This is a genomic window from Brevibacterium yomogidense, from assembly GCF_016107685.1.
Taxonomy (GTDB): Bacteria; Actinomycetota; Actinomycetes; order Actinomycetales; family Brevibacteriaceae; genus Brevibacterium; species Brevibacterium yomogidense.
Window position 1 is genome coordinate 173015 of sequence record NZ_JABASY010000006.1, and the last position, 54458, is coordinate 227472.

Below are 54458 nucleotides of genomic sequence, written 5' to 3' on the forward strand. Positions count from 1 at the left end.
TCGTAGCTCACCGTCGCCGTGCCGTCCGGGGTGGGGTTGGGGGCGAGCCCGTACCAGGCGGCCACGCCTACTGCGGCTGCCAGCGCGACGACGGTGCCGAGGAGCGCCGGGCGCGACATCCGACGGCGTTCCGGGCGGTCCGGGCGCTCACGGGGAGTGCGTCCCCCGTAGCGGGAGCTGAGATCGGATGCGACAGTCACATCACACATTGTTCCAGACCCTCCTGGGTGTTCGAGCCGGGGGTCGGCGACGCTGCGCGTGGACGTGGGCGGTGTCGGGCGGGGGAGGAGGTGGGCGGGTGCAGGGGCGCGTGGGCGGTGTCGTGCGGAGCCTTCCGTGGTGTGTGCGGACGAACACGTGAGGATTGGGTGGGTGGGGAACGGGCGACTACCCTAGAGGGGTCTGCGCGCGCGTGTTCACACGTGCGCAATGCCGCACCAATCGGAGGTCTGTCGTCCATGCGGGATCGTTCCCACACACCATTGCCCTATGAGGGGCTCAGGCTCTTGGCGATCCACGCGCACCCGGACGACGAGGCATCGAAGGGTGCGGCCACGTCCGCGAAGTACGCCGCACTGGGTGCACGGGTGATGGTCATCACGATGACCGGCGGAGAGGCCGGCGACATCCTCAACCCTGCGCTGGAAGGATCCCCTGCCGCGGTCCGCGACATCGCAGGCCTCCGCCGGGACGAGATGGCCACGGCCGCCCGGACACTGGGGGTCGAGCACGTGTGGGCCGGCTACGTCGACTCCGGGCTGCCGGACGGCGACCCGGACGAACTCACGCCGCGCGGCAGCTTCTACCGCGTGCCGATCGAGGTGTCCGCCCGCACGCTCGTGTCCGCGATCCGTCGCTTCCGCCCCCATGTCGCCACGACGTACGACGAGCTGGGCGGCTACCCTCACCCGGACCACATCCGCACGCACGACGTGTCGATGGTGGCTCTCGAGCAGGCGGCCCAGGCCGGGACGAACCCGGAACTGGGAGCGCCGTGGCGGGTGCAGAAGGTGTACTACAACCAGGACCTCTCCGCCCGGAAGTTCCTCGCGATCCACCACCTCATCGAGGAGGAAGGCGGAGAATCGCCGTTCGAGGAGCAGCTCGAGTGGTTCTCCAAGCGCGAGGCGGAGCGCCACACGTGGCTCACGGCGCGGGTGCCCAGCGGAGAGTTCTTCCCTGTGCGCGACCGGGCCCTCATCGCCCACGCGACACAGATCGACCCCAACGGCGGATTCTTCGTCGGAAGCCGCGCCGCTGCCCGCAGGCACTGGCTCACGGAGGAGTTCGAACTGGCCTCCGACCACACGGGCCGGCCGGAACTCGACCGGTCCCAGGACTTCCACGAGACCGACCTCTTCGCCGGGGTGACGGACGATGACGGCGATGTCGTTCCCGACGACCTCATGCCGACGAACCTCGAGGAGGACCGATGATCGACCTCATCGTCGCCGCGGCGACGAACGAACCCGCACCGAGCGACTATCCGGACCCGGACCTGGTGACACCGGGGACGATCGGCTTCCTCGCGACGTTCTTCCTGGCGACGGCCGTGGTCCTCCTGGCGCGCAACCTCCTCAAGCGACAGCGTCGGATGCGCGCACGCGCCGGTGTGGTCCGCCATCACCCGATCCCCGTCGAGCGGACTCCGCGCACAGGGCCGCAGAACGTGGGCATGTCGACTGGAGTGGACATGGAATCGTCCGATGTCGAGGCGAGCCCGGAGGCGTCGGACCCAGGATCGGACGAGCCGAGGTCCTGGTAAGGCACAGCCTTGCAGCAGGTGGTGACCACGGCCTCGGCGACGGAGGCCTGCAGCGACCTCAGTAGAAGTGGGCCGCCGCGACGAGCAGTGCCGCCAGGTGGCAGCTGTACCCCAGCACCGTGAAGGTGTGGAAGATCTCGTGGAAGCCGAACACGGTGGGGGCGGGATTCGGTCTCTTGATGCCGTAGACGACCGCCCCGATGATGTAGAGCGCACCGCCGACGACGACGAGGATCCCCACGGACAGGCTCTCCATCCAGATGCCCGGCACATAGCCCACACCGGCCAGGCCGATCCCCACGTAGACGGGGACGAACAGCCAGCGGGGCGCAGTCGTCCACAGGATGCGGAAGACGACCCCCAGCGCGGCCGCGGTCCACATGACGATCAGCAGGATCGTCTGCGGACGCCCGTCCAGGCACAGCACCGCAAGAGGCGTGTAGGTGCCCGCGATGATGAGGAAGATGTTCGCGTGGTCGATGCGGCGCAGCAGCAGGCGGATCCGCATCCGCCAGCGGCCCGTGTGATAGACCGCCGAGGTGCCGAACAGCAGCATGCCGGTGACTGTGAAGAGCGCCGCTGCGATCCGTGAGGCGACCGTCGGGGAGACGATCACGAGCGCCAGTCCGCCGATGATGCTCAGCGGAAACGCGCCCGCATGGATCCAGCCCCGCCAGCTGGGGCGGATCTGACCCGCGAGCTTCGTGAGTTCGTGACGCAGCGCCGTCCGGCGCCGATCCCCGCGGACCGGCTGGGCGGCCGGATTGTCCGCAGGCGCAGCACCGTCAGCAACGAGTCCCGAGGTGTTGTCAGGCTGCTCCAGAAGATCCATACACCGATAGTAGAGTGATCGCCTGGGAAGCCGCTCACCTGAGGAGAACCGCCTATGCCGACATCGCCGCGCTCGTGGCTGTACCGGCTCTACAACCGGCGCATCGCCGCAGGACTGGAGCCGTCCGGGCGCCTGCCCCGCCACGTGGGGGTCATCACCGACGGCAACAGGCGGTGGGCGAAGGAGTTCGGGACGACCACGGAGGACGGCCACCGGGCAGGCGCCAAACGGATCGTCGAATTCATCGGCTGGTGCGACGAACTGGGTATCGAGGTCGTCACCCTGTACGTCCTGTCGAAGGAGAACCTCCAACGCTCCGCGGAAGAAGTGGAAGCGCTCGGCACGATCATCGGGGACATGGTCGACGACATCGCGCAGCGCGACGGGATCGAAGTGCGGCTGGTCGGTGACCTCGCACTGCTCCCGCACGACCTGCGCGACCGGCTCGCCCGGGCGGCTGCCGCGTCCACCGCGCACGCCCACGCACGGATCCGGGTGAACATCGCGGCCGGCTACGGAGGACGCCAGGAGATCGTGACCGCGGTCCGCGAACTCCTGCGGGAAAGCCTGGACGACGGCCGTTCCCTGGCGCACGCGATCGAATCCGTCACCGAGGACGGGATCTCAGAACACCTCTACACGAAGGGGCAGCCGGACCCGGACCTCATCATCCGGTCCTCCGGGGAGCAGCGCCTGTCCGGCTTCCTCATCTGGCAGTCCGCCTACACCGAGTTCTACTTCTGCGAAGCCCACTGGCCCGCCTTCCGTCGCACTGACTTCCTCCGCGCGCTGCGCGCCTACGCGGAGCGCAACCGGCGGTTCGGCAAGTAGACCGACGGGGCAGGGACAGGGGCAGCGGCGAGGTGTGCAGGCTGTGCGGTTCAGTCCTCGTTCACCGGACCGTCACACGACCCGCCGCCCGCATCTGACGCCAGCCGCTCCGCACGGGTTAGCGTGAGGGTGTCGGCAGGAAGCCGAATCCGGGGGCGGGGCCCCGTCGGGGAAGGACAGGGCGCACGGCCTCGGACAGACGATGCTTGAAGGGGAGCTCAGCCGTGAGCGCAACCATCACCTACGTCCTCGACACCTCCGTCCTCCTGTCCGACCCGCGGGCCATGCTGCGGTTCGCCGAACACGAGGTCGTCATCCCCCTCGTGGTCGTGTCGGAACTCGAGGGCAAGAGGCACCATTCCGAACTCGGCTACACCGCCCGTCGTGCGCTCGCGCACCTCGACGAGATGAGGGACGCGCACGGCCGTCTCGACCGCCCGTTCCCCGTGGGCACGGACGGTGGCACCCTGCGAGTCGAGATCAACCACGTCGACACGACGCACCTGCCGCGCACCTTCGACCGGTCGGAGAACGACACGCGGATCCTCGCCGTCGCCCGCAACCTCCAGGCCGAAGGGGCCACGGTGGTCGTCGTCACGAAGGACGTCCCGATGCGTGTGAAGGCCGCTGCGCTGGGCCTGCAGGCGCAGGAGTATCTCAACGAGCAGTCCGGCGATGCCAGCTTCACGGGTATGTCCTCCCTTGAGCTAGACGAGGAGCAGATGTCGAGCCTGTTCGACACGGGATGGCTGGACACGGACGCGGTCGCGGAGGAGGCCGCCAACACCGGGCTGGTCCTGTCGAGTCCGCGCGGCTCCGGGCTGGCACGGGTCGTGGGGGACGGCCGCATCCGCCTGGTGCGCGGAGACCAGCAGGTGTTCGGCGTCCACGGCCGGTCCGCGGAGCAGCGCATCGCGATCGACGCGCTCACCGACGAATCCGTGGGCATCGTGAGCCTGGGCGGCCGTGCCGGGACCGGCAAGTCCGCGCTCGCGCTCATGGCGGGGCTGCAGGCTGTGCTCGAGGACCGCAGTCACCGGTCGATCAAGGTGTTCCGACCCCTGTACGCGGTGGGTGGCCAGAACCTGGGCTATCTGCCCGGGTCGGAGGGCGACAAGATGAACCCGTGGGCAGAAGCCGTGTTCGACACGCTGGGTGCACTGGTGAGCCAGAACGTCATCGACGAGGTGCTGCACCGCGGGGTCCTCGAGGTCCTGCCGCTCACCCACATCCGCGGACGCTCCCTCCATGATTCGTTCGTCATCGTCGACGAAGCGCAGTCGCTCGAGCGGACCGTGCTGCTGACAGTGCTGTCGCGGCTGGGGGAGAACTCCCGGGTGATCCTCACCCACGATGTCGCGCAGAGGGACAACCTGCGGGTGGGGCGGCACGACGGCATCACCGCCGTCATCGACCGGCTCGCCGGCCATCCGCTGTTCGCCCACTACACGCTCGTGCGATCCGAACGGTCCGCGATCGCGGCACTGGTCACCGACGTGCTGGAAGAGGCCGAGCTGGTGTGAGGGTCGGGGCCGAGGACGGGAACGGCGGCCCCGGGAAGGATCCCGGGGCCGCCGCCTGCCGTGCTGTAGACCCCCAGCGTCACTGTGTCAGCCGGGAGTGCTCAGACTGTCAGCGGTAGTCGCCGATCATCGTGGTGACATCGAGAGCCTTGTCGAGCTCTTCCTCCGTGAGTGACCCGTCTTCGATGAAGCCCAGAGCGATCGTCGCCTCCTTGACGGTGACCTTCTCCGCCACAGCGTGCTTCGCGATCTTCGCTGCGGCCTCGTAGCCGATCACCTTGTTGAGCGGGGTGACGATGGACGGAGACGCCTCCGCGAGGAACCGTGCACGCTCCGTGTTGGCGGTGAGCCCGTCGATCATCTTCTCCGCCATGACACGCGACGTGTTCGCGAGCAGGCGGACTGACTCCAGGAGGTTCGCGGCCATGACCGGGATGCCCACGTTGAGCTCGAAAGCACCGTTCGTCGACGACAGCGACACAGTGGTGTCGTTGCCGACGACCTGTGCTGCGGCCATGATCGCCGCTTCGCAGATGACGGGGTTGACCTTGCCCGGCATGATCGACGAACCGGGCTGCAGGTCGGGGATGTGGAGCTCACCCAGGCCTGTGTTCGGTCCCGAGCCCATCCAGCGCAGATCGTTGTTGATCTTCATGAAGCTGTACGCGATGGTGCGCAGCTGTCCGGACACCTCCACGAGGCCGTCGCGGTTCGCCTGCGCCTCGAAGTGGTTGCGCGCCTCCGTGATGGGCAGGCCGGTCTGCTCGGCGAGCAGCTCGACGACACGGGCGGAGAAGCCGGCCGGCGTGTTGATGCCGGTGCCGACCGCAGTGCCGCCCTGCGGCACCTCGGTGACGCGGGGAAGCGACGCGTCGATGCGCTCGATGCCGTACCGGACCTGTGCGGCGTACCCGCCGAACTCCTGACCGAGCGTCACCGGAGTGGCGTCCATGAGGTGGGTGCGCCCAGCCTTCACCGCGTCGCGGAACTCCTCTGCCTTGTTCTCCAGGGACGTCGCGAGGACGTCCAGAGCGGGCTTGAGGTCGGTGACGAGTGCGTTCGCGACAGCGACGTGGACGGCCGTGGGGAACACGTCGTTCGACGACTGTGACGCGTTCACGTGGTCGTTCGGGTGGACTGTGGGGTCAGCGTCGCCCAGACCCTGGTTCGCGAGGGTGGAGAGCACCTCGTTCGTGTTCATGTTCGAGGAGGTGCCGGACCCGGTCTGGAACACGTCGATCGGGAACTGATCATCGTAATCGCCGGTGATGACCTTGTCTGCGGCACCGCGGATCGCGGCGGCCCGCTGGGCGTCGAGGACGCCCAGTTCTTCGTTCGCCGTGGCGGCGGCCTTCTTCACCTGTGCCAGGGCGGCGATGTGCTCACGCTCGAGAGTCTTGCCGGAGATGGGGAAGTTCTCCACGGCACGCTGCGTCTGCGCGCTGTACAGGGCGTCTGCGGGCACCTTCACTTCGCCCATGGTGTCGTGCTCGATGCGGTATTCCTGCGTCATGTTTTCCTTCGCTCCTCGGGTAGGGGTGCGGTGTGTGGTGTGAGTCCTGCGGTGTGCAGAGTCTGGGGAGTGGGAGCGTTTCCGCTTCCCTGAGACGGTCAGCTCCGGGTGAGGAGATCGAGAGGGTTGCCGTCGGGGTCGACGATGGGGCCCAGATGGGCAGCCATGTTCACGCGTCCGTCCGCCAGCCGGTAGGTCAATCCGACGATCTCCAGCCTGCCTTCACGCAGCGCACGCTTGATGAGGGGCGAACGCTGCGGGATGCGGTTCACGGTGTCGATGGTGTTCTGGGTGACAGCACCGGGAATCCCCTCACGGCCCTGCGCCCGCGCGTGTGCGATGGACGGCATGATGCGCGCGACGAGGTCATCGATGTATCCACCGGGGGTGTCGCCCGATTCGAACGATTCGTGTGCCGCGGTCACTGCCCCGCAGCTGTCATGACCGAGCACGATCAGCAGCGGGGTGTTGAGCAGGTCCACCGCGTACTCGAGCGTTCCCAGCACCACACCGTCGGTCACCTGACCGGCGGTGCGGATGACGAACATCTCTCCCAGCCCCACGTCGAAGATCATCTCCGCGGCGACGCGGGAGTCGGAGCAGCCGAAGAGCGACACGAACGGCTCCTGCGTGTTGGCCAGGGCGTTGCGGCGACCGACCCCCTGATTGGGATGCATCGGTGTGCCGTTCACGAAGCGCTCATTGCCCTCGAAGACGGCGTTGAGAGCTTCTTCGGGGGTGATGAAGCGCCGCTCAGGGCTTTCGCGCTCGATGCGACGGTTCGACGAGTCGTCCGATGCAGACGGAGCCGTGTCGTCCGAGGTGTCCTGCGCGTCCTGTCCTGTCGTGGCAGCCGCGTCCGCCATCAGACGAGTCCCCGACGGGCAGCTTCGCGTGCAGCTTCTTCGTAGGAATGTGTCTTGTCCGGGCGGTGCTCTGCGTACACGTTGCGCACTGTGCCGGACGTCGACCGCATGACGAGGGAATGCGTGTGGACGCGGTCGCCTTCGTACCGGACGCCGTCCAGCAGGTCGCCGTGGCTGATGCCCGTCGCGACGAAGTAGGTGTTGTCGCCGCGCACCAGGTCGTCGGTCGTGAGGACGCCCTCGAGGTCGAGGCCCTGAGCGATCGCGGCTTCCCGCTCCTCATCGGACTGCGGCCACAGCCGACCCTGGATGACACCGCCCAGTGCCTTGATCGCGCACGCCGTGATGATGCCCTCCGGAGTGCCGCCGATCCCCAGCAGCATGTCGATGCCCGTCCCGGGGCGCACGGCCGCCATCGCGCCGGCGACGTCGCCATCCGTGATGAGCCGGATGCGGGCGCCGGCCGCACGGACCTCGTCGATCATCTTCTCGTGGCGTGGACGGTCGAGGATCGTCACGGTGACGTTCGAGGTGTCCGTCCCCTTAGCCTTCGCCGCGCGGCGGATGTTCTCTCCCACCGGCAGGCGCAGGTCGACGACATCTGCGATCTCTGCTCCGGCTGCGAGCTTCTCCATGTAGAAGACCGCCGACGGATCGAGCATCGCCCCGGCCTCTGCCACCGCCATGACGGAGATCGCCCCCGGCATGCCACGCGCCGTGAGCGTCGTCCCTTCGACGGGGTCGACAGCGACATCGACACGCGGCCCGGTGCCGTCGCCCACGCGCTCGCCGTTGAACAGCATCGGAGCTTCGTCCTTCTCGCCCTCGCCGATGACGACGGTGCCGTCCATGCTCACGCTGGAGAGGACGTTGCGCATGGCAGCGACGGCCGCGCCGTCAGCTGCGAGCTTGTCGCCACGACCCACCCACGGACCGGCTGCGATGGCAGCCGCTTCCGTCACGCGCACGAGTTCGAGGGCGAGGTTGCGGTCCGGCGCGCCCTCCTGGATGCGGAGGCTCTCCGACCACGAATCCGTCACCGCAACGGGCGGTGCGTCCGGATCGACCCGCCCTCCGGTGGATCGGAGCTGCGAAGAGCCGTCTTCGGCTGTGGGCGTCGGGGCGGTGTTGTCTGCCATGTCACTCATTGTGCCACTTGGGTATGAGGAGGCTGATCGTGGATCGGTCGGAAAGGAGGGAGGATTGGTCCCGACCCGTCCGGACAGGGGACAATACGGGTGTGAACGACCAGCCGCATGCCCCTCAACCGCCCCTGCCTTCGTCGACCGCGCGCTACGGCGGGCTCGAAGGTCCCGAAGAGACGGACACTCCGGAACTGTTCCCGGGCGAGAAGGCGCTGTCGCGCACCAGGGCCGGTTCTCGGGAGGAGATGCGTATCCTGAGGCGCCACTACAACTGGGTGAACATGGTCATCGCCCTGGTGGCGTGCCTGGTGCTGGTGCTGGCGGCGCTCGCACTCGCGCCGCGTCCCAGTGGGGACATCACCCGTGAGGTCGAATACTGGACGGTGGCGGAGAACGCGCAGCCGGCCGCGGATTTCGATCTGGCAGTCCCGGACATGCCGGAGGGATGGCACTCGAATGCCGCGTCGTTCGATCACGAGGGCACCCCGGCGGTTGAGACGTGGTACGTGTCGCTGGTGGCGGACGATGACGAGGGATGGATGTCGCTGCGTCAGACAGACGCGGAGGAGACCCCGGACGCGTGGGCGGAATCGTACCTCGAGGACTTCGCGGAGACGGGGGAGTCCGACCTGGGAGGGACATCCTTCACACGGTTCGAAGGAGTGGGCTCGTCCGACAGAGCGCTGCTGGGGCAGGCCGACGGCACCGTGCTGCTGTTCATCGGCTCGGGTGAGTGGGCGCAGCTGGAGGCGTGGGCAGAGGACGCGACGCAGTCGGTCGGGGCAGTCGCGGATTGATGCGCCGGCGACCGGTGGTCGAAGCGTGACGTGCGATTGGCCCGTGGCGAGGCGTCGTTCAGTCCTCTGACTGCTCTTCGCGGGCAGCACGGGCCTTCTCCAAACGGTCCTTCGCACCGTCCAACCACGCCTGGCAACGGTCGGCGAGAGCTTCGCCGCGCTCCCAGAGCCTCAGTGAATCCTCGAGGGTGAGGTTGCCCGCTTCGAGTGTGCGGACTGTCGTGACGAGTTCCTCACGCGCCTCTTCATAGCTGAGGCCGTCGATTCCACTCGTGGCCGATCCGTTCTGCGCGGCGCTCGTGGCGTTGTCCGTCATGTGTCGCTCCTTCGAGGTGTGTCAGTGACTTCAGCGGTGTCGTGGTTGTCAGAGTGTGCTGTCGCCCGCGGGTCGGGAAGAGATTCCTCGACCTGTGCAGTGAGCCGACCGGACGCCAGCTTGATCGATACACGGTCACCCGGGAATGCCTGGTCGTGGCTGCGGACGGCGGACCCGTCCTCCGTCTGCACGACGGCGTAGCCGCGCGCCAGGGTGTTGAGCGGCGAGAGGCTGCGCACCTGCGTCCGCAGATGCTCCACCTCCGCACCGGCCCGGACCACCAGGCCGGACTGCGCCTGCCACGCCCGCGCCCTCAGCGAGGACACGTCCTGCACCCGTCCTGTGAGCATCGATTCCGGCTGTGCGAGGACAGGACGCTCCCGCACATCGGCCAGGGCACGGCCCTCCGAGGCGAGTAATCGGTCGAGTGCCCCATTCAGAGACGCGCGCGCCTGGAGGATGCCCATCTGCTCCTCAGCCACATCCGGGACGATGCGCTTCGCAGCATCCGTCGGAGTCGAGGCACGCAGGTCGGCGACTTCGTCGAGCAGAGGGCGATCCGCTTCGTGGCCGATCGCAGACACGATCGGTGTGCTCGCTGCGTGGACGGCACGCACCAGCGCTTCGTTGGAGAACGGCAACAGGTCTTCGAGGCTCCCGCCGCCACGCGCGATGACGATGACGTCGACGTCCGGATGCGCATCGAGTTCGGTGAGGGCGGCCATCACCTGCGGCACCGCGTTCGTCCCCTGCGTCGCAGCGTTGCGCACCTCGAATTCGACGGCGGGCCAGCGCAGGGTGGCATTGCGGATGACATCCTTCATCGCATCTGAATCATGCCCCGTGATGAGGCCGATGCGGGAGGGGAGGAAAGGCAGCCGCTTCTTGTGCGCCGGGTCGAACAGCCCCTCCGCACCGAGCATCTGCTTGAGCTGCTCCAGTCGTGCCAGCAGTTCGCCCAGGCCCACAGCGCGGACATCGTAGGCCTGCATCGTGAGGCGGCCCTTCGCGAGCCAGTAGTTGGCCTTCGCCTGGACGACCACGCGAGCGCCCTCCGTCAGCGGGGCGTCGAGCCGATCGCGGACATTGCGCCAGATCTGGACGGGGAGGGAGATGTCCTCCGTCGTGTCGTGGAGGGTCAGGTAGCTGGCGCCGGCGCGGTTCGACACTTCGATGATCTGACCTTCGATCCACACCGTCGACATGCGGTCGATGTAGTCCTTCATCTTGCGTGCGAGCAGACTGACCGGCCAGGGGTTGTCTGCCGTCGTGTCTGCCGCAGTCGTCGCCACGAGGGGGCGTTCCGGCTGGTCACCCAGGGTTCCGGGAGTGCCGGAGATGCGCTGTGCCACCGTCCCCTCCTCTCATCGTCGGTCATCGTGGACGGGTGCCCCGATCCTAGACGAGGCCACGGACGCGGCGAGGGTGACGGGTGCCTCGGCTCCGCCCAGTCCCTTCTGATCCGGTGCACGTAGAATCAGGGCCATGACTGCGACTGTGACTGTGCCCGTTCCGGCGATGCCGCGCCGCCGCAAGGACCCTTCGGAGATCCGTCAGCCGGAGAGCGGTGAGAAGAAGGTGCTCCTCGCCGCACCGCGCGGATACTGTGCCGGAGTGGACCGGGCGGTCATCGCCGTGGAGCGTGCGCTCGAACACTATGGCGCGCCGATCTACGTGCGCAAGGAGATCGTCCACAACCGCCACGTCGTCGACACGCTGTCGGAGCGCGGGGCGATCTTCGTCGACGAGACGGACGAGGTGCCTGAAGGCGCTCGTGTCGTCTTCTCCGCCCACGGTGTGTCTCCCGCAGTGCATGAGGAGGCCGCTGCACGCAGTCTCTCCACGATCGACGCGACGTGCCCGCTCGTGACGAAGGTGCACCGTGAAGCGGTGCGGTTCGCGAAGCAGGGCTACTCCATCGTGCTCGTGGGCCACGACGGGCACGAAGAGGTGGAAGGGACGATGGGGGAGGCCCCGGAGGCCATCACCCTCGTCCAGAACCCCGCGGAAGCGCGGACCGTCGAACTTCCGGCCAACGACAAGCTCGTGTGGATCTCGCAGACCACACTGAGCGTCGATGAGACGATGCAGACGGTGGACATCCTCAAGGAGCGCTACCCGCATCTGGAGAATCCTCCCAGCGACGACATCTGCTACGCGACGCAGAACCGCCAGGTGGCGGTGAAGAAGATCGCGCCGGACGCGGATCTGGTGCTGGTCGTGGGCTCTGCGAACTCGTCGAACTCCGTCCGCCTGGTCGAGGTGGCGCTGGAACACGGGGCCCGGGCGTCCCACCGGATCGACTTCGCACGTGAGGTCGACGAGGAATGGTTCCACGGCGTGTCCACGATCGGTGTGACGAGCGGTGCGAGCGTGCCGGACCTCCTGGTCCAGGATCTGCTCCGCCTGCTCGCCGACTACGGCTACGGCGAGGTCGAGGAAGTGCGCACGGCGGAGGAGGACCTCATGTTCTCGCTGCCGAGCGAACTGCGGAAGGACCTCAAGGCCGCAGGGCTGGAGACGTCGAACAAGAAGAACGGCGCAGACCGCGACCATGAACTGCGCTGATCAGACCTGCGCTGAGCAGGGCGGCCGATGTCGCCCGGCTGCAGATCAGGCGCAGGCGCCCGGCGACGAGATGATGTAGCCGCCGCCGTAGAAGTCCCCGGCACCTGTGCGGTGGTATCCCCAGACCTCGAGGTCGGATGCAGGCTGTCCTGGGTTCTTCAGTTGCGGCGCCATATCGCCGGCGAACACGTTTCCTGCCCACGCGTAGACATCCCCGTTCGTCGCGAGCGACAGGTACATCCCATCGGAGCCGAACACCTTCGACGTGGAGACATCTGCGGGGAACGTCTTCTCCGTCGTCGTCCAGGCGCGCGAGGCATTGCTGATCGCGCCGAAGGCGACAACCACACCGTCGACGCTCACGAATGCTCCGCCGGTGTAGTGAGTACCACCGCCGGCCGTCTGGTAGACACCCCAGGCGGAGAAGGACGACACGCCGCTCTCGCGTTCCGTCCACCCGCTGCCACCCGGTGACGTGCTGAACGCGGAGCCTTCGGAGTAGAGCACGCCGCCCGCGGTGAGCGCGTAGCTCGCGGTCTGTGTGACGATGAGGGACTGGACGCTCTGAGGCGCAGACGCCGATTTCTTGAGGCCATGATTGTCCCGCCAGGTCCCGATCGTCCCGTCGGGCATGACGAGGCCGCCTCCGTGCGTGAATTGGTTCTCCCGTGTGCTCCAGGTGCTGAGCTGCATGGCTCCGGCTGTGCCGGACATGAGCGTCGCGGAGACGGAGTCTCCCGTCGTCGCGTTCTGCCAGTAGTGCAGACCGCTCGTCGTGAGGACATAGCTGAACCCGTCGTTGGATTCGGCCGCCAGCACGGTGCCGCTGATGCCGTTCACCTTCACCACGGTTTGAGTACCGGCTCCCGTTCCGCTCCGGTACCACTGGTAGACGGAGCCACCAGAGCTGCCCGCGACGACACCTCCGGTCGAGTCGTTGGAGGATGCGACGCTCGTCCACGTGTCGACATGCTGCATGCCGGTGACGTTCGAACCGCCGTACTGCAATGTGCCGGGGCTTCCCGCGGCGGCGCCGACGTTGCGGCCCCAGTAGCGGACCGTTCCGTCCGCTGTGATGACGGCGGCGTTGAATCCGCTGCTGGCTGACGAGTCGTCACCGGATATCGAGCCTTTGACCCCGTTGGTGATCGAGACGCTGCTCGTCGTGATGGTGGGCGTCGAGGCGTTATTGCTCGGAGTGCGGGTGAGCTGGATGATCGCGCCCGGTTGTGGCGTGATGGTGCCGATGCTGTAGGCGGTGACACCTTCGAACGTCGCGGCGATCGCGTAGTCGCCGGCAGTGCCGAGTGCGCGGAAGGACGGGACACTCACGAGCCCGTTCTCGCCGATCTCCACCGTCGCCTCCTGCGACCCGTCGGCAAAGGCGAGGCCGTCAGGAAGGGTCACGACGAGGTGTGTGCCCACCTCTGGATACCCATCTCCGACACGCGCGATGAAGGTCACCGTTCCGGCGGTGACGCTCGCGCAGCGTAGTGCGGCGAATGGTGGTTCGACACCTTCGATCGTCGGTTCGCCAGATGGTGGTGATGCCGCGAGCGCAGGTGCGGCGGCCGCTACTGTGAGAGTCGGCGTCGCCCACGCGATGCCTCTGACGACGGTGCGGCGCGTGGGCGTCCGACGTCCGCCGGACACGGGTGTTCCATGGGTCATGCTGAGGTCCCTCTGCGTTGTGCAGCGTCGTCGGTGCGGGGAGTCCGCGAGACGCCCTTGTCATTGATTGCGAAACACTTGCAGTTAATCACACGGCGTGATGTCCCGCCGCTGCAGAGCTCGACCCGTGCAGTCCGACGACCGGGCGCAGATTCCTTTCAGTTGCCGACTACCCTGTGGTCAGACAAGACGACAGGGTGTTCCACTGCGACGCTCCTGCTGACGATCACGAACGTAAGGATGATGCGATGTCTGCCGCTTCGGGATGGACAAGAGCGGCGGCTCTGCTGCCCATAGCCGCTTTCGCGGGGGTCGCGGGTTGTGCGGGGGAGGGCGAAGAAGTCGAACTCACCGAATACGAGAGCACCGACCTCACTGCGCCCACGATCGATCTCAGCACGACGTCCGAAGACCGATCGGACGAGTACTTCTTCCTGGGGCCGAAGTCGCGGGAGACGGGCACCTGGTCCGGCAAGCTCATCGTCGATGAAGAAGGCGAGCCGGTCTGGATCCAGGAGGACGACAATGCCGTCGATGTCGATGAACCCACCTCCGGCTGGGACCTTCGCGTGCAGGAATATGAAGGCGATCCGGTGCTCACGTGGTGGGAGGGCAGAGTCGACACCCCATTGGCGGAGGGCGAAGTCGTCATCGTCGACGAGACGTACGAGGAGATCGCCCGTGTGGGCACGGGCGGCGATCTCCCGCACCGTATGGTCGACCTCCACGAGACGACGATCACCGACGAGGGCACGATGCTGCTCCTCGCCTATGTACCGGCGCAGGCGGACCTGAGCGACGTGGGCGGTGACGCCGACGGCTGGGTATGGGACGGCGTGGTGCAGGAGATCGACATCGAGACGGGCGACGTGCTGCTCGACTGGAGTGCGCTCGACCACATCCCTGTCACGGAGTCCGAACGGGCCTTCGACGACGGTGCAGGCACTGAGGATGAGCCGTACGACTACTTCCACGGCAACTCGGTGACTGTCGACGACGATGGGTCCCTGCTCGTCTCCGCACGGAACACGCACGCGATCTACAACCTCGACCGCACCGCCGGTGCCGTGAACTGGACGCTGGGCGGACCCGGATCGGATTTCGACATGCCGGAGGATGCGTACTTCGCATGGCAGCACGATGCGGAACGCAGTACCGACGGTGCCCTCACCCTTTTCGACAACCAGTCATCGCCGACGCTCGGTGACTCCTCCCGCGGTCTGCGTCTGGACGTCGACACGGACGAGATGACAGTCGAGGTCCTCGACGAGTTCCTGCCGCCGGTCCCGCGGATCGCGGTGAACCAGGGCAGCTACCAGGAATTGGAGAACGGGAACGTCGTGCTGGGGTGGGGCGCGCTGCCGTCCTTCACGGAGTACACAGAGGACGGGGAGGTCGTACGTGACGGGACCGCTGGCGCCGACTCGAACTATCGCGCCTACCTCTCCGCGTGGGAGGGTGCGCCCGCTGAGCCGCCGGCCGCTGCGCTGAAGACCGAGGACGACGAGACGACGGTGTACGCCTCGTGGAACGGTGCCACGGGGGTCGCAACGTGGCGGGTGCTCGGAGGTCCGGATGCAGGTGCGCGTGCAGAGCTCGCGGTGGCGCCGCGGGACGGGTTCGAAACGGCGATCACCGTCCCGGACGATGCGGACAATGTCGTGGTGCAGGCACTCGACGAAGACGGCGAGGTGCTCGGCAGTACGACTGCGGAGTGACCGCACCGGGCTGACCACGACCCGTGGGTCCGTGGGCGCCGGTAGGTCGGTCCCGATGGTGCTTCGGCGGAGACGGAAGCGGCCCGCACGCTCGTGTTGACGAGTGTGCGGGCCGCTTCCGGTCCGACTGCGGACCATGGGGTGTTCGCGAGCAGGCGCGGATCAGTGCCGGGCGGACCTGCGGGAACCCGCGGGAGGGGTGTCGCCGTCCGTGGTGCGGAGGAACCAGTCGTTGGCCTTCGGCAACCAGAAGAACAGGATCAGGAGGAGCGACACGATGTTCACGGTGACGGTTCCGGCGCCTCCTGACTCCAGTCCCGCGGCCGTGAGGATGATCGAGTAGACGATGCTCACAAGTGTGAGGGCAGTGAGGCCGAGTCGTGCCCATTCCGCGCCTTCACGGATCTTGAGCGTGAGGAAGAGCTGGACGACCATCATGGCGAGGGCGAAGATCATCGTTGCCGCGAAGAGCAGGATCACGCCCCAGCGGATACCGCCGAAGATGCCGACCATCCCCGTCGCGACCAGGATGAACGGGTTGAAGAGGATGCCGAACACGATGACACCCATCGAGAAGAACCACCCGATGATCGACAGGACGCATCCGACGAGCCAGACCCAGTACCCGATGCGAGCGTCCATGGGCATGTGGGCGGTCTGGAAGATGCTGCCGATGCCCCCGCGGAACGACGGTGTCGCGGAGCCGATGGACTTCGGCCAGGCCGTGGGCATCCGGAAGCGGTAGTCCGTGAAGTCGAAGTACTCGCTCTTCGTCGTGGAGGCGGCGTCTGCCTGTGCGCCCGGAGTGTGGCCGAACCCGCCCTGAGGCTGGCTGTGCGCCGGCTGCTGTCCCTGATGGAACTGACCGTGAGGAGCCTGAGCCTGCGGGTGTCCGTGTGGAGCCTGTGGGTGTCCAGCCGGGGTGTTCATCTGACCGGGCTGAGCGTATGAGTGGCCGGGGTGTGGCTGTCCCGGCGCGTACCCCGGCTGTGGTTGCGGATGACTGGGGTGGGCGTGGCCATACTGCGGCGCCTGGGGCGCCTGCGTCGACGGGGGTGTCGGAGCGTCGGCGCGTGGAGTGTCGCCGCCGCGGATCGGGTCGGTGGTCACGTTCGATTGCCTTCTGAGTTCGGAAGTATGGACAGCGGAAACGGGCCCGTCCGAGAGGAAAGGCCCTTTTTCGCCACCCAGGACGCTATCAGCGAACGCGAGGCGTTTTCACAAGTGGTGGCGGGTGTCGGGTTTGCCGTCGGGGCTGAACTCCCGCGCGGTGAGACCGCGAGTGCGGCCGGACACCTCTTGCGGGTCGGTCAGTGGGGTGTCGGAGACCCCCGTGGCGGCCAGCTTGCGTGCCGTCGGCAGGAACCGCGATTCGAAGGAGCCGACGAGCCGGTTGTAGTCTTCGACGCTCCGGTCGAGGCTCGAGCCCATCCGGGTGAGGTGTTCTGTGAGTGTGACGACTCGGTTGTGCAGGTCCCGGCCCAGGTCGAGGATCTGGTGGGCGCTGTTGCTGAGTTCCGCCTGCTGCCAGTTGAGCGCGACGGTCTTGAGCAGCCCCAGCAGGGTGGAGGGCGACGCGAGGACCACTCCGGCGGACAGGGCGTCGTCGATGAGGGACGGGTCCTCCTGGCCTGCCGATGCGAGGAGACCGTCGGAGGGCAGGAAGCACACGACGAAGCGGGGAGCGGGCGTGAACGCCTGCCAGTAGGACTTCTTCGACAGCGCGGATACGTGACGTCGCACAGCGCGTGCTTGAACGTCCGCTTGTGGTCGACCGCCGTTGTTCACCGCCGAGGATGCGTCCTGAGGTCGTGAACCTTCTCCCGCTTCGGCGTTGAGGCCGCTGAGCGGCGCCTTCGCGTCGATGACGATGTGTGCGTCACCGGGGAGGTGCACGACCATGTCGGGTCGGATCCGTCCGGCATCCGTGGAGGCGGTGACTTCGACGTCGAAGTCGATGTGCTCCGTCATTCCCGCGAGTTCCACGATGCGGCGCAGCTGGACCTCGCCCCAGTCACCCCGGCCGCTGCCGGCGGACAGCGCTGTGAGCAGGCCGTGCGTGGAGGACTGGAGGCGCTGGTTCTGCTGGGCGAGCTGACGCAGCTGCTCATCGAGCCCCGCCAGTCGCGCTGCCTGCTGGCGGTCCTGTCCCGTCACCTGTTGGGCGAGTGTGCGCACATCGGAGGTGAGCGGCCCGACGGCGGCCGTGAGCTCACCGGCGACCTGGGCATCGGCTTCGAGCGCCTCCGTGCGCTGCGACAGGATCTGCGCGGTCGTCTCTGCGCGGACCAGCCGATCCTGCGACTGCGCGCGTGCACGGATGGTGCCCAGCCACCATCCGATCGCGATGCCGGCGGCGAGGACGAGCACGAGGGCGACGGCGAGGGTGAGCGCTTCCATGGTGACCATGCAAGCACGCGCCACGGACACGGCGTCGAAGGCGGTGCAAGGACCGACTAGACTCCACTCCTGTGGCTCTTACTATCGGAATCGTCGGACTGCCCAACGTCGGCAAGTCGACCATGTTCAATGCGCTGACCAAGAATCAGGTGCTCGCCGCGAACTACCCCTTCGCGACCATCGAGCCGAATGTGGGCGTCGTCCCGCTGCCTGACCCCCGACTGAACCGGTTGGCGGAGGTGTTCGGTTCGGAGAAGATCCTCCCGGCGACCGTCAGCTTCGTCGACATCGCGGGGATCGTCCGCGGCGCTTCGGAAGGGGAGGGGCTCGGCAACCAGTTCCTCGCGAACATCCGCGAGGCGGATGCGATCTGCCAGGTGATCCGCGCGTTCTCCGATGAGGACGTCGTGCACGTCGACGGCAAGGTGTCGCCGTCGGACGACATCGACACGATCAACACGGAGCTGATCCTCGCGGATCTCCAGACGATCGAGAAGGCTCAGCCGCGGATCGAGAAGGAGGTCAAGCAGAAGAAGACCGATGCTGCTGTCCTCGACGCGATGACCAAGGCGCAGACGATCCTCGAAGAGGGCCGGACGCTCTTCCAGGCGATGGGCGACGGGTTCGACGCCGAACCGCTGGAGGACCTCCAGCTCATGACGACGAAGCCGTTCCTCTACGTCTTCAACGTCGACGACGACATCCTGGAGGACGAGGCGAAGAAGGACGAACTGCGGTCTCTCGTCGCCCCGATCGAGGCGATCTTCCTCGACGCGAAGTTCGAGTCCGAACTCGCGGAGCTTGACGAGGCCGAGGCCGCAGAGATGCTCGAGATGAGCGGCCAGGACGAGGCCGGGCTGGACCAGCTGGCTCGCGTGGGCTTCGACACCCTGGGACTGCAGACGTACCTCACTGCGGGACCGAAGGAATCGCGGGCGTGGACGGTCCCGAAGGGTGCGACCGCTCCCGAGGCCGCGGGCGTCATCCACACCGACTTCCAGAAGGGCTTCATCAAGGCCGAGGTCGTGTCCTTCGCGGATCTGGACGAGCTGGGTTCCATGGCTGCGGCCAAGGCTGCCGGCAAGGTGCGGATGGAGGGCAAGGACTACATCATGGTCGATGGCGACGTGGTCGAATTCAGGTTCAATGTCTAAATAGCCGCTTTGACCAGGGATTTTATCTTCTCGGTCTTCGGTTGGGGCTGATAGGCGAGTTCCGATCGACTAACAGTTGCTAAGCGTTTATCCTGCTGACCTGGGATTTTGATCGTCCCCTGCGGAGCTCCCGCCAGGGCCGATTCTCTTTTGTGCGGTGCGGTTGCGTCTCTGGCAAGCCGCCTCGGCTGGCCCATTCTGGGGCGGGTGCGAGTCGTTCGACGTGCGATGTCTCGGCAGGCCCGCTGACTCAAAAATCAGTCTGACTCAATAATCGGAACTCGACGGGGATCGATCGTTGCAGGTGCTCGCGTCACCGGTTGCCTAGTTACCGGCATCTCGCCGCTCGAACACGATCAATGCGCTCACCGATGCAACCACTCACCACGTTGCCATCGCTATGCCTACCGGTGCCAGGTCGAGGAGACCTATGGTCCGATAGTCATCGAGGAGCTGGATGCCGGCCGATCGAGAAAGCGCTGCGGAAAGAGGAAGAGCGCCAGTCTAGAGATGGCGAGTCTGAGTACGAGCGGCACCACTATCACGGCAGTCACGGTGAAGCTGCTGGCCAAGACGGTGGCTGAGGCCCGCTCGACCAGCGCGTGCGCATCCCTCTCGAAGCCAATGACTGTCCAATGTCGGGACCTTGTGAGATGGTTCCCCAGTGAGTATCGACCACGACGTCAAGAACTGGCCAATGCGGCTTGGCGAGACTTATTGCTCCGGATTAGTTGCCCAGGCGTGGCCACCAATATTGTCCGCGGATGCGGGACGCGGTTCGGGGCTAGCCGTCGAGGCGACTCTGTAGTGCTTCTATGTCGCCCTCCGGCACGGAGTCTGGTTGGGACGGTGCGGACCGCACTTATGCTCGATACGACAATCAATGCAACGGAGAGTCATGGTTACTGAAGAGAAATTGGCTGGGTGGACAGGTCCCTCGAGTCCGACCGAGAAAGACAAACAGGAGCGCACCGAGCGAATGATTCGAGAGGCGATCGACGCTCATGAGGGATTCGATGGCTACCGAAGCGACTTCGCCATATACGCGAAAGGCTCCTACGCCAACAACACGAACGTAAAGTCAGACAGCGACGTCGACATCGTCATCGAGTGCACAGATGTTTGCTACTGGCAGGAGCACGATCCTGCCAAGGGTGGACACCCTGCAGGGAGTCCTTACACGGGTCCATGGACCCCGGAGAAGCTTAGGGCGGAGATCGCCGCAGCGCTTGAGAAGAAGTTCCCCGGGGCTGTCACCGCGGGGTCGACGGCGTTCGAGGTTGATGCCAGTTCGGCACGCGTCAACGCCGACGTGGTGCCCTCTTTCACGTACAAGCTCTACTTCTCAGATGGCAGCTATCGCCAGGGTACGAAGGTCTTCAAAAAAGACGGCACGGCCATCGTCAACTATCCGAAGCTCCAGCTTGAGCGCGGCAAGGAAAAGAACGTGCGTACAAATGGTCTCTACAAGAAAACTGTGCGCATCTTCAAGCGACTGGAGAACGAGCTCGTCGCGAAGGGCCTGACCGAGGAAGTTCCGTCCTACCTTCTCGAGTGCCTTATATACAACTGCCCCGAAGAGAACTTCTCGCGAGACACGTGGCGTGGGACGATGCGCGGATGCCTGGCAAAGATCTTCAACTCCACCATGGGACCTGAGCCTGACGAGGATCGCTGGATGGAAGCGAATGGTTCGAAGTTCTTGTTTCACCCTGCTCAGAAGTGGACGAGAGCGCAGGTTCATAAGTTCGCGAGCGACGCCTGGGATTACATGGAGTTCGAATGATTAGCGGGATCCTTATTCGAGTGCTCGTGGTAATCGTCTCCGTGGTTTTTGTCGTCGGATCGTGGATTACCACTGGTGCGCCTAACCTGAGCCTGTTCAGCTTCTTCTCGATCGCTGTTCTCGTGTGCACGATCTTGTTCATCCTGTGGGACCAATGGCTCTGGAAGTCGAAGCTCACCCAAATGATCCCGGGAGTGAGTCGCAACTTGAGTGGCACCTGGGAAGCCACCCTCGAGTCGTTGTGGATCAATCCCGCGACGAGTTCGTCGCCGCCCGCGAAGACCGTCTACATGGTTATTCGGCAGACAAGCTCCACCGCGTCTGTCACGCTCATCTCGGATGAATCCAAGTCGAAGTCGTCGCTTGCGCGCGTGGTCAAGGAGGACGGGTCTTGGCTGCTTCACTACGTCTATACAAATGAGCCTCGTCTCGAGAGCCGAGGGCGAAGCCCAATCCACCACGGGTCAGCGGTGCTTGCTGTGACCGGCTCGCCGGCGAAGCGCCTAGAGGGTCGTTACTGGACAGACCGTGATTCGAAGGGGCAGCTCAAGCTGATGAAGCGATCGAAGACGCTCGCTGAGGACTTCGAGGAAGCTCGTGAAGCATTGAAGGATAAGGACTAGCCATGCGCTCGACGTCGTTGTCCGGATCTCTTTCGTGGTGGTCCCGGTGCGCCATCCGTGCGAGTTCGAAGCGATTCTGCATGAGCGTAGCTGGCAAGCCGCCTCGGCTGGTCAGCTCCGGGGCGGGTTCGAGTCGTTCGGCGCGCGATCTCTCGGCAGGTGCGCTGACTCAAAAATCAGTCTGACTCAAAAGTCGGTTGCCTCAACAACGCGGGGTTCACTCTGGCAGGTCTCGTTCTGCCAGAGTGCGAGTGATCTCGTCCCACTGGGAGCTCGCGATCAGTTGGCGGTGCCGGTGCATGGCGGTCTGCCATGCCCCGAACTCTGTTGGGAGCTCACGCCACTTGATGCCAGTGCGGGTCTTGTAGAGAGCCGCGTCGACGATCGTGCGTACGTCAGTGCGTGGCCGCCCGCGGCGGGGGCTCTCCTCTGAATGAACGATGTGCTTGATCCAGCTCCATTGCTCATCTGTAAGTCGTTGATAGTCAGACTGGAGGCCCTCGATGTCGCTGCTGTCGTCACCATCCTTCGCCTGGTCATCGATTCGCACGGCTTTGACCACGCCGCGGATGACAGCACATTCGGTGCATTGGACGGTTGGTTCAACGTTGCGAGGGAAGTGCCCGGCCAAGGTCTCGACGTGCTGGCAGGTCAGTTCTACGCGCCAGGTGGCGCTGCGGTCGACGTGCAATGAGGGTGGGTATAGGGGCTGTCGGAGCTCATCGCGCTGAGCCGGCGAAAGTGGCGGGAACGGACAGCACAGGTGGCAGTGCTCCACCCTGTTGTTCTCGAGACGCCAAACACCCATGTTGCATGCCTTGTGTTCTGCTCGGAACTCGGCATTGTCGGCGTCGATCAGCGCGAGGCTCTCTTCATCAGTACCCAGAGCTGGCTCACCGAGAAGGGCGCGCCCGCACGCGCGGCATGGTTCGCCTGCTGCATAGGCTCCGTACGTCAGCTGGCGGTCGTTGCCTGCCCGTTCCCTCCGCTTCGCCTCCTCTGCTGGGGCCCACGATTCCGAGAGCAGTGCCGTGCTGCGTGATGTGTGCAGGACGCGGGGGAGAGCTGTCGAGCTCCCGTCGGGGATCTGCTGCGAATCGGGCATCGTCACGCTCTCCTTCGAGGTCTGATGCGGCCGCAGTGCGAGTCGTGCGCGACCCACCTCGACAGCAACTGGAAGCGATAACTTCCTGGAAGTCATGACTACCAAACCTGAGGCTGGATGTGTGACAGAACCGCTGAAAAAGGTGCTTGGAGCGCAGGTGCGCGACCTGCGTCTTGCGCGCCACCTGTCGCAGGAAGGTCTTGCCGAAGAACTCGAAGTGTCGACTCGGTACCTTGTCGGCATCGAGCGTGGCGAGCGCAACCTCACCCTGGACTCCGTCGATGCCCTGGCGGAGCAACTCGGCGTTGAGGCCCATGAATTGGTCGTCCCTCGGTGACGTTCGGCGCTCGAGTCACTCTTGCGCGGCGAACTGGATGGGCATCATGGATGCCTGGCTAAGCAGACACGACTTCGGGCGAGATGAAAGAATGTCAGTAATGCCGTCTACTTTCAGTGTTGGTTAGGCGGCATCACCAGTACCAGCTTCGTCGCCGCGCCGCTCGGCTCCGCCGTGTCAGTGCCAGCGTCGCTGGTGGCTGTCGTTGCGGAGCATGGGCGGGCGCTACTGCGCCTGCGGTGTGGCGTGGGATCATGGACCCATGGCTACTGATGACATCGAGCGCGCGCCGAAGGTCATCCGCTGTGAGCACTGGTCTGAGGAGCTTGGTCGCTTCGGCGGCTGGCACCACCACGAGGGTCCTCACGCGTGCGACTGGGGGAACCACGATGGCGCGTGTCCGTACTGGGTCAGCGTTGGCGGAAGGCCGAACCTTGAATCTCAGTAGAGGGAGTCGTGCAGCCATGGCAAGCGGTCCAGTGTCGTCTGCTGGCTCTCCTCGCGACTCCCATTAACCATGTCGTAGCCGCGAGCCTTGCCCGAGACCTTGAATCGGCGTGGCTCGCCGTTGATTCGTTAGCTTGTCCGACCGTCCAACTTCTGGGCAGGCATCCGCCGTTATTGCTCCAAAGCCGGAGGCGGGGGCGCGATCGTAGCTACGCGAACCTTCACATCAAGGTAGCGAAGCGCGTCGTACTGCTTGACCAGGTTCACCTTCGTGAAGGTAAACAGGGTGTCGACCGTGATCGGATCCTCCTTGCCAATTGCGAGGACCACTTCCCTGAGCTCGGCCTTGTCGACCACTCCCTTGCTCTCCTCAGCAATGCGTTTCGTCCATGCATTGCGTGCACTCTCATCTCGTGCGAGGGCGTCAGTAGACACAAGTCCTTGCGCGAGAAGGTGGCTGAGGTCAGCCGACTGCCGCCCGCGCTTCACATGGATCAGGGTGCCCGGAGCGACGAACACGTCGCAGGGTTCGATCCCGCCACGCGAATGAAGCGGAGTTGTGATCAGCTTCCTGTCCAAGCAGTACCCCGACAGGGCCTCGGCGGCGTGCTTGTTGTAGGCATCCTCGTACTCCTCACCCCACGGAGGCATGGTTACTGAGGCAGGCTCAGACAGAATCTCACGAACGCGGTCGTCGATTCGGGCAAGGTACTGGTCATCCATCCGGTACCAGTTTCCATCGTGCAGACAGAATCGTTGGCCGTCTTCCTCGACCTCGAATGCGAGCCACCGCCGCAGTGGCACAGGCGTGGAAACAAGCGTATGGACCTGGGGATCTGCCTCGCTGTGCAGCTCGATCTTCACGGATTTCAGACGGTCGAGGATCGCCTCTCTTGGTGTATCCGCGAGCCACTCGATCACGTCGCTCGTGTCGGGCGCTTGGTCAAAGACCCGCCGTTTGCGATCCCCCAAGCCGGTGACTTTGACGCTCATCATCGGGCCGTAGGCATCAAGACGCTCGTGCGGCCAGGACACCCCGAGGCGCTTGCCCGCATCTGACTTCAAGGCGTCAACGAGCTTCTCGTCGAGCGCAGGTACTCGGCTGTCCTTGGCCTTGAGCGCGACGAGTTGCTCAAGGCTCTCCAAGCCTGTTCGGACGGGCTGACGCAACAGATCATCGAGAACCTTGAGGTCTGCGAGCAAAGGTCCTGCTGACTTTGCGAGTGGTGCTTTCAGAGAGTCCGCCGCGCTCAGCTGCACGACCTTGTCTCCAACACTGAGGTCACTGATCCGCGCCTTCGCCTCAATCCTGCTGACGACCTCGCCGTAGCCGTCTACTCCGAGATCACGAATCGTGCTTCCGTTCGGCATCGAACTCCGATCCACACGAGCTCTGTGGTCCAAGATGGTCTTCGTCAGCGACTTGATTTCCGAGGGAAGCGCAGACCGCGCAACGATGCGCGAGCCGAAGCCGAAGTCAATCTGCTCCGAATCCAAGAAGTGGAACCCGGTGCCCCAGGTGATGGCCCAGATTACGTCTCCAGTGTCCTGGAGCAATAGGGCAGCGCCGGGGGAGCGGTTCTTGAGGTCAACGGTTTGGCCGGTGAGGAGCTTCAGATCCGCCGACCACTTGGCCTTGGTCGTGATGGAGCCGGAAACAAGGCGCGCGGGTCGATCTTCTACCTGGAGGTCGGTGACGTTGAAGTTGTCATCTGTCTCTCGCCGAGACTCGGTCAGCGCTGTCTCAAACGTGCTTCCGTCAAGCATCCTGTAGAGCGTTGTCCGCTTCGTCGCAACAATCTGCACCATAGCTCTTGGTAGCACGGGTTGTGTTGCCGTAGGTGCTGGCCGCGCGAGTCGAGACCCATAAGTTATTCGTCGGTCATGGAGGATTGCCGAGCAGTCCCGAGCGTTATGCGACTCTGGCTGCTCTTGGCGCTGTGTCAGTGAGACGCCTGACGCGCGCACTTGGCCAAAGGACCCAGGGGAGCGGCGCGAGCTCCCCGGCCCGTCCGATCCAGCGTCTATCAGTCCTCAGGATGACCTCGACGAGCCCCGGATGCTAATCTGGTCTCTGGTGCTCCAACTGGCGCAGGTCTCCCTCTGCGTAGTTGCTCCTCGCACTAAAGACCCAGGTCAGACTGCATTTGTTAGCCAGGGAACAGCCTTAGCACCAAAGGTTCCGAAAGCATCGGAACTCGGTCGAGTTCCGGTTTAACGTCTAGCGTTATTGACGGTCCGCGTTATATGCTGGCCTGGTGATCAGATCGTTTGGCAGCAAGGACACCGAACGGCTGTGGCGTCGTGAACGCGTGCGCTCGATCGATCCGAGGATCCATCGGGTGGCGCTGCGCAAGCTTCGTCAGGTGGGGTCCGCGGGGTTGCTCGATGACCTCCGCGTCCCACCCGGTAACCGGCTCGAGGCGCTGAAGGGCGATCGGGCCGGGCAGCACAGCATCAGGATCAACGACCAGTGGCGGATCTGCTTCGTGTGGACCGACGCAGGACCGGAGGAGGTGGAGATCGTTGACTACCATTGACAAGATCGATCCGATCCACCCCGGAGAGGTCCTCATGGAGGACTTCATCGAGGGGTTCGGCATCACGCAGAACAAGCTCGCCGTGTCGATCGGCGTCCCGCCGCGCCGGATCAACGAGATCGTGCACGGCAAGCGGGGGATCACGGCGGACACCGCCCTGCGCCTCGCGAAGTACTTCGGCACCTCGGCGGAGTTCTGGATCAATCTGCAGAGCCACTATGAGCTCGACCGCGCGGAGGATCTAGCGGGGGAGCAGATCGCCTCGATCACGCCGCTGAACGTCGCATGACCTCTGGGGTGACCGGCTCGGAGAGTTCTCGTCTGATCATCATCCGCGGGAACTCGGGCAGTGGGAAGTCGCATTTGGCGCAGGCGATCCGAGTTGCGCGACCGCGCGGCGTGGCGATCATCGGCCATGATGTGCTTCGGCGAGAGATCCTCCATGTTCGCGACCATCCGGGCGCGTTGAGCGTGCCGTACATCGATCTGTCGGCGCGGTTCGCGCTCGACAACGGCCTCGACGTCGTGATCGAAGGCATCCTGCATTCCGAGAGCTATGGCGAGATGCTCGCTCAGCTGCGAAAAGATCATGCTGGTCTGACTCGCTGCTACTGCTATGAACTCGACCTTGACGAGACGCTCGAACGGCATCGAACGAAGGCATTGGCCGCGGAGGTGTCGGAGGCCGATGTCGCGTCCTGGTACCGCAGTGCAGACCGGGTCGCTGCCCTGGATGAGTCAGTATTCGATGCCACGGTGAGCGCCGCCGACGCTCTGCAGCAGGTCCTCGCGGACGTGGGGTGGAGCAAGGCGCTCGATATCGGTTCATGAATGACACTTGTGATGCTGGCCGACGGCAGACCGAAAGGTCCTGAAGCGCATCAAAACGCTCTTGTCGAGCTTCCGGGCCGCATTGCCGTCGACGTTATAAGGCGTTTACGACTGAAGGTAGAGGTGTGCCTCCACTTGCTCGTCGTCGACCGTGATGAAGTGTGACTCGAGTCCAGCTCTGGCGGCCAGCTGCTGGAACTCGTGGGGGTCGTACCAGTGGATGATCCACTCGCGGTCCGTGACAATCGACTCCGCGTCGGTGATGAGTTCAAAGCGAATGGTCGTCGTGCGGGTGCGACTGGCTGTGTCGTAGTCCTCCTGGATCACGGTGGAGCGTGCGATCGCCTCCCCGGCTCGGGCTGATTGCATCACGCCGATCTGACGCGTGGGCGTTGGCGGCGGAATCCACAGTGGCACGAGAGCGGCCCCTTCGGATTCCAAGTGATCTGCAATGGCGCGCAGGGCTCGGAGTGCTGTGGCGTCATCGGGAAGCAGGTTGAAGGTCGGCCCGGCCAGGTAGATGCTGGCGAATCTCCGATCCAGCTTCAGCTCCTCCATCCGTTGATGGTGGACAGCGGCGTCGGCCCCCTCTGCGGCGAGGCGCTCACGTCCGCGTCTCACCATGTCTGCAGACGAGTCCACTCCCTCGAGGTCCAGGCCCATAGCCGCCAGCTCATAGAACGGGCCATCGTCCCCGCACCCCAGTTCGAGCGCGGGGCTGCCGTGTCCCTGGATGAACGTGCGGTAGCGTTCGGCGCTGAAGTGGGTGCTCCGCAAGACGTTGAAGACCGTCGGGACTATTCCAGTGTAGAACTCCGCTGGATCCATCGCCTCATGGTATTAGCTGCACTTTTGTCGACAAGGTCGTTTATCGACTGGGATCCCAGATTCCGTTCAGCCCTCGCAACGGCACTCGCCGTCCCCGCAGGATTGGTCTGACTGCGAGGCGGAGCGCTCCCGCGGTTTCGAAGGCCCGGGAGCGCGAAGCTTCTCCAGGGACTGAACCTCCGGGTGGTCTAACGGGCCAACGCCATGCGGATCGGCGTGCTGCCGCGGCCGTACTCGATGGTCTTGCGAACCGTCGACGCAATGTCCAGAGCGTCGACGATCGTCTGAGCGACGTCGCTGCGGGAGATGTTGCGCTCACCGTTCGGCCCCGGCCCCCGACGGTCGCCGCCGAACTCTTCGATCGGCCCCAACCCGATGGTGCCTACGGGCTCGTCGTCGGTGAGGAAGCCGGGACCGAGGACCGTCCACTCGAGGCCTGAGCTCCGCAGGTGGGCATCCGCCTCGGTCTTCGCCTGGACGTAGGGGTAGAAGCCGTGGTCCTGGGGAAACCCGTGGTCGGGGGACGAACCCTGGTACGACACCATGATGTATCGCGTGACACTCGCGCGTTCCGCCGCGTCCATCGAGCGGATCGCGGCGTCGCGATCGACGGCGAAGGTGAACTCACGTCCGGCCCCGCCCGCACCGGCGGACCACACGACCGCGTCATGTTCGCTGATGACTTCGGCCAGTTGGGCAGTCGTCGCCTCCTGCAGGTCCAGCACCAGCGGCGCTGCGCCGGTCGCTTCGATCGCGGCAACCTGATCCGCGGAGCGGATCGTAGCTGTCACCGCATACCCCGAGTCGACGAGCTTTCGGTTGGTGAGCAGGGCGACTTTGCCGTGGCCGCCGAAAACGATGATCTTGTGCATGAAGTCCAACTTTCTTGAGGCCTGAGGGAATCAGAGCGCGTACGCGTACTGGTCGATGAATCGGGGACTGGTGCCCAGTTCCAGAGCAGCGTCGTTCGCCCAGGAGGGGTTGCGCAGCAGTGGACGCCCGAGGAAGATCGCATCGGCCTTCTCATGAGCGATGAGTCCATTCGCCTGCTCGGGAGTGCTGATGCGACCCACTGCCGCGGTGAGAACGCCGCTCTCGGCCCGGACCGCGGCCGCATTGCGGGTCTGGTAGTCCTCGGCATGTGGGATCGGGACGACGTCGATACCGCCTGAGGAGCAATCGATGAGGTCGACTCCCCGTTGCGCCGCCCGCCTGGCGAGTTCCACTGTCTGGGGGAGTGTCCAGGCTTCGCGGAAGTCGCCGACGTTCTCCTCGACCCAGTCGGTGGTCGAGACGCGCAGGAAGACCGGTTTATCGACGGGCCACACCGCGCGGACCGCGTCGATCACCTCGAGTACGATGCGGGCGCGGTTTTCCGGTGATCCCCCGTACTCGTCAGTCCGCTCGTTCGCGATGGGGGAGAGGAAGGAATGCAACAGGTAGCCGTGAGCTGCGTGGATCTCAATGACGTCGAACCCGGCGGCTTCCGCTCGCTTGGTCGCTTCCGCGAAAGCCTGGACGACCTCTGCGATTTCAGTGCGCGTGAGCTCATGCGGGACTGGGGACCCGGGGAACGCCGTTGCTGACGGGGACACAGGCAACCAGCTGTAGTCCTCTTCGCCTTCCGGGCTTTCTGCGTCTGCGGAGCCGAAGCGGGCCCAGGGCCGATGGCCGGATGCTTTGCGGCCCGCGTGCGCGAGCTGGATTCCCGGGACCGCGCCCCCGTCCCGAATGCCCTGCGCGATCCGGGCGAAGCCGCCGATCTGACCGTCCGCCCAGATGCCGAGGTCATAGGGGGAGATACGGCCTTCGGGGGTGATGCCGGTCGCCTCCACCATCACCAAGCCGAGGCCGCCGGCTGCCCGCGCCGTGTAGTGGGCGTAATGAAAGTCGTTCGGCTTGCCGGCCTCGCCGGACTGCGGGTCCGCTGTGTACGTGCACATCGGCGACATCCAGACACGATTGGGAATCTCCACCCCACGGATCTGGATCGGGTCGAACAGGGTTGTCACAGTCGGATCTCCACTCGCTACTTGTACGGAGGTTCTCGTACAACGATGGTGAGCGTACTACAAGGTACGATGAAGGTGGTACTTCGCGGCGAGCGGTAGCATCGCCTGACCATCGAAAGGATCACGTGGCTCGAGAGCTCTACCACCCCGACATCGCGACGGTTCCCCTGGACGCGGTCCTGGCCGCCTTGTCTGACCCGATCCGACGGGAGATCGTCACGCAGCTCTCCCGTGGGCACGATGATCAGGCGTGCATCGCCTTCGAGCTGCCGGTCTCGAAGTCCACGTCCACTCATCACTTCCGGGTTCTGCGGGAAGCAGGCCTGATCAATCAGCGCTATGTGGGTACCGCGATTCTGAACAACCTGCGGTGCGATGACATGGATGTCCGGTTCCCAGGTCTTCTCGACGCCGTGATCGAAGCTGAATGCCGCGACCGGACGGATGGGGTGCCTGCCTCCTCCTGACGCGGCCGTCTGACACGCGCGTGCACGAGGTCAGCGGGCTTTCAGCGGGTTCCGGTTGAATGTGTGGATCCGCGTACGCCGGGTTCGCATCTGGGCGGGGAGAAGGGGGATCTCCATGTGCGACAGACCTGTTGTCCCCTCGTTCAAGCCGTCTGAGGAGTGGCACGAAGACTGGCCCTACGGCGAGTCGACATCGGTTCAGGTCTTGGCGTCGATCAGCGGTGCTGCCGCAGGTTGTGCGGTGGCGAACTTCCTGAGGCCCCTCACTCTCAACCCGGACGCGGATGTTCCCGCGGACGTCGACCTCTACTACCAGGGTGGATTCACCGCTGAGTCCATGCCTCCGTCTGACGGTGGACCATGGCGGATCATCCTGGCGTCGGCGGGCCAGGATGGATTCGACTCCTTGATCGGCGCGGCGGATGACCTCACCGACGCGCTGCGTGCGACGCCCGGCGAAGTCCGACTCACCTGGCAGGAGCTGGCTGCCACCAGTGTGGACTCGCCTGCGCAGTCGCCGCGGAGAGCTCGGCCGCCGCACGGTACCGGGGGCTGAGGCTATTCGCTGAACTACTAGGATGGCTGGTTGGAGTACCGGCCGGATCCGTCCGGCCCTGACGAAGGAGAAATCAGCGATGAGCTTTTCCGTCTATCTTTCCGGCGAGATCCACACCGACTGGCGCGACGAGATCCAGCGTGGCGCGGAGGCCGCAGGGCTGGACGTGGTTTTCACCGCGCCGGTGACCGACCACCCCGCGAGCGATGCCGCAGGCGACCACCTGGGCGAGAACAGCAGCCAGTTCTGGCGCGACCACCAGTCGTCCAAGGTCAATGCCATTCGTACGCGCACCCTGATCGAGAAGAGCGACCTGGTGGTGGTGCGCTTCGGTGACAAGTACAAGCAGTGGAACGCTGCCTTCGACGCCGGCTACTGCGCCGCGCTCGGCACGCCCTACATCACTCTGCACGACGAGGACATCGTCCACCCGCTCAAGGAAGTCGACGCCGAAGCCCAGGCATGGTGCACGACTACTGACCAGGTGGTGGAGACGCTGCGCTACGTGCTCAAGGCATGAGCCCGCGGTAACGCACAGCAATGTCGACTCGGGATCGCGATGACGTCGTGAGTGGCGAGGCTTCGAGGCTTGCCGCGGACCACCTCGGCGAGGGGAATAGACGCAGGTCCGACGCTCCGCGATCGGGACCGGGAGGCGCTGGGCGCAGCGAGCCGGCCCGCACGATCACGATCGACAGTGAGCATGCAGGCCGACGGTTGGACAAGTTCCTGCGCTCCCGTCTCAAAGGAGTGCCGGCCGGTCTGGTGTTCCGGCTGCTGCGCCAGGGGCGGCTGCGTGTCAACGGGCGCAAGGCGCAGCAGAACTACCGCCTTCACGAAGGCGACGTCATCGACGTCCCGGAACTGCGGGTCGACTCCGCGCCTGCGCCACCAGCGAAGGTCCCGCCTTCGCTGATCGCACAGGTGCGAGGTGCAGTGCTCCACGAGGACGGGGACCTCCTGATCGTCGACAAGCCAGCGGGTGTGGCGGTCCACAAGGGCACGGACGTGCCTGCTGGGGTGATCGAAGCGCTCCGACAGCTCCGGCCGGAACTGCCGGAGCTGGAGCTCACCCATCGACTCGACCGCGAAACGTCCGGTGTGCTCGCCCTGGCGAAGAGCCCCTCGATGCTGCGGTACCTCCACACCCTGCTGCGGGACAGGGAAGACGAGATCGAGCGTCACTACCTGGCCATCGTCGCCGGACGATGGCCGTCGGAGACGCAAATCGTGGACGCGCCATTGCGTCGCGCGGAAAACGGTGTCGTCGTCGACCCGGACGGTCAGAGGGCCGAGACCCACGTCTCTGTGAAGAGACGCATCGGAAACAGAGCCACCCTCCTGAACGTCCGACTGCTGACGGGTCGGAAGCACCAGATCAGAGTCCACCTGCAGCATGCAGGTCATCCCATCGCCGGCGACGTCCGCTACGGGAACGCCGGCTTCAACCACCGCGTGGAACGAGCCGGTGGCACAGGGCTCTATCTGCATGCCGCCAAGCTCGTCGTCCCCAAGCCCGACGGCACGGATCTCGTAGTCACCGCGCCGACGCCGCGCCGGTGGGGCCAGCTGCTCAAAGCGGGACTGTGACCGTCTCCGTGCGCGTGGCAACCTGCGGTGCCACGTCGACGACCGCACCTCTCCTGAGGGTTGTTGGCCCGCCCTCCTTGATCCCCACCTGAAGAGGAAGACATGACACGCCCCAGAATCATCTGCCACATGCACACGCTGCTGAACGGGAAGATCGACGGTATCGCCAACCCCACGTCCGTCGGGATGCGCTCCCAGAAGCTGTATTTCGATCTGTTCCTGGGCGAAGACCGGTACTACAAGAAACACCGCGGGTGGCTGAGCGGCAGCGGGACGAGCAGGGCCCTCATGGGTGGAACGCCCCCGACCGACCTCCCCGAGTCGCACGAACCCGTTCCGGCCGGTGACTTCATCGCCGATCCCGATGCCCAGGTGTACTACTTCGCGGTCGACAATTCCGGGACCCTCGCCTGGGACCGGAACTCCTTCACCTACTTCGATGTCGAAGCCCACATCGTCGAACTGATCCCAGCCACGGCGAGCGATGCCTTCAAGGCTCACCTGAGGTCTGTCGGGGTGTCGTACATCCTTGCGGGCGAGGGACGGTTGGACATGGCACAGGCGGTCAGTCGGATCGGCGAGGTCTTCGACGTGGACGAGCTGATCCTCGGAGGCGGCGGAAACCTGAATTGGTCGATGGTCCGTGACGGACTCTGCGACGAGATCAGCCTCGTCCTCATGCCGACGGCAGACGGGGAGAACCACACGAACTCGCTGTTCGAGGCGAATGAGAATTATTCCGCCCCTGTCCCGATCGGGTTCTCGCTGAAGAACGTCGAGCCGCTCGAGGACGGCAGTGTCTGGTTGCGGTACGACGTCGATGGGCCTGTCGACTGAGGTATGGGTGGTCGGTCGACTGAGACATGGGAGCCGATGAGCTGAGGCCTTTGGGTCGAGGTCGGACGAGCCGGCCGGTTGCTCATACCCGCATCCGGTGGGGTGCTGACGTGCTTACTGCGCCCCGTGCGAGTCGGTGGCGCTTGTGTCCGCGACGTCAGAACGCGCAGCTCCCTCGGCCAACTGCACAGGCTGGAGAAGCATATGCGTCTGCGCGGTGGTCAGTGCCGGAACCGGCAGGTCGGAGGACGCGTTGCCCGCGCGGAGTCCGTCGAGCGCTATCCACAGGTACCGGCGATACAGCTGCGCGGTGTCCTCACGGTCGTCGAGTCGGGGTCCATCCTGCGCCACGATCGCGACGGAGCTGAACGCGATCTGGAGGAAGATCAGGTCCGTGCCGGTCGCGTCGCCTCGGAGCACTCCGGCATCACGCGCCCGTTCGGCCACCTGGTTGACCAGCGGTGCCAGCCGATCCCGCGTTTCGTCGTGCGTGTGTGCACGGCCGTACCGTCCGGCGAAGATCTGCGCCATGCCCCGGTCCTTCGCCTGGAGGGCGAGGGAGCGTTCGAGGTACAGCACCAGCCCCTTCCACGGGTCCGGTTCGGCGAGTGCCGCGTGGAGGATCTGCTCCATCTCCTCGTCCTGGCGCTCCAGGATCGCATCGATGAGCTCACCCTTGTTCGCGAACCGCCGGTAGGCGGTGCCGACGCCGACGCCGGCGTGATGGGCGACGTCGTTGAGCGTGATTCCCAGACCATGACGGGCGAACAGGTCTCGTCCGGCTGCCAGGAGGCGCTCGCGGTTGGCGGCGGCATCCTTGCGCAGCTTCTGCTCGTTCGTGCTCGTGGAGGTCATGGACCCCAGCCTACCGGAAGCGGATTCTGGACATCCGGATGCGTGGTAGCCTGAATATGTGGATGTACCCCATCCGTTTACGCGCCAATCCGTCGAGAGGATCCATCCATGACGACGACACAGCCTCACTTCACCCTCAACAGTGGTGTCGAGTTGCCACACGTCGGATTCGGTGTCTTCCAGACACCGCAGGACGAGACCGCTGACGCCGTGCAGACGGCGTTCGAAGTCGGCTACCGGCACATCGACACCGCGGCCGTCTATGGCAACGAGGAAGGGGTCGGCGACGCGCTCAGACGTTCAGAGCTCGCTCGCTCCGACGTCTTCCTCGAGACCAAGATCTGGGTCGTCGACTACGGGTACGAGCAGACACTCCACGCGTTCGACAAGAGCGCGGCGAAGCTCGGCGTCGACCAGATCGACCTCCTGATCCTCCATCAGGCCGACCCGCAGGCGTTCGACAGGACGATCCAGGCGTACAAGGCCCTCGAGGCACTGCTGGCCGACGGCAGGGTCCGTGCGATCGGCGTGAGCAACTTCCTGCCGGTGCGGCTGGAGCGGCTGATGCATGAGACGGACATCGTTCCGGCGGTCAACCAGATCGAAGTGCACCCCTACACCCAGCAGCGTGAACTGCAGGCATTCAACCGTGAGCACGGCATCCTCACGCAGGCGTGGTCGCCCATCGGCGGTCTGCGCACGTACAACGGCGGAGACACGCCCCTCGCCAACGACACCCTCGTCGCCATCGCGCAGGCGCACGGAAAGACGCCTGCGCAGGTCATGCTGCGCTGGCATCTTCAGGAAGGCCGGCAGGTGATCCCGAAGTCCGTCCGGCCGGCCCGGATCGCGGAGAACTTCGACGTCTTCGACTTCGAACTCTCGCCTGAGGAGATCGCGCGCATCGACGAGCTGGAACAGGGCATGACGATGGTCCCGGACGACGTCGACTTCGATGCACTGGGCATCGAGATCCCCGAGTCGTGACCACCGAGTTCCCCGAGGCGTGACCACCGAGTTTCCCGAGGCGTGACACCGGCCCGCGGGAGAATCCCGCGGGGGAGCGCAGCGCGTGCAGGACCGCCGTGGGTATTCAGCCTCGCTCCTTCTCGACGGCTAGGCGTCAGCACACCGCTGAGGGGCACGGGGTACTGTCGAGGGGAGCTCGCCCCGTCGCAGGACGAGGCGAGTTCGCTGTGGTGCGGATGCCTGGGCCCGACAGGGGCTCACCGCTCATGAGAAGGATGTGACGACGGGTGACTTCCGCTTCGACGGCAGACACACTGCCTGCGTGCCCCGAATGCCGCGAGGAATACACGTACGAGCAGGGCGCCCTGCTCGTCTGCCCCATGTGCGGGCACGAATGGACCGCAGGTGAGGCCGACGATGCCGCCGCATCCGCCCAGGTGACCGACGCTGTGGGCAACGTGCTGGCAGACGGCGACACGGTCACGATCGTCAAGAGTCTCAAGGTCAAGGGATCCGGCAGCGGCACACTGAAGATCGGCACGAAGGTGCGCGGCATCAGGCTGACCGGCGACGCCGGCGATGGTCACGACATCGACGCGACGGTCCCGGGGTTCGGCCGGATGAAGCTGAAGTCCAGCATCGTGAAGAAGGTCCTCTGACCTGAGGACCGACCACATCGTGTGTTTCGAGGAGGACACCCCATGGAACTGAGCATGGACAAGGGCAACCAGTTCGTCGAGGAGACCCAGTCTCCGGACAGCGCCGCGGCGTGGAAGCAGCAGCTGGACGAGTATGCTCCCGGCGCATCCGACTGGGTGGTGGGTGCGGTCTTCGGCGGCACCTACCAGCGTGAGGGGATCGAGCTGCGCGACCGCCAGATGCTCAACATGGCGGCACTGGCGGCGATGGGTGGAACCGAACCGCAGCTGACCGGCCACATCAGGACGGCGGTCGACGTCGCCGGGATGAGCCGGGAAGAGGTCGCGGAGTGCTTCGTCCACCTGATGCCGTACATCGGAGTGCCGAAGACACTCGCTGCGATGCGCTGCATGAAGACCGCTTTCGAAGGCTGATCGCGGGTCCTATTCGTGGGTTGCCTCCGCCGTGCGCAGGAGCCAGTCCCGGACCTCGGGCCACAGGGTGTCGTGCAGGCCGCGGCGAAAGAACCCGGCGTGGCCGATCGCCGGGACACCGCCCTGCTGAGGCGTGTAGGTGCGGCGTTCGACCCGCGCCGATGTGAGGGGGTCGAAGATCGCGTCGACCTGTGCCGGTGTGGCCCACGGGTCGTCGGTGAAGCCGATCGCCAGCACGTCCGTGGAGACCGCCGCGGCGCGTGCCCCCGCGTCCATGGTCGGGTCGTCGAAGAAGTAGCCCGGGAGGCGTGACCAGCGGCTCCATTCGAGCATCGCCGCACCGGGCATGTCCTCCCCGATGCCGAGGCGCCGGCCCGGTACGTAGCCGAGCAGCCGGGCCGTGGCCGGTCCGATGACGCGCAGGATCGCGCCGACCCGCAGCCGTTCGCCCCTGGTCGGGATCGTCTTCGTCACCCCCGCGTGCGAGGCGACGGTGACGAATCCTGCGAGCCCCGCGGTGCCGTTGTCGAGGGCGAGGGCGTGCCCGCCGATGCTGTGGCCCACCGCCAGCTGCGGGAGCCCGGGGAACCGTTCGCGCGTCCACGTGGCGACTGCGGGGACGTCCGCGCTCATCCAGTCCCGCATCCTCAGTCCGCGATGCGCGCGCGCCGCTCCCGAGGCCCCGGTTCCGCGATAGTCGTACGTCACCACCGCGAACCCGCCATCCACGAGGTGTTCGGCGAAGTGCGTGTAGAGGCGTTCCGGGACGGCGGTCGCCGGGTGGACGACCACCGCGGCGCGGGGCGGGTCCTCGGGAGGGCTCCACACGGTTCCGACGATCGTGCCGCCTTCCGCAACCGGGATCGAGACCCGCTCGCGGACAGCGGACTTCACACCATTGCTTCGCATGCGAAGAGTGTAGGGGCTGGGTGCGTGTGGCCCGGGCGGCGGTCGACCCGAGCAGGAGGGCAGACGGTCGTCCCTGGCAGGAGGGCCTACGGACGATCCTGGCAGGAGACTTCGCGGTCGTCCCTGGCAGGAGGGCTCGTCATCCGCCAGGATGGGGTGCGGACAGTTCAGGACCACCACGGGGGAGGGGACCGGTGTGATGCTCGGAGCAGTGATCTGGGGTGCTGTCGCAGCCTCTTCCCTGCTGTGCGGTGCCCTCCTGTCGATGGTCCGCACCTGGAGCGACAGGTCGATCGGGATCGTCCTGGGATTCGGTGCGGGAGCACTCATCGCAAGCGTCTCCTTCGAACTCGCGGAGGACGGGTTCCACGGCGGGGGAGCGCTGCCCGTCGCGATCGGGCTGGCGTGCGGGGCGATCGCCTACTTCGTGGCGAGTGAGTTCGTCGAACGGTCGAGTGCGCGCTCCGGCCGGACGACCGCGGGGACCACGCTGGCGCTGGGAGCGCTGCTGGACGGGATCCCCGAACAGGCGGTCCTCGGACTGGGGCTGGGAGCAGGGGAGTCCGTGAGTATCGCCCTGCTCGTCGCGGTGTTCGTGTCGAACCTGCCGGAGTCGGCCGGGTCGTCGGCGGAGATGCTCCAGGCGGGTCGTCCGCGCTCCTTCGTGCTGGGCCTGTGGTCGGTGGTGACCGTCGTCTGCATCGCGGCCACGTGGGCAGGCGCGGCGGTGTCCACTGCCGTGAGCACGGAGCTCACGGCAGGGATCAAGGGGTTCGCGGCGGGGGCTCTGCTCGTCATGCTCGTCGATTCGATGATCCCCGATGCCAAGGCGAAGGCGCGCGACCTGGCGGGCCTTGCGACCGTCGTCGGGTTCGCGCTCGCTGCGGGGATGTCTCTGCTGGCCTGACCTCTGCTGGCCTGACCTTCCCGACCCTCGCTGCCCGGCCCTCCCGGCCAGACCCTGTTGGCCTGATCCTGCCTTGGAGTCGTAGTATCTGCGGTCGTGCCCGTTCGAGAGCGGGCGGCCGATCATCCGCATCCAGATCCCGGAGGAAACCGATGTCCCTGTCCCACCGTGTCACTGCCGTCTGCGCCACGGCCATGCTCGTCCTGGGCGCGAGTGCGTGCACCGGGCAGGAGTCGCCGCCGGACGAGGCAGGGGCGTCGACCGCCTCGCCCGCCACGGACGACGCGGAATCGGTGCCGTCCGATTCCGCGCCGGTGCCTGAGGCCAGCATCGAGCCGGACGAGGACACCAGTGCCATGGAGGTCGATGTGGTCGGAGACGAGGGCATCTTGGCTCTCCAGTACTCCGGCGCGATCGCTGACGGGGCGGCAGGGCCGTCCGGCGGCAAGCTCATCACCGGGCCGGGCGGCTGCTTCGCGCTCACCGACGATGACAGGCCTCGTCTGCTGGTCTTCCCCGACGACGCCACGTTCGAGCTGCAGCACGGCAAGCCGTCAGCCACCTTCGGCGGTGCGGAGCTTTTCGTCGGCCAGAGGTTCACGGCGGACCTCACGGAGGTGCCCCAGTCGTCCGTCACGGGGATCCCGGAGCGCTGCAGCAAGGGTGCGGGCGACACGGTCCTCGTCATCGAGTGACCATCGGCCGCCGCCCGAGCGGCCGGGTCACCTGTTCAGCGCCTCGATGACTTCGGGCAGCTCTGTGGCCCCGTGAGCGGCGAGGAAATGTCGTGCTCCCGCGACCACGCGGGTCCGTGCCCCGAGGCCTTCAGCGAATGCGTCCGACAGGTGCGGCGCCACCAGGGGGTCGTCGTCGGAGCGGATCACTGTCACCTCGCCCAGGAGCGGCCGCACCCGGGCGAGGTCGACACCGTCGAGGAACGGGGCCAGACCGGTCGACGCGAACTCGTCGAGCCCTTGGTCACCCGTGTGGGTGAGCGGATCGGAGAACGGGGAGACGGCCACGAACGCGCCCAGTGCGGAAACTCTGTGTCCACGGTCATTCGCACCCGTGATCCCAGAAGTGCTCGTGTGCTCGAACGCGAGCCTCTGCACTGTCCGCACAGCCGTGACGCAGCCGAGGCTGTGGGCGACGACCGCGACCTCGGGCCCCGGAGCACCGATCGCCCGGGTGACGGAGTCGACCCACGCCTCGGCGTCGGGGGAGGCGGAATCAGGCAGGGCGACGACCTCGGCGCCAGGGACCGCCTCCGCGATCCACGGGAACCAGTGGTGCTGCGGGGAGGCGCGGAAGCCGTGCACGACGACGACCCGCTCGAACGGTGTGGTGTGAGGCGAGAGTCTCATGCGGGGAAGGATACGCGGATGCGGAGCTGATGGTCTGGGAGTTGCGGACCTGCAGGTCTGGGCGGTGGGGGAGCGGGCTCAGGGGTGGATCGCGCGCTCGTCGCTGCTGCGGCCGGCGACCAGGTGGCCCACATCGGACAGGCGCAGGGGAGCGAAGTGACCGGTGGTGGTCGCGGAGACCACCCGGGCGGTGACGCAGATGTGGTCCCCGCCGTCGTCCAGCATCGCAAGCCGCTGCACGACCAGCCGGTGCGGGACCGCGGCGAGCAGCGGCACGGCGGCCAGGAGGGACGCGGGCTCGGGCCCGGCGGCGGTGCCGGTGTCGGATGAGGGGCCGGTGCCGGGCTCGTTGTCGATGCTGGGCTCGGTGCCGACGTCGGGGACGGTATCGACGTCGATCCCGGAGAACTTGTCCGTGTCGCCGCCGGAGACCGTCCCGAAGTGCTCGGCCACGGAGACATCGTCGCGGGTGAGGAAATGGAGGCCGAAGTGCGCGGACCGCAGGCTCACCCGGTAGGTGTGGTTGGCCTTCGACAGCCAGAAGCAGTACTGCTCCGAGGAGATGCTCGACTGCGTGTGGAAGCCCACCAGGCAGCCGGCCTGCTCACCCTCCGCCGCCGTGGTCACGACGATGAGCGGGGAATCTGTCGACGACATAAGCGTGCCGAAGGCGTCCGCGCTCATGCTGTTCCGTCCTCCGTGCGTGCTGCGCCGCCCACGGTGCGTGCCGCTTCGTAGCGGAGGAACAGTGTGTGGTCCTCCACCAGCGTGCTCTTCAGCTCGAACTGTGCGATGCCCGCCCCGGGCGGTGCAACGCTGACCGGCAGGAGGTCCCCGCCCATCAGCGGGGAGACGGACAGCAGCAGCTCGTCGAGGCGGTCGGCCGCGACGAGCTCGCCCAGCCACCGGGGGCCGCCCTCGCAGAGCACGACCCGGTGGCCCCGGTCCGCCAGTGCCTGCATCGCGGCCTCCGGTTCGACGCTGCTATGACCGGCGACGATCACCGTCGCGGCCCGTTCCGCCTCTGCCAGGCGGTCGGGGTCCGCCGTCGCGCAGGTGAGGACATGCGTGCGGGCGTCCGGCGACGCCTCCGTGAAGACCCTCCCCGACCAGTCGAGGTCCAGGCTCCTGCTCACGACGACGACCGGCGGATTCGAGGACCGCCCCTGCGCGCGGCGGTGCGCCTGCACGTCGTCGGGCAGCTGTATCGGCGCATAGCCTTCGCGGCGGATCGTCTCCGCGCCCACCAGCACGACGTCCGCGATCTGGCGCATGCGGCGGAAGAGCACCTGGTCCGGTGCGGTGGACAGGGCACCGACCCGCCCGTTGATCGCGGCTGTGCCGTCCAGACCGGCGACCATGTGGCCCGTCACCCAGCATTCGTGTCGGGGCCGGGACCTGTCGACCGCGAGGTAGGGGGTCAACGGGTCCGGAATGTCAGTGGTGCGCTCGAGAAGCTCCATGCGTTCACGGTACTGACTGCCGCCGCGTTCCGATACCTCTCCGGACAGCAAGGCGCCTTACTGTGTGGGGGGCGGAGTGCGGTCTAGCCTTCCGGCACAGCTTCGCTCATCGCGCTGATCTGGAAGGTCGCCCCTTCGGGATCGGCGACGGTGGCGATCCGTCCGAACGGGGAGTCGACCGGCCCGTCGAGCAGGCGACCGCCCAGTTCGGCCACCTTCTGCGTGGCGGCATCGCACGACTCGACACCCAGGTAGATGCGCCACCCGGCAGCTTCCTCCGGCATGACCCCGGTGGCGTCGCCCAGACCCCAACTGGCGGTCCCGTCCGGGCTGTTGGTGGCATAGCGGAAGCTCTCGTCGTCCATCGATTCGGACATCGACACGAGGTTCGCGTCGAAGACGGCGGTGTAGAACTCCGCAGCGAGGTCGAACTCGTGGGTCATGAGTTCGAACCACACGGGAGAGCCGGGCTGACCCGTGAAGTCGTATCCGTCCAGGTCCTGCGGCTCCCACAGGCTGATCGCTGATCCGGTCGGATCGATGATCATCGCCATCCGTCCGGATTCGCCGATCTGCTCCGCCGGCATCGCGATGATCGCCCCCTGCTGCTCCGCTTTCGCCAGTCGTGCGTCGAGGTCGTCGACGGTGAGGTAGACGCTCCATTCGGAGGGGATCGGCCGGCCCAGGGGGCAGGTCATGCCGGTGACGTCCATCGCGCCGCCCACCAGCCCGTCACCGTTGTGGATGAGGTTGTAGTTGTTCACCTCGTCTCCCAGCTGCTCGAACGTCCACCCGAAGAGTCCGGTGTAGAAGTCCTTCGCCGCCGCGAGATCGTGTGCGCTGAAGTCGATCCATGCGCTGGTCCCGGTGGTCCTCGTCATGATTCCTCCTGTGTCTGGCGGGCACGCGGCCCGGCTGGTCCTTCCACGCTAGAAGGCGGAGGGTGCTCCGTCTTTGTCCGATACTGCGGAGTGTGATCCTGCCGGACCGTCGCCGAGGCCCCGGTCTCCGTCCGCAGAATCCGTGTCACCGGCTGCAGAGACTGGGCAGAGCTGTGAGGAGAGGCATGGGTCGTCTCGCCGCTGACGTGTCGAACGAGAGTGTGACGACCTGTGATCGGGTGACTGGCGCGGGATGGACGGCGACGGTCGGTTCCACGGGTGCGAGCTGATCAAACGCATCGGCATGGGTGGGGACGGCGAATCCCAGCAGGTAGGGCGCGCCTGCGCACAGGGGGAGGTCGACGGCCTGTGTCCCGGAGATCAGGATGCCGGACAAGGGCAGGCCGATCGGTGCCGGGCGCGGGAACCAGCCCACCCAGATGTGAGGATCGCCGCGAGGGCTGACGTCCGCCGGGAGGTCGAAGACCACTCGGACGCTGCCGGCGCCCGGTGTGAGCAGGCTGAAAGGTCGCGGGGGTCTGTCGCTGATCTGGTCGGCGAGTCGACGCAGCCGCGCGGGTGGCACTCCGACGGTCGCGCGGAAGCGCCTGCTGAAGCTGGAGAGTGAGTCGAACCCGACGGCGGAAGCGACGTCGATGACTGATTCGGTCTGTGTGAGGAGCAGGTGCTTGGCGCGGTCGATCCGCAGTGCCGTGAGGTACTGGCCGGGGCCGATCCCCACGTGGCGTGCGAAGAGTCGGGAGAAGTGGAAAGGACTGTACCCGGCGTGATCCGCGAGGTCGGACGCACTCAGCTCCGCAGGGCGTTCGCGTGCGAGCGCAACGGCTGAGGACACGAGAGTCTCCGTCGCAGATTCTGTGAGCGGCGCCACATGTCAGAGTGTACTCGGGCCCGCCACCGCCCTACCAGGGTGCAGGCCACCGGCTTTCCACGGTGCAGGCCACCGGTTTTGCACGGCGCAGGTCGAGCGGACCCGCTCCGTGGTCGTGTCAGAGCTGCGTGCGCCCGCCTCCGAACGCCTGCTCGAGCGGGATGCTGTCGTCCTGCCACGGGGTCAGCACCCACACGAGCAGGTACACGCCGAGTCCCATGACGGGAAGCAGGAACGACAGGAGGATCAGGAGGCGGACCAGCCACACGTTGAGACCGAGCTTCACGGCGAGGCTGCCGCCGATCCCGGCGACGAGCCGCTGCGGTCCTCGGCGGAATCCGAGGTTGCGGAGGGAATCGAAGAATGCGTTCATGACCTCAACGGTATGCAGACGCGACCGGTATCGCACTGGTGCTGACCCAGACATCCGACGGAGGAAAACCCCCTATCCCGTGACCGGGTGCGGGTGGCCCACGTCCCGTCCCTGGAAGCTCAGAATGCTCGGGTTGATGATGACGCCGTCGCGGATCTCGATCGCGCGGGACACCGTGGGGACCTCCGCCCACGCGGCGGGCCCTTCCATCACCGTGCGCAGGAACGGCAGGAGCGCGGCGCTGATCTCCCACGTGGCCGAATTCCACAGGTACGACGGGCTGTGGTCGACGGCGTAGTAGTTGACACCTTCCCCCACCGTGAACATCGGTGCGTCGAAGGAGGTGGGCTGCGCCCATTCGAAGCCCATCCCCGCATCGCAGGACACGTCGATGATGAGGCTGCCCGCACGGAAGTGCTCGAGGTCCTCGGATCGCAGATAGGTGAGCGGCGCGGAGACGTCCTGCAGCGTGCAGTTGACGACGAGGTCGTGTGAGGCGAGGAACTCCGGCAGCAGGATGTCGCCGTCGCGGGTGGGGACGGTGCTGAGATGGGTCGGGCCGTCGTCGGTGTTGAGCTGGGTGATGTGCGCCGTGTGGATCGGCGACCCGACGGCGGCGACCCCGCGCTGGGTGAGCACCTGGATGTCGTGGACACCGTGGGCCTTCAGCGCGGTCACCGCACCGCGAGCCGTCGCCCCGAACCCGATGACGACGGCGCTGAGGCGCGGTCCATAGTCGCCGGTGCACCCCACGAGGCTCAGTGCGTGCTGGACGGAGCAGTAGCCGGCGAGCTCGTTGTTCTTGTGGAACACGTGCAGGCTGAAGTCGCCGCGCCTGGTCCAGTGGTTCATCGCCTCGAACGCGATGAGCGTGAGCCGGCTGTCGATGGCGGTCTGGGTGATCTGCGCGTCCTGGACGCAGTGCGGCCAGCCCCACAGGGTCCGGCCCGCGGGGATCGCTGCGACGTCGGCGGCCTGTGGCTTGGGCAGAAGCAGGACGTCAGCGGCTGCGAGGACCTCGTCGCGGTCGGCGACCCTGCCCACACGCGCTTCGAGGTATCCGGGCTCCAGCTGGAAGTCAGCGCCGTAATCGCGTTCGACGACCATGTGCGCACGCAGGTCCGCATCGATCTGATCCAGGTGGTGGGGGTGGAGCGCCAGGCGACGCTCGTTCTCCATCGAGGAGTCCGCCAGCAGGCCGAGGGTGAGCAGGTCGGTGCGGGGCGGGCTGGAGGACGGGACACCGCTGGACGGTGAGCTGGGGACTACGGTGAAAGGTTGAGCGGTGCCGGGCATCCGGCCTCCCATCATGGGGGAGCCTGAGTCGGCTCCTCCCTCGAGACTACGCGTCCCCGCCTGGCCCGGAGACCACACGCAGACGGAGACCGCACAGACAGAGACCGCGCAGACCGGCTGAGCACTGCTCGTCTCGTCGCACGGCTCCCTGCGCCGCACCGGGAGCCGCGTCTGTACGATGGTGGGCAGTGCGGCCGCACCACGAGTGCTGTGGCCGCCGACACTGCGGGAGCCCGGAAGGGCTGAGAGGGCTGTGGAAGCCGACCGTCGAACCTGATGCGGGTAATGCCGCCGAAGGGAAGGGAAACAGATCATGGGGTCGCCACATGCGTCCGTCGACTGCGTCGTCGTGGGCGCCGGGGTCATCGGCCTGTCGACGGCGTGGGAGCTTCACCGGCACGGTCTGCGCGTCGCCGTCGTCGACCCGGATCCGGGCGGCGGTGCCTCGCGTGCGGCAGCCGGGATGATCGCACCGGCCAGCGAGGTCGTCTACCAGCAGCACGCCCTGTACCCGCTGATGACGGCCTCGGCCGCGGAGTATCCCGCCTTCGTCGGGGACATCGAGGCCGCCGCCGAGGTCGACGTCGCCTACCGCAGCACCGACACCCTGGTCTGTGCCGCCACGCCCGCCGACCGGCAGGCGCTCGCGGATCTTCGGGCCTACCAGCGGCAGCAGCGGATGGACGTCGAGCAGCTCACGACACGGGCGGCCCGCGCCCTGGAACCGGCGCTGTCCCCGCGGCTGGCCGCAGCGTTCCGTGCGGCAGGCGACCACCAGGTCGACCCGCGGCGGCTCGTGGCGGGTCTGCTGGCCGCGCTGGAATCGGGGGAGCGCCGGAACGACTCCACAGTCGTGCGGCAGCGGGCGGTCGCCCTGCTGCGCGGCGCGGACGGGCACGTCCAGGGTGTCCGGTTGGCCGACGGCTCCCGGATCATGGCTGCCGAGACTGTCGTCGCGAACGGGTTGGGCGGGCCGGAAGAGCTGCTGGGATCCCTGCGCCTGCCGCTGCGCCCCGTCCACGGGGACATCCTGCGGATGCGCGCGCCCGCGGGCACACCGCCTCTGATCGAAAGGACCATCCGCGGTCTGGTCCACGGATTCGCCGTCTACCTGGTGCCGCGTGCGGACGGGGAGATCGTCGTCGGCGCCACAACCCGTGAGGACGGCATGGCCGGGGTGAGCGCGGGCGGCGTGTTCCGCCTGCTGCGTGACGCGCAGGCGCTGGTCCCCGGCTCGCAGGACCTCGTCCTCGAAGAGGTGATGGCGCGCGCCCGGCCGGCGACTCCCGACGACCTGCCGTTCCTGGGCCGAGGCCGCAGCGAGAACGGCGAGGAGATCCCCGGGCTCATCGTCTCGACCGGCTACTTCCGTCACGGCGTCCTGCTCGCCCCGCTCGCCGCCCGGCTCACCGCCGAGCTGGTGATCGGTAGTCGGACAGCCGGGGGACCCGTGGAGGGGGCCCTGGAAACCGGGGACCGGCTCGCCGGTACACCTGTGGTGGAAGCCCCGGTGACCGGCGGCCCAGCCGCCGGGAGGCCTCCGGACAGCGACCCCGATGCCACCGCACTGGCCGCCATCGATCCCCACCGCTTCGCCGCGCCCCGCTGAGGCAGAACCAGCAGTCGCTGGCAGCGAATCATGACGCGCTGGAAGCGAACCACTCGACCTATGACGACGAACCACCACTCACCGATAGGGAGGAGACACCGTGCACACGCTCACGCTCAACGGCGCGGCCCATGACGTCGCACCCGGCTCTCGACTCATCGACCTCATCGCGGAGGTCACCACACGTTCCCTCAACACGGACGGCACGCCGGAGGACGGCGGACGGCTGGGGGTCGCAGTGGCGGTCGACGCGACCGTGGTGCCGCGCAGCCAGTGGCATGCCACGGAGCTCACCGACGGACAGAACGTCGAGATCATCACTGCGATGCAAGGAGGCTGAATGCACCCCGCACCCACCCCCACGCCCACCCGGCCGGCGTCCGATCCGATCACGATCGACGGCGTCACCCTCGGCTCCCGCCTCATCATGGGGACCGGTGGGATCAGCTCGCTCACCGTTCTCGAAGAGGCACTGCTCGCATCCGGGACGGACCTCACGACCGTCGCGATGCGGCGGTACTCGCCGGAGATGGGCAATTCGCTCTTCACCCTGCTGGAGCGCAACGACATCCGCATCCTGCCCAACACCGCCGGCTGCTACACGGCCCGCGACGCGCTGCTCACCGCGGAGCTGGGCCGCGAAGCGCTCGAGACGGACTGGGTGAAGCTCGAGGTCATCGCCGACGAGCAGACTCTCCTGCCGGACGCGGTCGAACTCGTCGACGCGACGGAGACCCTCGCGAACAAGGGGTTCAAGGTCTTCGCCTACACGTCCGACGACCCGGTCGTCGCCGCTCGCCTCGAGGACGTGGGCGCGACGGCGGTCATGCCGCTGGGCGCGCCGATCGGCACCGGCCTGGGCATTCTCAACCCGCACAACATCGAGCTCATCACCTCCCGGGCACAGGTCCCGGTGGTGCTCGATGCGGGACTGGGGACGGCCTCGGAGGCGGCGCTCGCGATGGAGCTGGGATGCGACGCGGTGCTCCTGGCCAGCGCCGTCACCCGCGCGCAGGACCCCGTCGCGATGGCGCACGCGATGCGCCTGGCCGTGCAGGCGGGCCGCCTGGCAGCCGGAGCCGGCCGCATCCCGGTGCGCCGGCACGCGCTCGCCTCCTCGCCCGTGGACGGCCTCATCGACGCAGTCACCCAGCAGGAGGCCGCCGAGGTGCCCCGCGGCGACTGGCCGCAGATGAGCCGGTCGTGACGGGCCGAAGGAGCACGACCGGTCGGACGGCTGCGCCGGATCCGTCGGCGGCGACGGGCCGGTCGGTGCCGCCGCTCGTCGAACCGGCACCGGACCTCAGCCGGGAGGAGATCGAACGGTACTCCCGCCATCTCACCCTCACGGAGGTCGGGCCCCTGGGCCAGCGACGACTGAAGAACGCGCGGGTGCTCGTCATCGGTGCGGGCGGCCTCGGCTCACCGGCCCTGCAGTACCTCGCGGCTGCCGGCGTCGGCACGATCGGTGTCGTCGACGACGACCACGTGAGCATCTCCAACCTGCAGCGGCAGGTGGTCCACGGCACCGAGGACGTGGGCCGGCCCAAGACGGAATCCGCCGCCGAGGCGGTGGCCCGCCTCAATCCGCACGTCACCGTCCGCACCCATCCGGTGCGGCTCAGCGCCGACAATGCGCTGGACCTGGTCCGGGAGTACGACCTGGTCCTCGACGGTGCGGACAACTTCGCCACCCGCTACCTCGTGTCCGACGCCTGTGTGCTCGCGGGTGTGCCGTGCGTGTGGGGGTCGATCCTCCGGTTCGAGGGGCGGGTGAGCGTCTTCCGGGCAGAGCACGGCCCCACCTACCGGGATCTGCACCCGGAGGCGCCGCCGGCGGGCGAGGTGCCCAGCTGCGCCGAAGGCGGTGTGCTGGGCATGCTGCCGGCGGCCGTCGGCGCGGTCATGGTGACGGAGGCGGTGAAGCTCATCACCGGCATCGGTGAACCGCTCATCGGCCGCGTTCTGCTCCACGACGCGCTCACGATGCGCTGGCGGGAGATCGGGCTCATGAAGGACCCGGAGGCTGCGCCCGTGCGGGAGGTCGGGGGCGGAGACCAGGGCAGTGGTGCCGGTAGCAGTGGTGGTCACGATGATCATGCGGTCGACGGTGTCGGATCGGCCTGCTCAGCCGACGGAACTGTTCCCGCGAGCACGGGTGCCACGAGAGGCGGCCCTGCCACACACGAGACCGTCACCGCCACGGAGCTGTCGCAGCTCCTGGAGTCGCGGTCGGCGGGCACGACGTCATTCGTCCTCGTCGACGTGCGTGACGACTGGGAGCGGCACCTCGTGTCGATCCCCGGGGCGGTCCCCGTGCCGCTCGACGAGCTCCTGTCTCGGGGCGCGGAGGCGCTGCCCGCAGACGCGCGCGGCGTGAACCTCGTCCTGCACTGCAAAGCCGGGGCGCGGTCGGCCAAGGCTCTTGCCGCACTGCGGCCGCACTTCGCGACGCGGGAGGAGACGCTGCGGCACCTGGACGGGGGCGTGCTGGCGTGGATCGACGACGTCGCACCCGACCAGCCGCGGTATTGACGTTCTCAGCGCTGCGGAGCTCTGACCGGCGTACAGGCTCCTGATGGTCGGGGGCATGGGTCCCAGACCATCAGGCGCGACGCTCGCGTGCCCGGTGGGGCATCCCTCCGGGTGTCAGGTTGCGGTGTGCTCACTCCGACAGTCCGCGCGCCCGCTCCTCCGCGACCGCCCGAGCGGGGTCCAGCAGGCGCCGCATCCCCGTGTTGAAGACGGAGCGGTCCGGGAGGACGCCTCCGGCGAGGAGGACCAGCCCCGCGCCCTGGTCGAGGGTCAGCAGCAGGGTGCCGAGGTCCGAGGAGGACAGGGGCTCGCCCTCCGCCCGCGATGTCTTCGCGAGCTCCTTGTAGTACTCGAGTCCCGCGTCCAGGCGCTGGTGCAGCTGAGGCGCGAGCGTCTCATCCCGGGCCGCGGTGGCGATGAATTCCAGTGTCGCCAGGGCGAATCCCTTCACGGCGTCCGTCGGGTAGCCCTCGCGATCCGCCGGATCGCGGTCGGTCGATGTGGGCTGGGTGAGCTCCTCGAACGGGTTGCGCCGCTCCGCGATCGATTCCTGCAGATTCACATCCATGACCGCCAGGAACAGATCGGACTTCCCCGCGAAGTTGGAGTAGACGGCGCCTTTCGAGTAGCCGGCCACACGGGCGATCCGGTCCAGGCTCGCAGCGTGATAGCCGTCGTTCGAGAACACGTCGCGAGCCGCGACGATGAGCGCGTCACGCGTCTGCTGCTGCCGGTCCTGACGGGACGGAGGATCGGGAAGCTGTGTCATTCCTCGAGCATATGTCGAACCACCTCTTGACGTACCGCTGGTATCCGAATACCGTCAGTATTCCAATACTGGCGGTATGTGAGGGGCGGCATGGACGACGACAGGGACACCGATGTCCTCCGCATCACCGGTCTCACGCGCAGCTTCGGACCGGTCCGTGCGAACGACGACATATCACTGCGCGTGGGCCCCGGCGACATCGTCGGGCTCCTGGGCCACAACGGTGCGGGGAAGACCACACTGGTGTCCCAGGTCGTGGGCCTCCTCCGACCCGATGAGGGGGAGATCCGGGTGGGGCGGGTGGATGCCGTCAGGAGCCCCGGAGCCGCACGCCGGCACGTGGCCCTCCAGCCGCAGGCACAGGCACCCATCGACGGGCTGACCCCGCGATCCGCGATTGAGATCGCAGGCCGACTGCGCGGACTATCCACCCGGGATGCACGAGCGGCCGCCGTTGCGCTCGCGGAAGAACTGGACATCGGCCCGTGGCTGGACAGGCGCGCGCTGCCCGAGGGCGGCGGCCTGTCCGGAGGGATCCGACGGCTCACGGGGTTCGCGATGGCGGTGACCGCGCCCACTCCACTCCTCATCCTGGACGAGCCCACCAACGACATCGACGCCTCGCGCCGTCGCCTGCTGTGGGAGGCGGTGCGCCGCCGCGGTGACGACGGCAGCGGAGTCCTGCTCGTCACCCACAACGTGGCGGAGGCCGAAAGGATCGTCGACGACCTCGTCATCCTCGAACGAGGTCGGGTGATCGCCCACGGTTCGCCGGCACGCCTGAGAGGAACGCAGGACAGCGACCTGCGACTGGAGCTGCACGTGCCGACGGGCAGCGCGGACCCGTCCGACGCGGCATCGGATCTAGCGGTGCGGCGGCGCGTGAGGACCGGACGGCGCACACTGCTCACCGTCGCGGCGGCAGAGGGAGCCTCCGCCGTCTCCTGGGCCACCGCCCAGCACGCAGAGGGCCGGATCGAAGGCTTCTCGCTGGCCCCGGCCACACTCGAGGACGCCTACCTGTCCCTGACCGCACGGAGTTCCGCGACCGCGCAGAATTCCGCGACCGCGCAAAGCTCATCGTCAACGCAGAGCGATCCCGGGGCGGCCACTCATGTCTGAGCCGATAGGCTCACCGGTTGCGCCCACCGCGCAGAGCCGGACCGTCGCACCGGTCCAGGTGAGCCTGTGGACGACCTTCCGCACGATGCTGCGGTGGTCGCTCGCGTCGATCGGATCACTGCTGCCGCTCATCGTCATCATCCAGGCCGCTCTGGCCGCGGGCATCATCATCGGATTCGGCTTCCTCATCCCGGACATCGACCCGGCCAGCGCTCTGTTCCTGTCTTCCGGTGCTCCCACGGTCCTGCTGCTCACCGTCGGCCTGGTGATCGCCCCGCAGGGGGTGTCACGCGCGAAGACGACCGGTGCGTTCGACTACCAGCGTGCGCTCCCGGTGGCGCGGCCGCTGCTGCTGGTCGTCGACCTCGTGGTGTGGGCACTCGTCGCGCTGCCCGGTGTCGCCGTCGGCCTCCTGGTGGCATGGCTGCGCTACGACGTCGCGCTCTCCTTCGACTGGCCACTGCTGACGATCGCCTCCCTCCTGGTCACGACGATGGCCACCGCCGTCGGATACGCGATCGCGGTGAGCTGCCAACCCATGCTGGCGCAGCTGATCAGCCAGGTCCTGGTGTTCTTCGTCCTGCTGTTCTCACCGATCACCTTCCCCGCGACTCAGCTGCCCGATTGGTTCCGGACTCTGCACGACCTCCTGCCGATCCAGGCGTCGGCACACCTCATGCGCGCAGGAGTCGCAGCGGACGTCTTCACCTTCGAAGTGCGCGACCTGCTGCTGCTGGCGCTCTGGACCGCAGCGGGTCTGCTGGTCACGACGCGTGCGCTGGTGCGCCGCAGATGACCGTGTGGACTGCGGACGGATCTGTGCAGAGTGCTGGCCAGCCGGGCCCGTGCGTGCACATACTCTGAGGGACACACTCCCGCAGTCCAGGGACCCCGTGACCGGAGGAGCATCATGGAAGGCACAGCGCACCACGCACTGAGCTACATCGAGTTCGGCGTCACCGACCTCGCAGCGACCCGCGCGTTCTACGAAGCGGCATTCGGGTGGCGGTTCAACGACTACGGGCCGTCCTACAGCGGCATCAGAGCCGCGGACGGCGAAGGCGAGATCGGCGGGCTGAACCCCGGGGCGGAACCCTCTGCCGGGGGACCCCTCGTCCTGCTGTTCTCCGACGACCTGGACGCCTCCGTGACAGCCGTTCAGGACGCGGGCGGAGCCGTCATCGCAGGCCCCTACGAATTCCCCGGTGGACGCAGGTTCGAGTTCACCGACCCCAGCGGCAACCGGCTAGGAGTGTTCAGCGGCGCATGACAGCCAACAGAGAGAAGCACGACCCGGCAGCCGAATGGCGTGCGGTCGACGAGTACTTCACGGCGGAACTCCTCGACGAGGACACGGCGCTCGCCGCCACCCGCACCTCCAGTGCGCGCACAACGGCGCCGCACATCGAGGTCGCCCCGAACCAGGGCGGTCTGCTCAGCCTCCTCGCGCAGATGACCGGTGCGACGCGGGTCCTCGAGTTCGGCACCCTCGCCGGCTACTCGACCCTGTGGTTCGCGCGAGCCGTGGGGGAATGCGGACGTGTGGTGTCGCTGGAGCTCGAAGAGCAGAACGCGGCCGTCGCACGCGAGAATCTCGACCGCGCAAGACTGGGTGACCGTGTCGACGTCCTCGTGGGCCCCGCGGCGGATTCGGCGCAGCGTCTCATCGAGGACGGGATGGAGCCGTTCGACCTCGTGTTCATCGACGCGGACAAGCCGAACAATCCCGTCTACCTTGCCGCAGCGCTCTCACTCACCCGCCCGGGGGCGGTGATCGTCATCGACAACGTGGTGCGCGGTGGGGCGGTGGTGGACGCCGACAGCGACGATCCGCGTGTCCAGGGAGTGCGCCAGGTGGTGCGCGACGTGTCCTCCCACCCGGACCTGGACGCCACCGCGATCCAGACGGTGGGAGAGAAGGGCTGGGACGGGCTGCTCATCGCCCGGAGACGGTAGGCCTCGGGCCCACCCCCGTGGCTCCATCGGTCCTTGCAGACCCATCGACCGCTGCGGACCCTGGTCTCGTGCAGATCCGAGGTCTTCGCGGGCACTGGACGCGTTCGTGCCCGGGGCTCATTCGTGCCCGGGACGCCTGCGGTTGCGCTTGATCTCCGCGCGCTTGCGCTTCGCCTCCAGGCGGCGTCGCTTCGAGCCGCGGGTCGGTCGGGTCGGGCGACGCGGAACGGGCGGGGCGACCGCTTCGCGCAGGAGCGCAGCGAGGCGCTCACGAGCGGCGACGCGGTTGCGTCGCTGCGACCGGTGCTCATCCGCGCTCAGGGTGATGACCGTGCCCGTGAGACGCGTCGCGAGCGCCTTCATGACACGCGTGCGCTGCACATCGTCCAGAGCGGTCGTCGTCGCGAGGTCGAGGCTGAGCTGGACACGCGAATCGGCCGTGTTCACGTGCTGGCCGCCGGGGCCGGACGACCGTGAGAACTGTTCGACCAGTTCTGCTGCGGGCACGACGAGGCCGCGGGGCGCTCCGGGGCCCGGGCTCACGTGCAGGTCGTCCATCCCTCCAGTGTCCCGCACAGCAGGCCTGTGCCGCCGGGGAGGGCTCACACGCCGAGGCGCCCCCCATCCGCTGCGGACACCTGATCCGTCGGGCCGGAAGAGTCGAGAGGAAGCCTGTCGGCGGAGCGGCTTCAATGTCAGAATGAAGGGCATGGCGGCAATGCAGGGTGGCAGTGCGGAGACCAGCTCTACACCTCCTGACCGTGCGCACGCCTCGTTCAGACGCGTCGTCGCCTGGAGCCCAGGAACCGACACCCTCATCGCAGCAGCGACGCTAGTGGTCTTCTGGGGCTGCTACTGGGCGGGCACCACCGTGAACGAATGGTTCCTGCTGGCCGGTGTCATCGTCGTCGGCACCCTCATCCCGGCATGGACGGTGCTCCAGCAGCGGGGGGAGGGTCTGGAGGGCCTCGGGATCCGACGACGGTTCCTCGTCGTCTCCCTCATCATCGCCGGTGTCATGGGTGCCGGTTCCGCTTACCAGCTCTTCACACTGGCGGCGGCTCAGGACGTGGCGGTCCTGCCCCACCTCGTGGGAAACCTGCTGGTGTTCTGGGAGCCGCTCTTCGTCTTCGGATGGCTCTACCTGCGGTGGGAGCGGGCCTTCGGCTGGCTGCCCGCGATCCTGCTCACCGGGGCCGGCTTCGTCCTGCAACACATCGGATCCGTGCCGTTCGAGGCGGCCCTGGGCTTCGGAGGATTCGCGGTGGTGTTCGCGATCGCGTTCGCGTGTGTGCGCAACCTGGCGATCCTGTGGCCGCTCTTCTACCCCGTTGCCAGCGGGATCGGTACGCTGCAGGCGGGCTTCGTCATGGGCTGGTCCTCGGTCGGGTCAGGCGCGCTGCTGCTCGCCGTACAGGGTTTCGTCCTGGCCGGCGTCTGGTGGACTGTCCACAGGAAGTGAGGAATGCCCATGTACTCCCGCATGCTCGCCAACATCGCGGTGTCCGACCAGGATGTGGCGGAGGACTGGTACAGCCGACTACTGGATCGTGCGGTGGACGCGCGACCGATGGCACGGCTTGCCGAATGGCACCTCGCAGAATCCTTCGCGGTGCAGACCTGGCTCGATTCGCAACGCGCGGGGCATACCACCGTCGTCCTCGAGGTGAGTGACCTCGATGCCGAGATGAGCCGCCTGGATTCTGTGGGCATCAAGCACGGCGGGGCGCAGCCTGGAGGAGGAGCACGCATCCTGCAGATCTCCGACCCGGACGGCAACACGATCGTGCTTGCCGGGCCGTAAGCGGTGCGGCCGCGAGGGTTCGCCTCGGGAACTCACACCCCGTCGCTGTGTGGGTGCCGGGACCTCGAACACCCGCGGGCCTCTTCTCGCAGCCTGGGCTCCACGCGCTTGTGCGGATGGAACCCGGACTTGTCCGCGTAGAACGCGCGGATGCGGTCCATGTCGCCTGCGATGTCACCGGTCAGCTCGATCGTCGGGCCCAGGCCGGTCGTCCGAGTCGGACGGTCGACGTAGCCCAGCGTGACGGGCATGCCCGTCTCCCGGGCGATCCGGTAGAAACCGGACTTCCAGTGCGTATGCCCGCCGCGCGTGCCGTCGGGCGTGACGACCAGGCCGAACACCTCACCCGCGTGCACCTGCCGGACGATGTCGTCGACGACACGGCCGGGATCGTCCCGGTCGACGGGAACCCCACCCAGCGCGCGCATGAGCGGCCCCCGCCACCCGGCGAAGAGGCTGATCTTCCCCAGCCACCGCACGTCGATGCCCTGCCGCCACGCGATGGCGAGCATGAGGACGAAGTCCCAGTTGGAGGTGTGCGGTGCGCCGATGAGCACGGTGGGACGCTGTGGCGGGGGCTGTGTGACCAGCTTCCAGCGACTGAACGTCCAGTACGCGCGGGC

61 protein-coding genes and 1 riboswitch (2 of these 62 running past the window's edge) are annotated in these 54458 nt (G+C 66.8%); of the genes, 34 read left to right on the forward strand and 27 right to left on the reverse strand.

Features of this window, described 5'->3' with window-relative positions; genetic code table 11:
• Positions 1 to 200: the start of a DUF4307 domain-containing protein gene (locus JFC09_RS14200; protein WP_198394688.1), read on the reverse strand. Its footprint begins 250 nt before the window's first position; the window shows 200 of its 450 coding nt (coding positions 1–200); it begins with the start codon at positions 198 to 200; the stop codon falls past the left edge of the window.
• Positions 201 to 506: 306 nt separating this feature from the next.
• On the opposite strand from JFC09_RS14200, the gene mca reads away from it, so the two are divergent.
• Both mca and JFC09_RS14210 read left to right on the forward strand, forming a co-directional pair.
• On the forward strand, positions 507 to 1436 hold the full coding sequence (gene mca, locus JFC09_RS14205) for a mycothiol conjugate amidase Mca (RefSeq protein ID WP_232483624.1): 930 nt from the start codon (positions 507 to 509) through the stop codon (positions 1434 to 1436).
• Positions 1433 to 1765, forward strand: a complete 333-nt coding sequence (locus JFC09_RS14210) for a hypothetical protein (RefSeq protein WP_198394690.1) — start codon at positions 1433 to 1435, stop codon at positions 1763 to 1765. The genes mca and JFC09_RS14210 overlap by 4 nt, the downstream gene beginning before the upstream one ends.
• A 58-nt stretch (positions 1766 to 1823) precedes the next feature.
• Here JFC09_RS14210 and trhA read toward each other — a convergent pair whose 3' ends face one another.
• Positions 1824 to 2597, reverse strand: coding sequence for a PAQR family membrane homeostasis protein TrhA (gene trhA / locus JFC09_RS14215; RefSeq protein ID WP_198394691.1), 774 nt, complete (start codon positions 2595 to 2597; stop codon positions 1824 to 1826).
• A 54-nt stretch (positions 2598 to 2651) separates the two neighbouring features.
• Between trhA and uppS the strand changes: the two genes are divergently transcribed.
• A complete protein-coding gene (gene uppS, locus JFC09_RS14220; RefSeq protein WP_198394692.1) occupies positions 2652 to 3428 on the forward strand; it encodes a polyprenyl diphosphate synthase in 777 nt (258 codons plus the stop codon).
• 284 nt (positions 3429 to 3712) lie between these two features.
• Positions 3713 to 4951 (forward strand): PhoH family protein, encoded by a 1239-nt coding sequence (locus JFC09_RS14225; RefSeq protein ID WP_232483655.1) that lies wholly within the window; start codon positions 3713 to 3715, stop codon positions 4949 to 4951.
• Positions 4952 to 5060: 109 nt separating this feature from the next.
• On the opposite strand, the gene JFC09_RS14230 is transcribed toward JFC09_RS14225, so the two are convergent.
• The 3 genes from JFC09_RS14230 to glpX all read right to left on the reverse strand — a co-directional run bounded on the left by JFC09_RS14230 (position 5061) and on the right by glpX (position 8469).
• Positions 5061 to 6464 (reverse strand): class II fumarate hydratase, encoded by a 1404-nt coding sequence (locus JFC09_RS14230; protein WP_198394694.1) that lies wholly within the window; start codon positions 6462 to 6464, stop codon positions 5061 to 5063.
• Positions 6465 to 6562: 98 nt separating this feature from the next.
• On the reverse strand, positions 6563 to 7330 hold the full coding sequence (locus JFC09_RS14235) for a carbonic anhydrase (RefSeq protein ID WP_198394695.1): 768 nt from the start codon (positions 7328 to 7330) through the stop codon (positions 6563 to 6565).
• Complete coding sequence (glpX, locus tag JFC09_RS14240; protein ID WP_198394696.1) at positions 7330 to 8469, reverse strand: class II fructose-bisphosphatase; 1140 nt, start codon at positions 8467 to 8469, stop codon at positions 7330 to 7332. Before glpX ends, JFC09_RS14235 begins: the two co-directional genes overlap by 1 nt.
• 101 nt (positions 8470 to 8570) lie before the next feature.
• On the opposite strand from glpX, the gene JFC09_RS14245 reads away from it, so the two are divergent.
• A complete protein-coding gene (locus JFC09_RS14245) occupies positions 8571 to 9272 on the forward strand; it encodes a DUF4245 family protein (RefSeq protein ID WP_198394697.1) in 702 nt (233 codons plus the stop codon).
• A gap of 58 nt (positions 9273 to 9330) precedes the next feature.
• Here JFC09_RS14245 and JFC09_RS14250 read toward each other — a convergent pair whose 3' ends face one another.
• Together JFC09_RS14250 and xseA are read right to left on the reverse strand one after the other, a co-directional pair.
• The gene (locus tag JFC09_RS14250; protein ID WP_198394698.1) at positions 9331 to 9588 is read right to left on the reverse strand and encodes an exodeoxyribonuclease VII small subunit; all 258 of its coding nucleotides are present in this window, start codon (positions 9586 to 9588) and stop codon (positions 9331 to 9333) included.
• Positions 9585 to 10940: an exodeoxyribonuclease VII large subunit gene (xseA, locus tag JFC09_RS14255; RefSeq protein ID WP_198394699.1), complete on the reverse strand. Its 1356-nt coding sequence runs from the start codon at positions 10938 to 10940 to the stop codon at positions 9585 to 9587. The genes JFC09_RS14250 and xseA overlap by 4 nt, the downstream gene beginning before the upstream one ends.
• Before the next feature lie 133 nt (positions 10941 to 11073).
• On the opposite strand from xseA, the gene JFC09_RS14260 reads away from it, so the two are divergent.
• Positions 11074 to 12156 carry a 4-hydroxy-3-methylbut-2-enyl diphosphate reductase gene (locus JFC09_RS14260; RefSeq protein ID WP_198394700.1) on the forward strand — a complete coding sequence of 361 codons (1083 nt, stop codon included), beginning with the start codon at positions 11074 to 11076 and terminating at the stop codon, positions 12154 to 12156.
• A gap of 45 nt (positions 12157 to 12201) precedes the next feature.
• Here JFC09_RS14260 and JFC09_RS14265 read toward each other — a convergent pair whose 3' ends face one another.
• Positions 12202 to 13827, reverse strand: coding sequence for a hypothetical protein (locus JFC09_RS14265; RefSeq protein WP_198394701.1), 1626 nt, complete (start codon positions 13825 to 13827; stop codon positions 12202 to 12204).
• A gap of 248 nt (positions 13828 to 14075) precedes the next feature.
• On the opposite strand from JFC09_RS14265, the gene JFC09_RS14270 reads away from it, so the two are divergent.
• Complete coding sequence (locus JFC09_RS14270; protein WP_198394702.1) at positions 14076 to 15545, forward strand: arylsulfotransferase family protein; 1470 nt, start codon at positions 14076 to 14078, stop codon at positions 15543 to 15545.
• 162 nt (positions 15546 to 15707) lie between these two features.
• On the opposite strand, the gene JFC09_RS14275 is transcribed toward JFC09_RS14270, so the two are convergent.
• Both JFC09_RS14275 and JFC09_RS14280 read right to left on the reverse strand, forming a co-directional pair.
• Positions 15708 to 16475, reverse strand: coding sequence for a UbiA prenyltransferase family protein (locus tag JFC09_RS14275; protein WP_198394703.1), 768 nt, complete (start codon positions 16473 to 16475; stop codon positions 15708 to 15710).
• 288 nt (positions 16476 to 16763) lie between these two features.
• A complete protein-coding gene (locus JFC09_RS14280; protein ID WP_198394704.1) occupies positions 16764 to 17945 on the reverse strand; it encodes a DNA recombination protein RmuC in 1182 nt (393 codons plus the stop codon).
• Between the two features lie 71 nt (positions 17946 to 18016).
• On the opposite strand from JFC09_RS14280, the gene ychF reads away from it, so the two are divergent.
• The 3 genes from ychF (at position 18017) to JFC09_RS14295 (ending at position 21508) form a co-directional block, all read left to right on the forward strand.
• On the forward strand, positions 18017 to 19099 hold the full coding sequence (gene ychF, locus JFC09_RS14285; RefSeq protein WP_198394705.1) for a redox-regulated ATPase YchF: 1083 nt from the start codon (positions 18017 to 18019) through the stop codon (positions 19097 to 19099).
• Between the two features lie 898 nt (positions 19100 to 19997).
• Positions 19998 to 20885, forward strand: coding sequence for a nucleotidyltransferase domain-containing protein (locus JFC09_RS14290; RefSeq protein ID WP_198394706.1), 888 nt, complete (start codon positions 19998 to 20000; stop codon positions 20883 to 20885).
• Complete coding sequence (locus JFC09_RS14295) at positions 20882 to 21508, forward strand: Cap15 family cyclic dinucleotide receptor domain-containing protein (protein ID WP_198394707.1); 627 nt, start codon at positions 20882 to 20884, stop codon at positions 21506 to 21508. The genes JFC09_RS14290 and JFC09_RS14295 overlap by 4 nt, the downstream gene beginning before the upstream one ends.
• A 217-nt stretch (positions 21509 to 21725) precedes the next feature.
• Here the strand turns inward: JFC09_RS14295 and JFC09_RS16550 are convergent, their stop codons facing one another.
• A complete protein-coding gene (locus JFC09_RS16550) occupies positions 21726 to 22613 on the reverse strand; it encodes a transposase (protein ID WP_232483659.1) in 888 nt (295 codons plus the stop codon).
• Positions 22614 to 22734: 121 nt separating this feature from the next.
• Here JFC09_RS16550 and JFC09_RS14305 point away from each other — a divergent pair, with 121 nt between their 5' ends.
• Entirely contained in the window at positions 22735 to 22950 is a 216-nt protein-coding gene (locus tag JFC09_RS14305) for a helix-turn-helix domain-containing protein (protein ID WP_198394708.1), read from the forward strand.
• Between the two features lie 618 nt (positions 22951 to 23568).
• Here the strand turns inward: JFC09_RS14305 and JFC09_RS14310 are convergent.
• Complete coding sequence (locus JFC09_RS14310) at positions 23569 to 25206, reverse strand: DUF6119 family protein (protein WP_198394709.1); 1638 nt, start codon at positions 25204 to 25206, stop codon at positions 23569 to 23571.
• A 449-nt stretch (positions 25207 to 25655) separates the two neighbouring features.
• On the opposite strand from JFC09_RS14310, the gene JFC09_RS14315 reads away from it, so the two are divergent.
• From JFC09_RS14315 to JFC09_RS14325, 3 genes are read left to right on the forward strand one after another with little or no spacing between them, the layout of a single operon-like run.
• Positions 25656 to 25937, forward strand: coding sequence for a type II toxin-antitoxin system RelE/ParE family toxin (locus JFC09_RS14315; protein WP_198394710.1), 282 nt, complete (start codon positions 25656 to 25658; stop codon positions 25935 to 25937).
• Complete coding sequence (locus JFC09_RS14320) at positions 25924 to 26226, forward strand: HigA family addiction module antitoxin (RefSeq protein WP_198394711.1); 303 nt, start codon at positions 25924 to 25926, stop codon at positions 26224 to 26226. The genes JFC09_RS14315 and JFC09_RS14320 overlap by 14 nt, the downstream gene beginning before the upstream one ends.
• A gap of 8 nt (positions 26227 to 26234) precedes the next feature.
• Positions 26235 to 26768, forward strand: coding sequence for a kinase (locus JFC09_RS14325; protein ID WP_198394712.1), 534 nt, complete (start codon positions 26235 to 26237; stop codon positions 26766 to 26768).
• 105 nt (positions 26769 to 26873) lie between these two features.
• On the opposite strand, the gene JFC09_RS14330 is transcribed toward JFC09_RS14325, so the two are convergent.
• The 3 genes from JFC09_RS14330 to JFC09_RS14340 all read right to left on the reverse strand — a co-directional run bounded on the left by JFC09_RS14330 (position 26874) and on the right by JFC09_RS14340 (position 29608).
• Positions 26874 to 27596: a class I SAM-dependent methyltransferase gene (locus JFC09_RS14330; RefSeq protein WP_198394713.1), complete on the reverse strand. Its 723-nt coding sequence runs from the start codon at positions 27594 to 27596 to the stop codon at positions 26874 to 26876.
• A gap of 188 nt (positions 27597 to 27784) precedes the next feature.
• Positions 27785 to 28468 carry an SDR family oxidoreductase gene (locus JFC09_RS14335; protein WP_198394714.1) on the reverse strand — a complete coding sequence of 228 codons (684 nt, stop codon included), beginning with the start codon at positions 28466 to 28468 and terminating at the stop codon, positions 27785 to 27787.
• A 30-nt stretch (positions 28469 to 28498) separates the two neighbouring features.
• Entirely contained in the window at positions 28499 to 29608 is a 1110-nt protein-coding gene (locus tag JFC09_RS14340) for an NADH:flavin oxidoreductase/NADH oxidase (protein ID WP_198394715.1), read from the reverse strand.
• A gap of 125 nt (positions 29609 to 29733) precedes the next feature.
• Here JFC09_RS14340 and JFC09_RS14345 point away from each other — a divergent pair, with 125 nt between their 5' ends.
• The 5 genes from JFC09_RS14345 to JFC09_RS14365 all read left to right on the forward strand — a co-directional run bounded on the left by JFC09_RS14345 (position 29734) and on the right by JFC09_RS14365 (position 33058).
• Positions 29734 to 30075: an ArsR/SmtB family transcription factor gene (locus JFC09_RS14345; RefSeq protein ID WP_198394716.1), complete on the forward strand. Its 342-nt coding sequence runs from the start codon at positions 29734 to 29736 to the stop codon at positions 30073 to 30075.
• A 241-nt stretch (positions 30076 to 30316) separates the two neighbouring features.
• On the forward strand, positions 30317 to 30631 hold the full coding sequence (locus JFC09_RS14350) for a hypothetical protein (protein WP_232483626.1): 315 nt from the start codon (positions 30317 to 30319) through the stop codon (positions 30629 to 30631).
• A 79-nt stretch (positions 30632 to 30710) separates the two neighbouring features.
• The gene (locus JFC09_RS14355) at positions 30711 to 31151 is read left to right on the forward strand and encodes a YtoQ family protein (protein ID WP_198394718.1); all 441 of its coding nucleotides are present in this window, start codon (positions 30711 to 30713) and stop codon (positions 31149 to 31151) included.
• Positions 31152 to 31321: 170 nt separating this feature from the next.
• Positions 31322 to 32221 carry an RluA family pseudouridine synthase gene (locus JFC09_RS14360; protein ID WP_408610976.1) on the forward strand — a complete coding sequence of 300 codons (900 nt, stop codon included), beginning with the start codon at positions 31322 to 31324 and terminating at the stop codon, positions 32219 to 32221.
• 102 nt (positions 32222 to 32323) lie between these two features.
• On the forward strand, positions 32324 to 33058 hold the full coding sequence (locus JFC09_RS14365) for a dihydrofolate reductase family protein (RefSeq protein WP_198394720.1): 735 nt from the start codon (positions 32324 to 32326) through the stop codon (positions 33056 to 33058).
• A gap of 114 nt (positions 33059 to 33172) precedes the next feature.
• Here the strand turns inward: JFC09_RS14365 and JFC09_RS14370 are convergent, their stop codons facing one another.
• The gene (locus JFC09_RS14370) at positions 33173 to 33913 is read right to left on the reverse strand and encodes a TetR/AcrR family transcriptional regulator (RefSeq protein WP_198394721.1); all 741 of its coding nucleotides are present in this window, start codon (positions 33911 to 33913) and stop codon (positions 33173 to 33175) included.
• A gap of 108 nt (positions 33914 to 34021) precedes the next feature.
• Here JFC09_RS14370 and JFC09_RS14375 point away from each other — a divergent pair, with 108 nt between their 5' ends.
• The 3 genes from JFC09_RS14375 (at position 34022) to JFC09_RS14385 (ending at position 35955) form a co-directional block, all read left to right on the forward strand.
• Positions 34022 to 34900 carry an aldo/keto reductase gene (locus JFC09_RS14375; protein ID WP_198394722.1) on the forward strand — a complete coding sequence of 293 codons (879 nt, stop codon included), beginning with the start codon at positions 34022 to 34024 and terminating at the stop codon, positions 34898 to 34900.
• A gap of 269 nt (positions 34901 to 35169) precedes the next feature.
• Positions 35170 to 35541 (forward strand): zinc ribbon domain-containing protein YjdM, encoded by a 372-nt coding sequence (locus JFC09_RS14380; RefSeq protein WP_198394723.1) that lies wholly within the window; start codon positions 35170 to 35172, stop codon positions 35539 to 35541.
• Positions 35542 to 35583: 42 nt separating this feature from the next.
• A complete protein-coding gene (locus JFC09_RS14385) occupies positions 35584 to 35955 on the forward strand; it encodes a carboxymuconolactone decarboxylase family protein (protein WP_198394724.1) in 372 nt (123 codons plus the stop codon).
• 9 nt (positions 35956 to 35964) lie between these two features.
• On the opposite strand, the gene JFC09_RS14390 is transcribed toward JFC09_RS14385, so the two are convergent.
• Entirely contained in the window at positions 35965 to 36864 is a 900-nt protein-coding gene (locus tag JFC09_RS14390; protein ID WP_198394725.1) for an alpha/beta hydrolase family protein, read from the reverse strand.
• A 199-nt stretch (positions 36865 to 37063) separates the two neighbouring features.
• Between JFC09_RS14390 and JFC09_RS14395 the strand changes: the two genes are divergently transcribed.
• Both JFC09_RS14395 and JFC09_RS14400 read left to right on the forward strand, forming a co-directional pair.
• Positions 37064 to 37771 carry a ZIP family metal transporter gene (locus JFC09_RS14395; RefSeq protein ID WP_198394726.1) on the forward strand — a complete coding sequence of 236 codons (708 nt, stop codon included), beginning with the start codon at positions 37064 to 37066 and terminating at the stop codon, positions 37769 to 37771.
• Positions 37772 to 37923: 152 nt separating this feature from the next.
• Entirely contained in the window at positions 37924 to 38466 is a 543-nt protein-coding gene (locus JFC09_RS14400; RefSeq protein WP_198394727.1) for a hypothetical protein, read from the forward strand.
• A gap of 27 nt (positions 38467 to 38493) precedes the next feature.
• On the opposite strand, the gene JFC09_RS14405 is transcribed toward JFC09_RS14400, so the two are convergent.
• The 7 genes from JFC09_RS14405 to JFC09_RS14435 form a co-directional block, all read right to left on the reverse strand.
• Positions 38494 to 39135: an RBBP9/YdeN family alpha/beta hydrolase gene (locus tag JFC09_RS14405; protein ID WP_198394728.1), complete on the reverse strand. Its 642-nt coding sequence runs from the start codon at positions 39133 to 39135 to the stop codon at positions 38494 to 38496.
• A gap of 78 nt (positions 39136 to 39213) precedes the next feature.
• Positions 39214 to 39819, reverse strand: a complete 606-nt coding sequence (locus tag JFC09_RS14410; protein WP_198394729.1) for a flavin reductase family protein — start codon at positions 39817 to 39819, stop codon at positions 39214 to 39216.
• Positions 39816 to 40598, reverse strand: coding sequence for a dihydrofolate reductase family protein (locus tag JFC09_RS14415; protein ID WP_198394730.1), 783 nt, complete (start codon positions 40596 to 40598; stop codon positions 39816 to 39818). Before JFC09_RS14415 ends, JFC09_RS14410 begins: the two co-directional genes overlap by 4 nt.
• A gap of 83 nt (positions 40599 to 40681) precedes the next feature.
• Positions 40682 to 41479, reverse strand: coding sequence for a VOC family protein (locus JFC09_RS14420; RefSeq protein WP_198394731.1), 798 nt, complete (start codon positions 41477 to 41479; stop codon positions 40682 to 40684).
• Between the two features lie 145 nt (positions 41480 to 41624).
• Complete coding sequence (locus tag JFC09_RS14425; protein WP_198394732.1) at positions 41625 to 42371, reverse strand: helix-turn-helix transcriptional regulator; 747 nt, start codon at positions 42369 to 42371, stop codon at positions 41625 to 41627.
• A 118-nt stretch (positions 42372 to 42489) separates the two neighbouring features.
• Positions 42490 to 42744: a PspC domain-containing protein gene (locus JFC09_RS14430; RefSeq protein ID WP_198394733.1), complete on the reverse strand. Its 255-nt coding sequence runs from the start codon at positions 42742 to 42744 to the stop codon at positions 42490 to 42492.
• A gap of 72 nt (positions 42745 to 42816) precedes the next feature.
• Positions 42817 to 44040 (reverse strand): N(5)-(carboxyethyl)ornithine synthase, encoded by a 1224-nt coding sequence (locus JFC09_RS14435; RefSeq protein WP_198394734.1) that lies wholly within the window; start codon positions 44038 to 44040, stop codon positions 42817 to 42819.
• A 215-nt stretch (positions 44041 to 44255) separates the two neighbouring features.
• A riboswitch (TPP riboswitch) is annotated at positions 44256 to 44357 on the forward strand.
• Here JFC09_RS14435 and thiO point away from each other — a divergent pair.
• The 4 genes from thiO to moeB all read left to right on the forward strand — a co-directional run bounded on the left by thiO (position 44354) and on the right by moeB (position 48184).
• Positions 44354 to 45649, forward strand: coding sequence for a glycine oxidase ThiO (gene thiO, locus JFC09_RS14440; protein ID WP_198394735.1), 1296 nt, complete (start codon positions 44354 to 44356; stop codon positions 45647 to 45649). It overlaps the preceding riboswitch by 4 nt.
• A gap of 100 nt (positions 45650 to 45749) precedes the next feature.
• Positions 45750 to 45989, forward strand: coding sequence for a sulfur carrier protein ThiS (gene thiS, locus JFC09_RS14445; protein ID WP_198394736.1), 240 nt, complete (start codon positions 45750 to 45752; stop codon positions 45987 to 45989).
• Complete coding sequence (locus JFC09_RS14450; RefSeq protein WP_198394737.1) at positions 45990 to 46856, forward strand: thiazole synthase; 867 nt, start codon at positions 45990 to 45992, stop codon at positions 46854 to 46856.
• Between the two features lie 65 nt (positions 46857 to 46921).
• Positions 46922 to 48184: a molybdopterin-synthase adenylyltransferase MoeB gene (moeB, locus tag JFC09_RS14455; RefSeq protein WP_332839788.1), complete on the forward strand. Its 1263-nt coding sequence runs from the start codon at positions 46922 to 46924 to the stop codon at positions 48182 to 48184.
• A 130-nt stretch (positions 48185 to 48314) separates the two neighbouring features.
• Here the strand turns inward: moeB and JFC09_RS14460 are convergent, their stop codons facing one another.
• Positions 48315 to 48953, reverse strand: coding sequence for a TetR/AcrR family transcriptional regulator (locus JFC09_RS14460; protein ID WP_198394739.1), 639 nt, complete (start codon positions 48951 to 48953; stop codon positions 48315 to 48317).
• 90 nt (positions 48954 to 49043) lie between these two features.
• Here JFC09_RS14460 and JFC09_RS14465 point away from each other — a divergent pair, with 90 nt between their 5' ends.
• The 4 genes from JFC09_RS14465 to JFC09_RS14480 all read left to right on the forward strand — a co-directional run bounded on the left by JFC09_RS14465 (position 49044) and on the right by JFC09_RS14480 (position 52031).
• On the forward strand, positions 49044 to 50075 hold the full coding sequence (locus JFC09_RS14465) for an ABC transporter ATP-binding protein (RefSeq protein ID WP_198394740.1): 1032 nt from the start codon (positions 49044 to 49046) through the stop codon (positions 50073 to 50075).
• Positions 50068 to 50871 carry an ABC transporter permease gene (locus JFC09_RS14470; protein WP_198394741.1) on the forward strand — a complete coding sequence of 268 codons (804 nt, stop codon included), beginning with the start codon at positions 50068 to 50070 and terminating at the stop codon, positions 50869 to 50871. Before JFC09_RS14465 ends, JFC09_RS14470 begins: the two co-directional genes overlap by 8 nt.
• Before the next feature lie 114 nt (positions 50872 to 50985).
• Positions 50986 to 51345 carry a VOC family protein gene (locus JFC09_RS14475; protein ID WP_198394742.1) on the forward strand — a complete coding sequence of 120 codons (360 nt, stop codon included), beginning with the start codon at positions 50986 to 50988 and terminating at the stop codon, positions 51343 to 51345.
• On the forward strand, positions 51342 to 52031 hold the full coding sequence (locus JFC09_RS14480) for an O-methyltransferase (protein ID WP_198394743.1): 690 nt from the start codon (positions 51342 to 51344) through the stop codon (positions 52029 to 52031). The genes JFC09_RS14475 and JFC09_RS14480 overlap by 4 nt, the downstream gene beginning before the upstream one ends.
• Before the next feature lie 117 nt (positions 52032 to 52148).
• On the opposite strand, the gene arfB is transcribed toward JFC09_RS14480, so the two are convergent.
• Positions 52149 to 52589 (reverse strand): alternative ribosome rescue aminoacyl-tRNA hydrolase ArfB, encoded by a 441-nt coding sequence (gene arfB, locus JFC09_RS14485; RefSeq protein WP_198394744.1) that lies wholly within the window; start codon positions 52587 to 52589, stop codon positions 52149 to 52151.
• A gap of 151 nt (positions 52590 to 52740) precedes the next feature.
• Here arfB and JFC09_RS14490 point away from each other — a divergent pair, with 151 nt between their 5' ends.
• Both JFC09_RS14490 and JFC09_RS14495 read left to right on the forward strand, forming a co-directional pair.
• A complete protein-coding gene (locus JFC09_RS14490; RefSeq protein ID WP_198394745.1) occupies positions 52741 to 53493 on the forward strand; it encodes a hypothetical protein in 753 nt (250 codons plus the stop codon).
• Between the two features lie 3 nt (positions 53494 to 53496).
• On the forward strand, positions 53497 to 53835 hold the full coding sequence (locus JFC09_RS14495) for a VOC family protein (RefSeq protein WP_232483628.1): 339 nt from the start codon (positions 53497 to 53499) through the stop codon (positions 53833 to 53835).
• Between the two features lie 32 nt (positions 53836 to 53867).
• Here JFC09_RS14495 and JFC09_RS14500 read toward each other — a convergent pair whose 3' ends face one another.
• A protein-coding gene (locus JFC09_RS14500; RefSeq protein WP_198394746.1) for a 1-acyl-sn-glycerol-3-phosphate acyltransferase crosses the window boundary here: on the reverse strand, positions 53868 to 54458 show its 3' portion. Its footprint extends 18 nt past the window's final position; the window shows 591 of its 609 coding nt (coding positions 19–609); its start codon lies beyond the right edge, outside the window; the stop codon is at positions 53868 to 53870.

Coding starts and splice junctions, on each gene's coding strand:
- JFC09_RS14210 (WP_198394690.1), top strand. CDS start 1,433: ATGATCGACCTCATCGTCGCCGCGGCGACGAACGAACCCGCACCGAGC.
- trhA (WP_198394691.1), bottom strand. CDS start 2,597: ATGGATCTTCTGGAGCAGCCTGACAACACCTCGGGACTCGTTGCTGAC.
- uppS (WP_198394692.1), top strand. CDS start 2,652: ATGCCGACATCGCCGCGCTCGTGGCTGTACCGGCTCTACAACCGGCGC.
- JFC09_RS14225 (WP_232483655.1), top strand. CDS start 3,713: ATGCTGCGGTTCGCCGAACACGAGGTCGTCATCCCCCTCGTGGTCGTG.
- JFC09_RS14230 (WP_198394694.1), bottom strand. CDS start 6,464: ATGACGCAGGAATACCGCATCGAGCACGACACCATGGGCGAAGTGAAG.
- JFC09_RS14235 (WP_198394695.1), bottom strand. CDS start 7,330: ATGGCGGACGCGGCTGCCACGACAGGACAGGACGCGCAGGACACCTCG.
- glpX (WP_198394696.1), bottom strand. CDS start 8,469: ATGGCAGACAACACCGCCCCGACGCCCACAGCCGAAGACGGCTCTTCG.
- JFC09_RS14250 (WP_198394698.1), bottom strand. CDS start 9,588: ATGACGGACAACGCCACGAGCGCCGCGCAGAACGGATCGGCCACGAGT.
- JFC09_RS14260 (WP_198394700.1), top strand. CDS start 11,074: ATGACTGCGACTGTGACTGTGCCCGTTCCGGCGATGCCGCGCCGCCGC.
- JFC09_RS14265 (WP_198394701.1), bottom strand. CDS start 13,827: ATGACCCATGGAACACCCGTGTCCGGCGGACGTCGGACGCCCACGCGC.
- JFC09_RS14270 (WP_198394702.1), top strand. CDS start 14,076: ATGTCTGCCGCTTCGGGATGGACAAGAGCGGCGGCTCTGCTGCCCATA.
- JFC09_RS14275 (WP_198394703.1), bottom strand. CDS start 16,475: ATGAACACCCCGGCTGGACACCCACAGGCTCCACACGGACACCCGCAG.
- JFC09_RS14280 (WP_198394704.1), bottom strand. CDS start 17,945: ATGGAAGCGCTCACCCTCGCCGTCGCCCTCGTGCTCGTCCTCGCCGCC.
- JFC09_RS14290 (WP_198394706.1), top strand. CDS start 19,998: ATGGTTACTGAAGAGAAATTGGCTGGGTGGACAGGTCCCTCGAGTCCG.
- JFC09_RS14295 (WP_198394707.1), top strand. CDS start 20,882: ATGATTAGCGGGATCCTTATTCGAGTGCTCGTGGTAATCGTCTCCGTG.
- JFC09_RS16550 (WP_232483659.1), bottom strand. CDS start 22,613: ATGCCCGATTCGCAGCAGATCCCCGACGGGAGCTCGACAGCTCTCCCC.
- JFC09_RS14310 (WP_198394709.1), bottom strand. CDS start 25,206: ATGGTGCAGATTGTTGCGACGAAGCGGACAACGCTCTACAGGATGCTT.
- JFC09_RS14330 (WP_198394713.1), bottom strand. CDS start 27,596: ATGGATCCAGCGGAGTTCTACACTGGAATAGTCCCGACGGTCTTCAAC.
- JFC09_RS14335 (WP_198394714.1), bottom strand. CDS start 28,468: ATGCACAAGATCATCGTTTTCGGCGGCCACGGCAAAGTCGCCCTGCTC.
- JFC09_RS14355 (WP_198394718.1), top strand. CDS start 30,711: ATGAGCTTTTCCGTCTATCTTTCCGGCGAGATCCACACCGACTGGCGC.
- JFC09_RS14365 (WP_198394720.1), top strand. CDS start 32,324: ATGACACGCCCCAGAATCATCTGCCACATGCACACGCTGCTGAACGGG.
- JFC09_RS14370 (WP_198394721.1), bottom strand. CDS start 33,913: ATGACCTCCACGAGCACGAACGAGCAGAAGCTGCGCAAGGATGCCGCC.
- JFC09_RS14375 (WP_198394722.1), top strand. CDS start 34,022: ATGACGACGACACAGCCTCACTTCACCCTCAACAGTGGTGTCGAGTTG.
- JFC09_RS14385 (WP_198394724.1), top strand. CDS start 35,584: ATGGAACTGAGCATGGACAAGGGCAACCAGTTCGTCGAGGAGACCCAG.
- JFC09_RS14390 (WP_198394725.1), bottom strand. CDS start 36,864: ATGCGAAGCAATGGTGTGAAGTCCGCTGTCCGCGAGCGGGTCTCGATC.
- JFC09_RS14395 (WP_198394726.1), top strand. CDS start 37,064: ATGCTCGGAGCAGTGATCTGGGGTGCTGTCGCAGCCTCTTCCCTGCTG.
- JFC09_RS14400 (WP_198394727.1), top strand. CDS start 37,924: ATGTCCCTGTCCCACCGTGTCACTGCCGTCTGCGCCACGGCCATGCTC.
- JFC09_RS14405 (WP_198394728.1), bottom strand. CDS start 39,135: ATGAGACTCTCGCCTCACACCACACCGTTCGAGCGGGTCGTCGTCGTG.
- JFC09_RS14410 (WP_198394729.1), bottom strand. CDS start 39,819: ATGAGCGCGGACGCCTTCGGCACGCTTATGTCGTCGACAGATTCCCCG.
- JFC09_RS14415 (WP_198394730.1), bottom strand. CDS start 40,598: ATGGAGCTTCTCGAGCGCACCACTGACATTCCGGACCCGTTGACCCCC.
- JFC09_RS14420 (WP_198394731.1), bottom strand. CDS start 41,479: ATGACGAGGACCACCGGGACCAGCGCATGGATCGACTTCAGCGCACAC.
- JFC09_RS14430 (WP_198394733.1), bottom strand. CDS start 42,744: ATGAACGCATTCTTCGATTCCCTCCGCAACCTCGGATTCCGCCGAGGA.
- JFC09_RS14435 (WP_198394734.1), bottom strand. CDS start 44,040: ATGCCCGGCACCGCTCAACCTTTCACCGTAGTCCCCAGCTCACCGTCC.
- thiO (WP_198394735.1), top strand. CDS start 44,354: ATGGGGTCGCCACATGCGTCCGTCGACTGCGTCGTCGTGGGCGCCGGG.
- JFC09_RS14450 (WP_198394737.1), top strand. CDS start 45,990: ATGCACCCCGCACCCACCCCCACGCCCACCCGGCCGGCGTCCGATCCG.
- JFC09_RS14460 (WP_198394739.1), bottom strand. CDS start 48,953: ATGACACAGCTTCCCGATCCTCCGTCCCGTCAGGACCGGCAGCAGCAG.
- JFC09_RS14465 (WP_198394740.1), top strand. CDS start 49,044: ATGGACGACGACAGGGACACCGATGTCCTCCGCATCACCGGTCTCACG.
- JFC09_RS14470 (WP_198394741.1), top strand. CDS start 50,068: ATGTCTGAGCCGATAGGCTCACCGGTTGCGCCCACCGCGCAGAGCCGG.
- JFC09_RS14475 (WP_198394742.1), top strand. CDS start 50,986: ATGGAAGGCACAGCGCACCACGCACTGAGCTACATCGAGTTCGGCGTC.
- JFC09_RS14480 (WP_198394743.1), top strand. CDS start 51,342: ATGACAGCCAACAGAGAGAAGCACGACCCGGCAGCCGAATGGCGTGCG.
- arfB (WP_198394744.1), bottom strand. CDS start 52,589: ATGGACGACCTGCACGTGAGCCCGGGCCCCGGAGCGCCCCGCGGCCTC.
- JFC09_RS14490 (WP_198394745.1), top strand. CDS start 52,741: ATGGCGGCAATGCAGGGTGGCAGTGCGGAGACCAGCTCTACACCTCCT.
- JFC09_RS14495 (WP_232483628.1), top strand. CDS start 53,497: ATGCCCATGTACTCCCGCATGCTCGCCAACATCGCGGTGTCCGACCAG.